Annotated in this window: 34 protein-coding genes; 10 read left to right on the plus strand and 24 right to left on the minus strand. The window is 62.4% G+C overall.

The genetic code is table 11. The annotated features are described in order from the left end of the window. Nucleotides 1-89: 89 nt before the first annotated feature. Nucleotides 90-1,454, plus strand: a complete 1,365-nt coding sequence (locus QMZ26_RS13510) for a VOC family protein (protein WP_200733533.1) — start codon at nucleotides 90-92, stop codon at nucleotides 1,452-1,454. An 82-nt stretch (nucleotides 1,455-1,536) separates the two neighbouring features. Here QMZ26_RS13510 and QMZ26_RS13515 read toward each other — a convergent pair whose 3' ends face one another. Then, nucleotides 1,537-3,051, minus strand: coding sequence for an acetyl-CoA hydrolase/transferase family protein (locus QMZ26_RS13515; RefSeq protein ID WP_079220400.1), 1,515 nt, complete (start codon nucleotides 3,049-3,051; stop codon nucleotides 1,537-1,539). Between the two features lie 379 nt (nucleotides 3,052-3,430). Here QMZ26_RS13515 and glnE point away from each other — a divergent pair, with 379 nt between their 5' ends. After that, nucleotides 3,431-6,226, plus strand: a complete 2,796-nt coding sequence (glnE, locus tag QMZ26_RS13520; RefSeq protein WP_283221768.1) for a bifunctional [glutamate--ammonia ligase]-adenylyl-L-tyrosine phosphorylase/[glutamate--ammonia-ligase] adenylyltransferase — start codon at nucleotides 3,431-3,433, stop codon at nucleotides 6,224-6,226. Between the two features lie 499 nt (nucleotides 6,227-6,725). Here glnE and QMZ26_RS13525 read toward each other — a convergent pair whose 3' ends face one another. Together QMZ26_RS13525 and QMZ26_RS13530 are read right to left on the minus strand one after the other, a co-directional pair. After that, entirely contained in the window at nucleotides 6,726-7,280 is a 555-nt protein-coding gene (locus QMZ26_RS13525) for a queuosine precursor transporter (RefSeq protein ID WP_079220403.1), read from the minus strand. Nucleotides 7,281-7,393: 113 nt separating this feature from the next. Further along, entirely contained in the window at nucleotides 7,394-8,353 is a 960-nt protein-coding gene (locus tag QMZ26_RS13530; protein ID WP_283221769.1) for a mitochondrial fission ELM1 family protein, read from the minus strand. 126 nt (nucleotides 8,354-8,479) lie between these two features. On the opposite strand from QMZ26_RS13530, the gene QMZ26_RS13535 reads away from it, so the two are divergent. Both QMZ26_RS13535 and QMZ26_RS13540 read left to right on the plus strand, forming a co-directional pair. Then, nucleotides 8,480-9,070: a malonic semialdehyde reductase gene (locus QMZ26_RS13535; protein ID WP_108745798.1), complete on the plus strand. Its 591-nt coding sequence runs from the start codon at nucleotides 8,480-8,482 to the stop codon at nucleotides 9,068-9,070. Nucleotides 9,071-9,153: 83 nt separating this feature from the next. Further along, nucleotides 9,154-9,864 carry a YceI family protein gene (locus tag QMZ26_RS13540; protein ID WP_079220406.1) on the plus strand — a complete coding sequence of 237 codons (711 nt, stop codon included), beginning with the start codon at nucleotides 9,154-9,156 and terminating at the stop codon, nucleotides 9,862-9,864. Nucleotides 9,865-10,146: 282 nt separating this feature from the next. Here the strand turns inward: QMZ26_RS13540 and QMZ26_RS13545 are convergent, their stop codons facing one another. Then, nucleotides 10,147-10,548 (minus strand): hypothetical protein, encoded by a 402-nt coding sequence (locus tag QMZ26_RS13545; RefSeq protein WP_283221770.1) that lies wholly within the window; start codon nucleotides 10,546-10,548, stop codon nucleotides 10,147-10,149. 142 nt (nucleotides 10,549-10,690) lie between these two features. Here QMZ26_RS13545 and QMZ26_RS13550 point away from each other — a divergent pair, with 142 nt between their 5' ends. Further along, complete coding sequence (locus QMZ26_RS13550) at nucleotides 10,691-11,476, plus strand: hypothetical protein (RefSeq protein ID WP_283221771.1); 786 nt, start codon at nucleotides 10,691-10,693, stop codon at nucleotides 11,474-11,476. A 389-nt stretch (nucleotides 11,477-11,865) separates the two neighbouring features. Here the strand turns inward: QMZ26_RS13550 and QMZ26_RS13555 are convergent, their stop codons facing one another. Together QMZ26_RS13555 and QMZ26_RS13560 are read right to left on the minus strand one after the other, a co-directional pair. Next, nucleotides 11,866-12,663, minus strand: a complete 798-nt coding sequence (locus tag QMZ26_RS13555) for a siderophore-interacting protein (protein WP_283221772.1) — start codon at nucleotides 12,661-12,663, stop codon at nucleotides 11,866-11,868. A gap of 66 nt (nucleotides 12,664-12,729) precedes the next feature. Continuing rightward, nucleotides 12,730-13,296, minus strand: a complete 567-nt coding sequence (locus QMZ26_RS13560; RefSeq protein WP_283221773.1) for a PadR family transcriptional regulator — start codon at nucleotides 13,294-13,296, stop codon at nucleotides 12,730-12,732. Nucleotides 13,297-13,933: 637 nt separating this feature from the next. On the opposite strand from QMZ26_RS13560, the gene aceE reads away from it, so the two are divergent. From aceE to QMZ26_RS13575, 3 genes are all read left to right on the plus strand, one after another. After that, a complete protein-coding gene (gene aceE, locus QMZ26_RS13565) occupies nucleotides 13,934-16,621 on the plus strand; it encodes a pyruvate dehydrogenase (acetyl-transferring), homodimeric type (RefSeq protein ID WP_108767537.1) in 2,688 nt (895 codons plus the stop codon). A 90-nt stretch (nucleotides 16,622-16,711) separates the two neighbouring features. Further along, nucleotides 16,712-17,890, plus strand: coding sequence for a DUF262 domain-containing protein (locus QMZ26_RS13570; RefSeq protein ID WP_283221774.1), 1,179 nt, complete (start codon nucleotides 16,712-16,714; stop codon nucleotides 17,888-17,890). A gap of 6 nt (nucleotides 17,891-17,896) precedes the next feature. Further along, nucleotides 17,897-18,739 (plus strand): MAE_28990/MAE_18760 family HEPN-like nuclease, encoded by an 843-nt coding sequence (locus QMZ26_RS13575; RefSeq protein WP_283221775.1) that lies wholly within the window; start codon nucleotides 17,897-17,899, stop codon nucleotides 18,737-18,739. Nucleotides 18,740-18,788: 49 nt separating this feature from the next. On the opposite strand, the gene QMZ26_RS13580 is transcribed toward QMZ26_RS13575, so the two are convergent. Genes QMZ26_RS13580 through dcm form a run of 6 tightly spaced genes read right to left on the minus strand, consistent with a single transcriptional unit; the run spans nucleotide 18,789 to nucleotide 29,807 of the window. Beyond that, the gene (locus QMZ26_RS13580; RefSeq protein WP_283221776.1) at nucleotides 18,789-20,588 is read right to left on the minus strand and encodes an AIPR family protein; all 1,800 of its coding nucleotides are present in this window, start codon (nucleotides 20,586-20,588) and stop codon (nucleotides 18,789-18,791) included. Continuing rightward, a complete protein-coding gene (locus QMZ26_RS13585; protein ID WP_283221777.1) occupies nucleotides 20,579-21,607 on the minus strand; it encodes a PD-(D/E)XK motif protein in 1,029 nt (342 codons plus the stop codon). The genes QMZ26_RS13580 and QMZ26_RS13585 overlap by 10 nt, the downstream gene beginning before the upstream one ends. Next, the gene (locus QMZ26_RS13590) at nucleotides 21,588-24,557 is read right to left on the minus strand and encodes a Z1 domain-containing protein (protein ID WP_283221778.1); all 2,970 of its coding nucleotides are present in this window, start codon (nucleotides 24,555-24,557) and stop codon (nucleotides 21,588-21,590) included. Before QMZ26_RS13590 ends, QMZ26_RS13585 begins: the two co-directional genes overlap by 20 nt. Nucleotides 24,558-24,567: 10 nt before the next feature. Continuing rightward, nucleotides 24,568-26,085, minus strand: coding sequence for an ATP-binding protein (locus QMZ26_RS13595; protein ID WP_283221779.1), 1,518 nt, complete (start codon nucleotides 26,083-26,085; stop codon nucleotides 24,568-24,570). Further along, nucleotides 26,072-28,189 carry a sigma-70 family RNA polymerase sigma factor gene (locus QMZ26_RS13600; protein WP_283221780.1) on the minus strand — a complete coding sequence of 706 codons (2,118 nt, stop codon included), beginning with the start codon at nucleotides 28,187-28,189 and terminating at the stop codon, nucleotides 26,072-26,074. Before QMZ26_RS13600 ends, QMZ26_RS13595 begins: the two co-directional genes overlap by 14 nt. Nucleotides 28,190-28,229: 40 nt before the next feature. Continuing rightward, nucleotides 28,230-29,807 carry a DNA (cytosine-5-)-methyltransferase gene (dcm, locus tag QMZ26_RS13605; protein ID WP_283221781.1) on the minus strand — a complete coding sequence of 526 codons (1,578 nt, stop codon included), beginning with the start codon at nucleotides 29,805-29,807 and terminating at the stop codon, nucleotides 28,230-28,232. A gap of 17 nt (nucleotides 29,808-29,824) precedes the next feature. On the opposite strand from dcm, the gene QMZ26_RS13610 reads away from it, so the two are divergent. Continuing rightward, a complete protein-coding gene (locus tag QMZ26_RS13610) occupies nucleotides 29,825-30,310 on the plus strand; it encodes a very short patch repair endonuclease (RefSeq protein WP_283221782.1) in 486 nt (161 codons plus the stop codon). Nucleotides 30,311-30,798: 488 nt separating this feature from the next. Here QMZ26_RS13610 and QMZ26_RS13615 read toward each other — a convergent pair whose 3' ends face one another. The 7 genes from QMZ26_RS13615 to QMZ26_RS13645 all read right to left on the minus strand — a co-directional run bounded on the left by QMZ26_RS13615 (nucleotide 30,799) and on the right by QMZ26_RS13645 (nucleotide 36,659). After that, entirely contained in the window at nucleotides 30,799-31,578 is a 780-nt protein-coding gene (locus QMZ26_RS13615) for a hypothetical protein (protein WP_283221783.1), read from the minus strand. A gap of 31 nt (nucleotides 31,579-31,609) precedes the next feature. Next, nucleotides 31,610-31,834: a hypothetical protein gene (locus tag QMZ26_RS13620; RefSeq protein ID WP_283221785.1), complete on the minus strand. Its 225-nt coding sequence runs from the start codon at nucleotides 31,832-31,834 to the stop codon at nucleotides 31,610-31,612. Between the two features lie 38 nt (nucleotides 31,835-31,872). Next, complete coding sequence (locus tag QMZ26_RS13625) at nucleotides 31,873-32,241, minus strand: hypothetical protein (protein ID WP_283221786.1); 369 nt, start codon at nucleotides 32,239-32,241, stop codon at nucleotides 31,873-31,875. A gap of 482 nt (nucleotides 32,242-32,723) precedes the next feature. Continuing rightward, nucleotides 32,724-32,939: a hypothetical protein gene (locus tag QMZ26_RS13630; RefSeq protein ID WP_283221787.1), complete on the minus strand. Its 216-nt coding sequence runs from the start codon at nucleotides 32,937-32,939 to the stop codon at nucleotides 32,724-32,726. 109 nt (nucleotides 32,940-33,048) lie between these two features. Then, entirely contained in the window at nucleotides 33,049-34,467 is a 1,419-nt protein-coding gene (locus QMZ26_RS13635; protein WP_283221788.1) for a dihydrolipoyl dehydrogenase, read from the minus strand. Next, nucleotides 34,464-35,849, minus strand: a complete 1,386-nt coding sequence (locus QMZ26_RS13640) for an NAD-dependent succinate-semialdehyde dehydrogenase (RefSeq protein WP_283221789.1) — start codon at nucleotides 35,847-35,849, stop codon at nucleotides 34,464-34,466. Before QMZ26_RS13640 ends, QMZ26_RS13635 begins: the two co-directional genes overlap by 4 nt. Before the next feature lie 48 nt (nucleotides 35,850-35,897). Further along, nucleotides 35,898-36,659: a hypothetical protein gene (locus QMZ26_RS13645; RefSeq protein ID WP_283221790.1), complete on the minus strand. Its 762-nt coding sequence runs from the start codon at nucleotides 36,657-36,659 to the stop codon at nucleotides 35,898-35,900. A 262-nt stretch (nucleotides 36,660-36,921) separates the two neighbouring features. Here QMZ26_RS13645 and QMZ26_RS13650 point away from each other — a divergent pair, with 262 nt between their 5' ends. Further along, nucleotides 36,922-38,064, plus strand: a complete 1,143-nt coding sequence (locus QMZ26_RS13650; protein WP_108745821.1) for a YncE family protein — start codon at nucleotides 36,922-36,924, stop codon at nucleotides 38,062-38,064. A 109-nt stretch (nucleotides 38,065-38,173) separates the two neighbouring features. Here QMZ26_RS13650 and QMZ26_RS13655 read toward each other — a convergent pair whose 3' ends face one another. The 5 genes from QMZ26_RS13655 to QMZ26_RS13675 all read right to left on the minus strand — a co-directional run. Continuing rightward, nucleotides 38,174-39,016, minus strand: a complete 843-nt coding sequence (locus QMZ26_RS13655) for a hypothetical protein (protein ID WP_283221791.1) — start codon at nucleotides 39,014-39,016, stop codon at nucleotides 38,174-38,176. A gap of 43 nt (nucleotides 39,017-39,059) precedes the next feature. After that, nucleotides 39,060-39,884: a hypothetical protein gene (locus tag QMZ26_RS13660; protein WP_283221792.1), complete on the minus strand. Its 825-nt coding sequence runs from the start codon at nucleotides 39,882-39,884 to the stop codon at nucleotides 39,060-39,062. A gap of 386 nt (nucleotides 39,885-40,270) precedes the next feature. After that, a complete protein-coding gene (locus tag QMZ26_RS13665; protein WP_283221793.1) occupies nucleotides 40,271-41,314 on the minus strand; it encodes a PoNe immunity protein domain-containing protein in 1,044 nt (347 codons plus the stop codon). 8 nt (nucleotides 41,315-41,322) lie between these two features. Then, nucleotides 41,323-42,747, minus strand: a complete 1,425-nt coding sequence (locus QMZ26_RS13670) for a hypothetical protein (RefSeq protein WP_283221794.1) — start codon at nucleotides 42,745-42,747, stop codon at nucleotides 41,323-41,325. After that, nucleotides 42,744-43,373, minus strand: a 630-nt coding sequence (locus QMZ26_RS13675; RefSeq protein ID WP_283221795.1) for a DUF2345 domain-containing protein, incomplete at its 5' end; no start/stop codon positions are given. The genes QMZ26_RS13675 and QMZ26_RS13670, both read right to left, overlap by 4 nt.

Genomic DNA, 43,373 nt, shown 5'->3' on the forward strand with positions numbered 1-43,373 from the left:
GCATGGCCCGGCGCTACCGATGGTGTTCCCGGCGAGCGGCGGCGACAATACGGCCCTTGCCGTTCCCCGTTCCCGCATTCGAGTGACTGATGAGCGCCTCTTTCGTTTCGCCTGATGTGATCCGCCGCCTGTTCGCCCAGGCCATGTCCCGCATGTACCGCACCGAAGTGCCGCTGTACGGCACGCTGGTGGAACTGGTGGAGCGGATCAACGCACAGGTGCTTGCCCAGGACCCGGCGCTGGCCGCGCAGCTGCAGCGCAACGACGAGCGCGCACGCCTGGACGAAGAGCGCCACGGCGCGATCCGCGTCGGCACCGCGCAGGAGCTGGCCACGCTGCGCCGCCTGTTCGCGGTGATGGGCATGTTCCCGGTCGCCTACTACGACCTGTCGGTGGCCGGCGTGCCGGTGCATTCCACGGCCTTCCGCCCGCTCACCGGCGCGGCGCTGGCGCAGAACCCGTTCCGCGTGTTCACCTCGCTGCTGCGCCTTGAGCTGATCGAAGACGAAACCCTGCGCGCCGAGTCCGCGCGCATCCTCGAACGCCGCCGCATCTTCACCGAGGGCGCGCTGGCGCTGATCGACCAGGCCGAGCGTGCGGGTGGCCTGTCGCAGGCCGATGCCGAGCGCTTCGTTGCCGAGGCACTGGAGACCTTCCGTTGGCATGGCGATGCCACGGTCGACCTGCCCACCTACCACGCGCTGCACGATGCGCACCGGCTGGTGGCCGACGTGGTCAGCTTCCGTGGCCCGCACATCAACCACCTCACCCCGCGCACGCTGGATATCGATGCCGCACAGGCGGCGATGATCGAGCACGGCATGGCGGCTAAAGCGGTCATCGAAGGCCCGCCGCGCCGCGCCTGCCCGATCCTGCTGCGGCAGACCAGCTTCAAGGCGCTGGAAGAGGCGGTGCATTTCCCGGGCGGTGAGGGCGGCGCTGCCGGCACGCATACCGCGCGCTTCGGCGAGATCGAGCAGCGTGGCCTGGCCCTGACCCCGAAGGGCCGCGCGCTGTACGACCAGCTGTTGTCGCAGGCCCGCGATGCCGGCGGCGAAGGTAGCACCGGCGGTGACTACGGCCAGCGCCTGCAGGCGGTGTTTGCCAGCTTCCCGGATGACCACGACACCCTGCGCCAGGAGGGGCTGGGCTATTACCGTTACCAGCTGACCGAGGCCGGCCGCGCCGCGCCGGAACGCGTGGCCGATCTGCCGGCCGAAGTGCTGGTGGCCGCCGGCCTGGCCACGGCCGATCCGATCGTCTACGAGGATTTCCTGCCGGTCAGCGCCGCGGGCATCTTCCAGTCCAACCTGGGCGGCGAAGAGCAGCGTGCCTATGCCGCGCACGCCAACCGCGAAGCGTTCGAGCAGGCGATGGGCGTGGCGGTGAACGACGAGTTCGAGATCTACGAGCGGCTGCAGGCCGAATCGCTGGCGGCGCTGCGTATCGCGTGATCCATACCGTGTGGAGCCGAGCATGGGCTCGGCTCCACAACCTGTAGAGCCGAGCCCATGCTCGGCTCCCCGGAACCGGGTCTCAGCCCTTCATCGTGCCGGTATCCAGCCAACGCTGGTGCCACGACAGCGCTTCGGGCAGCAGGTGCGGGGTGTGCTTGCCGTAGCTTTCGCGGCTGGCACGGTCGAAGTAATCCTGCAGCTGCGGGCGGAAATCCGGGTGCGCACAGTTGTCGATCAGCACCTGCGCACGCTTGCGCGGGGTCAGCCCACGCAGGTCGGCCAGGCCCTGTTCGGTCACGATCACCGACACGTCGTGCTCGGTGTGATCGACATGGCTCACCATCGGCGTAATCGCCGAAATCGTGCCGTTCTTCGCCGTGGACGGGCTGAGGAAGGCCGACAGGAAACCATTGCGGGCGAAGTCACCCGAACCGCCGATGCCGTTCATGATCCGCGTGCCCATCACGTGCGTCGAATTGACGTTGCCGTAGATGTCCACCTCGATCATGCCGTTCATGCCAATGCAGCCCAGGCGGCGCACCAGTTCCGGGTGGTTGGAGATTTCCTGCGTGCGCATGATGATGCGTTCGCGGTAGAAATCGATGTGCTCCTTGAACGTCTCGTTGGCCTGCGGGCTCAGCGCGAAACCGGTGCACGAGGCATAGCTCAGCACGCCGTCGCGCAGCAGGTCGAGCATGCCGTCCTGGATGACTTCGGTAAACGCGGCCAGATCGCGGAAACCGCTCTTGGCCAGGCCCGCCAGCACCGCGTTGGGAATGTTGCCCACGCCCGACTGCAGCGGCAGCAGGTTCGGCGGCAGGCGGCCCTTCTTCACCTCGTGCTTGAGGAACTCGATCAGGTGCGAGGCGATCTGTTCGCTTGTCGCATCGATGGGGCTGAAGGGGCTGTTGCGGTCCGGGCCGTTGGTGCGCACCACCGCCACGATCTTGTCCGGGTCGCAGCGCAGCGCGGTATCGCCGATGCGGTCGTTGGCGTTCACCAGCGGAATCGGCTTGCGGTGCGGCGGCAGCGCGGTGCCGTAGTAGATGTCATGCATGCCGTCGACGCCGGCCGGCTGCCATTCGTTGACCTCGACGATCACCTTCTTGGCCAGGTCCAGCCAGGTCTTGTTGTTGCCCACCGAAGTGGAGGGCACCAGCGAGCCATCTTCGCGGATGGCCGACACTTCGATCACCGCGGTATCGATCTCGCCGTAGAAGCCGAACCAGACGTGCTGGGCGACGTGGCTGAGGTGGATGTCGATGTAATCCAGCTTGCCCTCGTTGATGCGGTTGCGCGCATCCGGGTCGCTCTGGAACGGCATGCGCATGGCGATGCCATCGGCCTTGGCCAGCGCACCATCGAGTTCCGGCGCGGTGGAAGCGCCGGTCATCAGCTTGATCTGGAAGGGCAGGCCCTGGGCGTGCACCGTCTCGATGCGGCGCGCCAGTTCCACGGGAACGGCCTTGGGGTAGCCGGAACCAGTGAAGCCACTCATGGCGACGGTTTCACCGGGCTGGATCAGCGCGGCTGCGGCCTCGGCGGAGACCACGCGGTCACGGAGACGCGCGTTGGCGATGCGATCAACAGACATGACGACACGTGTTTCAGGGGGGAATCCCGATTATCGGCCATCCCCCGGCGTACGGGGCGTTCTACCTTCGTGGAATGGCTTTTCCGGGCTGCGGGCTACCATACCCACCAGTTCTGTTTTGCAGTGCAGCGTGCAATGTCCTTCCGCAGCCCGCAGGATGGCCCTGCATCCCGACGTGGGGGAGGGAGCAGAGCCCGCTGGCAGTTCGCTGCAAGCGGGCTTTTTTATTGCCTGATGCCCAAACTGAATACGGGCATGCTCTATCGGTAGTGCCGGCCGCTGGCCGGCAACCCGCAACCGGCAACCTGCGCACCCCTGCCGGCCAGCGGCCGGCACTACCGGGTCCGTTGCGCCCCAGCCGGGTCGATACAATCGACCCATGACCCTCGCCCCCGCTGAATTGCCCGCCACCCTGCAGCCCCTGGTCGACCGCGCCCTGGCGCGCCTGGCCCACGTCCTGCCCGGGCCCATCCCCGCCGAGCTGCAGCCGCCACTGGCGCGCCTGGCGGTGGCCAGCGACTTCGCCCTGGACACCCTCGTGCGCCAGCCGGCGCTGCTGGCCCACCTGGCGCAGCCGGGCTGCCCGCCGCTGCCGGCGCCGGTGCTCGACCCGCAGCAGCCCAGCGACTGGCCGGCGCAGCTGCGGCGCTGGCGTGCGGCCATGTCCACCCGCCTGGTCTGGCGCGATCTGGCCGGCCTGGATGACGTGCCGCATACCCTGGCCGGCGCCACCACTCTGGCCGAGGACTGCCTGCGCCTGGCGCTGGAGGCCCTGCAGCAGGAGTTCGCCCAGCGCCACGGGGTCATCCGCGATGACCACGGCCAGCCCATGCAGCTGGTGGTGTTCGGCCTGGGCAAGCTGGGCGGTGGCGAGCTCAACTTCAGTTCCGATATCGATCTGGTCTACGCCTATCCGCAGGGTGGCGAATCCGACGGCCCGCGCCCGCTGGCCGCCGAGGAATACTTCGCCCGCCTCGGCCAGCGCCTGGCCAAGCTGCTGGACGACACCACCGTCGATGGCTTCAGTCACCGCGTCGACCTGCGCCTTCGCCCGTTCGGCAGCGCCGGCCGTGTCGCGCTGTCGTTCGCGGCGATGGACCAGTACTTCCAGCGCGAGGGCCGCGACTGGGAACGCTATGCCTGGCTGAAGGCGCGCGCGGTGGCCGGTGATATCGCCGCCGGTGAAGCGTGGCTGCAGACGCTGCGCCCGTTCGTTTACCGCCGCTACCTGGATTTCACCGCGCTCGACGGCCTGCGCGAGATGAAGGCGGCGATCACCGCCGAGGTCGCCCGCCGCGAACTGCACGAAGACATCAAGCGCGGCGCCGGCGGCATCCGCGAAATCGAATTCCTCTGCCAGGCCCTGCAGCTGATCCGCGCCGGGCGCGAGCCGGTGCTGCGCGAGCGCCGCCTGCTGGTGGCCCTGCAGGCGCTGGTCAACGCCGGCCAGATTGCAGCGGACGATGGTGCCGCGCTGCGCGAGGCCTACCTGTTCCTGCGCCGCCTGGAAAACCGCCTGCAGATGCTGCGCGATGCGCAGACCCACGTGCTGCCCAGCGACCCGCTGGACCGCCAGCGCATCGCCCTCGGCCTGGGCTATGGCGATTGGGATGAACTGCGCGCGGCCCTGGCCGTGCAGCAGCAGCGGGTCAGTACCGAATTCGCCGCGCTGCTGGCCCCGCGCAAGGGCCAGGCCGCCCCCGATGCGCTGGCCAGCTACTGGCGCAGCCTGCCCGACGGCAGCAACGCCGAACTGCTGGCCGAAGCCGGTTTCCTCGATGCCAACGGTGCCGACCAGTCGCTGCGTGATTTCGCCCAGAGCACCGGCGTGAAGTCACTGTCCGATGCCGCGCGTGCGCGCCTGGACCGCGTGCTGCCGGCGCTGCTGCATGCGGCCACGCGCTCGCCGCAGCCCGATGCCGCACTCAAGCGCGTGCTCGGCCTGTTGCAGGCCGTGCTGCGCCGAACCAGCTACCTGGCGCTGCTGGACGAGCAACCCAGCGCCCTGGCGCGGCTGGTGGACGTGCTGGCGCGCAGCGCGCTGCTGGCCGAACGCCTGGCGGCGTACCCCCTGCTGCTGGACGAACTGCTGGACGTGCGCGTGTCCGGGCCGATGCCCGATTTCGTCGGCATGCTGGCCGAGTGCCAGCAGGTGCTGCCGGTGGAAGATCCCGAATCGCAGCTGCGCTGGCTCAATGAAACGCGGCTCGCCCTCAGCTTCCGCATGGCGATGGCCACGCTGGATGGCCGCCAGGGCGCGGTGGACAGCACCCGCCAGCTGGCCGAGCTGGCGCAGGCGGTGGTCATCACCGTACTGAAGCTGGCCGAGGCGGACATGCAGGCCGCGCACGGCAACGTGCCGGGCGGCCGCTTCGCCATCATCGGTTACGGCAGCCTGGGTGGGCTGGAGCTGGGCTTCGGCTCGGACTTGGACCTGGTGTTCCTGCACGACCATCCGGCCGGCGTTGAAACCAGCGATGGCGCCCGCCCGCTGGAACCGGGCCGCTGGTACGCGCGCCTGGCGCAGAAGGTGATGGCCCTGCTCGGCGCGGTCACCGCCGCGGGCCGCCTGTACGACATCGACGTGCGCCTGCGCCCGGATGGCGGCAAGGGGTCGCTGGTGTCCTCGCTGGCCAGCTACACCGACTACCAGCGCGAGCGCGCCTGGACCTGGGAACACCAGGCCCTGGTGCGCGCACGCGGCGTGGCCGGCGATGCCAGCCTGCTGGCCGATTTCGAACAGGTGCGCGCGCAGACGCTGGGCCGCGAACGCGACCACGCTACGTTGTACGCCGACGTGCTGAAGATGCGCGGGCGCATGCGCACCGAACTGGACCGCAGCGATGCCGCGCGCCTGGACCTGAAGCAGGGCGCCGGTGGCGTGGTGGATCTGGAATTCCTGTTGCAGACCGGCGTGCTGGCACGCAGCGCGCAGGTGGCGGCGCTGCTGGAACCGCGCGACACGCCGTCGTTGATCGACGCACTGGCGGCGGCGGGATTCCTGCCCGAAGACACCGCACGTGCGCTGCAGGGCGCGCACGCCACCCTGCTGGATGTCGGCCTGGCCTGCACGCTGGACCGCCGCCCGCGGTTGGCAGCCACAACGCCTGCGATTGAAGACGCGTGTGCAGCGATCAGTGCCGCCTGCGTGGCCGCAGAGCTGCCGTTCGGCTGACCCGCTTTGGTAGGTGCCGACCGTTGGGCGGCACACTCCGTCAGCTGCGATGAACCCTGAAGGATCGTGCCGACCAACGGTCGGCACCCACCGGAGCGATGGTCGGGCGATGCCCGCTGTTGGTCGGCACACTCCGTCAGCTGCGATGAACCCTGAAGGATCGTGCCGACCAACGGTCGGCACCCACCAGGGCAATGGTCGGGCGATGCCCCGCCGTTGGTAGGTGCCGACCGTTGGTCGGCACACTCTGTCAGCCGCGATGAACCCTGAAGGATCGTGCCGACCAACGGTCGGCACCCACCGGAGCAATGGTCGGGCGATGCCCCGCTGTTGGTCGGCACCCACCAGAGCAACGGTCGGGCGATGCCCCGTTGTTGGTCGGCACCCACCGGAGCGATGGTCGGGCGATGCCCCGCCGTTGGTAGGTGCCGACCGTTGGTCGGCACACTCTGTAAGGTGCGATGAACCCAAAAGGATCGTGCCGACCAACGGTCGGCACCTACCGGGCCAGCGGCGCCATCTTCCACAGCAACGCGCGGAACGGTGCCAGCAGGCACACGCCGATGGCCAGCTTCACCGCCAGGTCGCCTGCGGCCCAGCTCACCCACGGCAATGCAGAACCGGCGAAGGCGATCGACCAGAAGATCGTGGTGTCCACCGTCGCGCTGCAGGTGGTGGCCACCATCGGTGCGCGCCACCAGCTGCCACGGCGCAGGCGGTCGAAGACCGTGATGTCCAGCAGCTGGGCCACGATGAAGGCCGAGCACGAGGCAATGGCGATGCGCGGGGTCGCCACCCACACCGACAGCACCACTGCCACCAGGAAACCGATCCACGCCACCCGGCGGGCCGGGCCCGGGCCGAAGCGGCGGTTGATCAGGTTGCTCACCAGGAACGCCACCGGGTAGCTGAACGCGCCCCAGGTCAGCCAGTCGTTGATGGGGTACTGCACCAGCACGTTGGACAGCAGCACCACCGCGCCCATGGCCAGCACTGCCAGCACGAGCGCGCGCGGGGTCAGCGGGGCAAACACAGGGTCAGGACGCACGGACATGGCGAGCCAGGGAGGACGAGGGAATCGCCCATTATCCGCCCGGTGGCCGGCAAAGCCAAAACCGCCCGTAACCCGGTGACGTGCGCGAAGCGGCTGCCGGCCAGCGGCCGGCACTACCCCAGCGACAGGCGCGCGTGTACTTCCGCCGCCACCCGCGCGGTTTCGCGCAGCGGCTCGATACGGTCGTACTGCCAGTCCAGCCAGCGCGCCTGCAGCCGCCCTCGTTCATGCAGCTGGCGCTGGAAGCGGGCCAGCCGCCCCTGCGCGGTGCCGGCCAGGGCCACCATCACCGGCATGCGCGTGGCGCTGGCTTCAGAGAGCAGGTTCACCGAATCCGGCGATACCACCACCCGGTTGGCCCAGCCCAGCAGGCCGGCATACGGGTTCACGCCGTCGCCGCCGTCGCCCCAGATCACATGCGGCAGATGCGCGAACTTTGCGCGCAGGATTTCGGCCAGCGCCGGCGGCGTGCGCCGCGAGGTGGTGGCCAGCAGGCTGCCGCCTTCACTGCGGATCTGCTCGGCCAGTGCGTCGAACACGGCCACCATCGCCGCCTCGTCCCACGGCGCCAGCGGCGTCGGCCCGCCCACCAGCAGCGCGGTGCGCGGGCCGGGCAGGGTGCTGAAACCGGCAAACGCCGCACGGCCCCAGGCCAGCCAGTCATCGTCCACCGGGTTCAGGCTGCCCACCAGGGTCAGCACGTTGCTGCCACGCAGGGCATCGTGTTCGGGCACCACCACCAGATCCCAATGGCGCGAGGGCAGGCGCGGGTCGAGGATCTGCACCGTGCGGCTGCCGCGCGCACGCAGTACGCGCAGCGCACCGGCGGCCTGGCGGCCACAGCCGATCGCCAGCGCAGGGGCCTGCGCGGCCAGCTCCATGAAGTCCTGGCCGTAGCCGTTCACATCCCCGGGCAGGCGCCGCGGCGAGAGCCAGCGCCACGGAGCACGGGGCTGCAGGACCAGCGGGCGGTGGGTGCCCTGGCGCAGCGCCGAGGCCAGCGCGACCGCCTGGCGGACATTGCCGGCACGGCCGTCAGTGACCGTCCACGGCGCGCTCGATCGTTTCACCATTGGCATTAATTCGTTTCAGCCCTGCTGGGTGTTGCAACAGTCGCGACACTCTACACTCCTGATCGTCGTTTCGCCCCGCGTCGCCCGCGGGCACTCACTCCCTTTTGTTGCCCTGGAGATCCACCGATGTCCCACGCGCTCGACGCTGCTGCACTGGACCAGTTGTTCCGCACTGCCCGTACCCAGAACGCCTTCCTCGACAAGCCCGTGGAAGACGCCCAGCTGCACGCCCTGTACGAGCTGGTGAAGTGGGGCCCGACCGCCGCCAATGGCAGCCCGGCGCGCTTCGTGTTCGTGAAGTCGGCCGAAGCCAAGGCCAAGCTGGCCCCGGCGCTGTCCGAAGGCAACCACGACAAGACCCTGGCCGCACCGGTCACCGTGATCGTCGCTTTCGACCAGGACTTCCACGAGAAGCTGCCGTACCTGTTCCCCCACACCGATGCCAAGGCCTGGTTCGACGGCCCGCGTGAAGGCCGCCACGAAGGCGCGTTCCGCAATGGCAGCCTGCAGGGTGCCTACCTGATCCTGGCCGCCCGCGCGCTGGGCCTGGATGCCGGCCCGATGTCCGGCTTCGACAACGCCAAGGTCGACGAAGCCTTCTTCGCCGGCACCAACATCAAGTCGAATTTCCTGGTCAACCTGGGGTACGGTGACCCCTCGGGCCTGTTCCCCCGTCTGCCGCGCCTGTCGTTCGACGAAGCGGCGCGCATCGCGTAAGTCGCTGTATCGGTTTCGGGCCGCCGCCTTGGCGGCCTCTGCTGCACCGTGTACCCACCCTACGATTCCGGAGAGTTCCTCAGATGAGCGCCACCCGTAAACTGCTGCTGCCGCTGGCCCTGACCCTGGCCATCGCCGCCTGCTCCAAGCCGGCCGACACCGCTGCCCCGGCCGCCGATGCTGCCGCCCCGGCGGCCACCGAGCAGGCTGCCGCCACCCCGTCGGCTGACGCCGCTGCCGCCGCCCCGGCCGCCGAAGCGATCCAGATCGCCTCGGGCACCTACAAGCTCGACCCGAGCCACACCGACGTGCTGGCCCAGTGGAGCCACTTCGGCTTCTCGCACCCGAGCGCGCACTTCGGCAACGCCGAAGGCACCCTGGTGTACGACGCCGCCGACGTGACCAAGTCCACCGTGGAAGTGAAGCTGCCGCTGAGCGGCCTGAACAGCTTCACCGCCAAGTTCGACGAACACCTGAAGAGCGCCGATTTCTTCGACGCCGCCAAGTTTGCCGATGCCACCTTCAAGAGCACCAAGGTTGAAGCGGCCGGCACCAACAAGCTGACCGTCACCGGCGACCTGACCATCAAGGGCATCACCAAGCCGGTCACCCTGGACGTCACCGTCAACGGCGGCGGCGAGCATCCGATGGCCAAGGTCCCGGCTGCTGGCTTCGATGCAACCACCACCCTGAAGCGCAGCGATTTCGGCGTGGGCGCCTACGCCCCGAACGTCAGCGATGAAGTGAACATCCGCATCACCACCGAAGCCACCGGCGAAAAGCCGGCTGCTTGATGTAACCCGCTCACTCGTCGTGAGAAGGCAGAAGGCCCGCTGAAAAGCGGGCCTTCTTTTTTTTGGGGGGGATGGGCCTGGGCGGGAACCTGCTTTGGGGCGGGCCTGCACGGAAACCTGCTTTCGGTAGAGTCGACTGTCAGTCGACTGCTCTTCGCGGTGCGCCAAGATCCCGCGCTGCGCGCGTTAGTCGACTAACAGTCGACTCTACCCCGTCGTTGTTTTCCAGAACCCCGCCGAGATATCCGCAATCCTGCCGGCCAGCGGTCGGCACTACCGCCCTCAGCGCAGCGCCACCAGCCAGGCCGCGCAGGCTTCGCTCGGGCTCTGCTTGGCCTTCACCGTCATGCCGCTGGCGCGCGCGAAGGTCTGTGCGGCCTGGGCCACCACGTTGCGGGCAATCAGCGCGGCCTGCTTGGTAGCCGCCTGCTGCTTGCGCAGCTGCACGATATGCACCGACGGGCGCCCCGCCGGCGCGTACTTCTGGTCGCGGCGCAGGATGTCGGCCACCTGGGCCACTTCGAATTCGGCCTGGAGGAAACGGTGCTCGGCCTCCAGCAGCTCGCGCAGCGGTGCGCGCAGGGCGGCCGGGTCGGCGAAGGCGGCCAGGGCCGTATCGCAGGCCGCGTCATCGGCAAAGCGGGTGCGCAGCTTGTCGACGCCAGCCAGGGTCAGTTTGCCCATGGAGGGCCTCACAGGTGCAGGAAAGGAGCGCGATTGTGGCAGAGAACGTTGCAACGCGTTCCTGTAGCGCCGAGCCCAAAACAGCCGGGCATCGGCGCGGCCCTACAATGGACCGCTGTTTCACACCACGGAAGGCAACACCATGCAGGAAGCACAGTATTGGTTGAACGAATTCTGGGCCGGGTTGAGCGTGTTCGACCTGGCCCTGGGCAGCGTGCTGGGCACGTTGCTGGGGCTGCTGGCCGGCCTGGGCCTCTGGTACGCCCTGTATCGCCGCCGCTGGCTGCACCGGCAACGGCGCTGGCACCACTGGCTGCTGGCCAGCTACATGGTGCTGCTGCCGCTGGGTACGGCGTTCTTCGGCCTGCAGCTGGGGTTCACCGCCGGTGCGCACCGCGCGCTGCTCAAGCAGCTGGACCACTTCCAGCCGCACCTGCAGACCCTGGTAGGCACGTGGAGCCACGGCTTCACCGATTCGCTGGATGACCCGCGCATGCGCGAGGCGCTGCGGAGCCAGGGCACGGTGGGGGATATCGCCGATGCAGTGGCGTCGGCCTACCTCAGCGAACACCCGCTGCCGATGGCTGACCGCCTGGGCGAGGGCCGGGTGGGGCGCGCCAGCGGCTGGGTGATCGGCAAGGTGCGCGAAGGCGTGCTGCGCGGCCTGGTGGAAGACACCCTGGCGGACAAGGCCGGCGTGGTGGGCGTGGAGCCCAAGGTCGTGCGCGAGGCGCTGACCATGCAGGTGGACGAGCTGCTGCACACGCGCGGCGTGGTGCGGCTGGTCAAGGCGCAGATCAACGGCATGATGCCCGGCGTGTACTTCGGGCTGCTGCTGCCGTGGCTGGCCATCGTGCTGCTGATGGGGCTGGAGATCTGGGCCGCGCACCGGTTTGGCTGGGTGCGCCGGGTAGCGCCGCCCTTGTAGAGCCGAGCCCATGCTCGGCTTGCCGGTGAAGCAGCCGAGCATGGGCTCGGCTCTACAGGGCAGGCAGTGCGGACCAACGGTCCGCACCCACCGAAGGTGGTGGCTGGCGCAGCTCAATCGCCGTCGGTTTCGCAATGCCGCCCTTGTAGAGCCGAGCCCATGCTCGGCTTGCCGGTAAAACAGCCGAGCGTGGGCTCGGCTCTACAGGGCAGGCAGTGCGGACCAACGGTCCGCACCTACCCCAAGCGACATCAATCGCCGTCGGTTTCGCAATGCCGCCCTTGTAGAGCCGAGCCGATGCTCGGCTTGCCGGTGAAGCAGCCGAGCGTGGGCTCGGCTCTACAGGGCAGGCAGTGCGGACCAACGGTCCGCACCTACCCCAAGCGACATCAATCGCCGTCGGTTTCGTCCGGGTGCGCCTTCCAGTAGCCGGTCGAGCGGATCCAATCGCGCGGCACGCCCAGGTGGCCTTCGATGAACTTGCGCATCATCCGGGCGCGGCGCGATTCGGTGGCGATCCAGTAGAACGTGTCGCCGTCGGGCGCTTCGAAGTCGGTCAGCATGTCTTCCAGCAGCGTGCTGCTGGCCGCCGGGAAGCCATTGCGCTCCAGCCAGTGGATGCGCACGTTCTCGTACTGCGGCAGGTCCTGGCGCTCGTCCTCGTCGCTCACTTCGATGTACGCCTGCACCTCGGCGCCATCGGGCAGCACGTCCAGCCAGCGGGCGATGGCCGGCAGCGCGGTTTCATCGCCAATCAGCACGTAGGCGTCGTAATCGTCGGCCACCACGAACGAGCCGCGCGGGCCGCCGATGGCCAGGCTGTCACCCGGCTGCGCACGCTCGGCCCACGGCCCGGCAACGCCCTGGTCGTGCAGCACGAAATCGATGGCCAGCTCGCCGGCCTCGTGGTCCCACCAGCGCGGGGTGTAATCGCGCGCCACCGAGTGCTCCTTGCCCTCGGGGTAGCGCGGGCCCTCGGCGGTCATCGCCGGCAGCACCATCTCGCCGCTGCTGTTGGGGAAGAACAGCTTGATGTGGTCATCCGGGCCGGGCGAATCGAAACCGGCCAGATCGGCGCCACCCAGCACCACGCGGCGCATGTGCGGGGTGACAGTCTCGGTGCGCAGCACGGTCAGCTGGCGGAAGCGCACATCCAGGCGCAGCCGCGAATTTTCATGTTGGGTCATTGCAGTACCTGTGCAGGTAGGCGCGCGGGGTCGCGCGCGTGGAAGGGGTGAACGACCTGGCGGGCGTCAGTCTGGCTCGGTCGGGGTAACGGGGTAGGGGCCATCGCCCAGTGCGCCGTTCAGCAGGGCAGACGCACGCGACAGCTGCGCGGCCACGGCTTCGGCCTCGCCCTCGCTCCAGCGGCCGTGGTGGCGCACCAGCGCCTGCTTGAACTCGCGCAGGGCGGCGGCCAGCGGCGGCGGCAGCGAGGCCTTGGTGATCTCGCGGGCACGGTCGAAGGCGCGGCGCTGGGCCAGCCGCACCTGGGTGCGCTGTACCTTCAGCTCGAATTCGCCTGCGGCGGTAATGCGGAACACCCGGCGGCCATCCTCTTCTTCCGAGGCCACCCAGCCGGCCTGCTCGAAGCTGGCCAGCAGCGGGTACATGGTGCCGGCGCTGGGCGTGTAGGCCTGCATGAACAAGCCGCTGATGTGCTGGATCAGCTCGTAGCCGTGGCGCGGCTGCTCGCCGATCAGCGCCAGTACCAGCAGGCGCAGGTCGCCGCGGCTGAGCACGCGGGGCTGGCCGTTGCGGCGGGGAACGGCGGGTGCATCGTCTTCCTTGCGCACCTTGGCGGTAGAGGTCCGGGTCATTTCGATATATCGGTAACGATTGTGCAAACGATATATCGATAAGTCGAACCGGACAAGTACGGTTTCGGCCAGACCGATGTGCGGTTTCGGCCACGGGGCCAGGCAGGGCAAGGGCACAGGGCAGGGCGTGCGCGCGCTGCAGGCCACCATTGCGTGGCCCGGCATCCGTGCCAGGCCACGCAACAGCGGCTGCGGGGGGGCCCCGGTGCTCCGGGGCGGGCAGACAAGCGGCGAACCGCGGGAAGGGGCCTGCTCGCGGCCAAAGTGCCCACCTGCGGCCGCCCCGGTCCAGAGCCAGATGCGACGGGTTGTCAGAAATTCAGCCGCGCACCGTCAGGCAAGCCTTACAAGCGCCCGGGCTGCCCTACTACGGTCATCCGTGGCGGTAACACTGCGTCCTGCACGTGGACGCAGCTGGCCGGAAACGACAGCCGGCGCAGGCCGATACGGCGGAAAAAACAGAGGGTTGCGGCCGCCTGTCCCGCCCCCCGCTGGCCCGGGACAGGCCTTGCGGACACTGGCCGCCTGCATCCATACGGCAGCGTAGCCAAACGACGAAAGCCCTTGGTGCGCTACACTTTGCGGTCTAGAAATCTATACAACAGTCGCGCGCGTGCGTGCGGTAATGGGAGCGCTAATGAACTGGTTGAACGAAGTGCTGAACAACGACACCAATCCTGTGGAAACCCAGGAGTGGATCGAGTCGTTGAAGGCCGTTATTGATGTCGAGGGCCCCGAGCGCGCGCATCAGCTGCTGGAAGGCATGGTGGAACTGACCCGTCGTTCGGGTGCGTACCTGCCGTTCTCTCCCACTACCGAATACGTCAACACCATCGATCCGCAGCTGGAGGCCAAGAGCCCGGGCAACGCGGAACTGGAATGGCGCATCCGTTCGATCATCCGTTGGAACGCGATGGCCACCGTCGTGCGTGCCAACCGCAAGCCGGGCGACCTGGGCGGCCACATCGCCTCCTTCGCCTCCGGCGCCACCCTGTACGACGTGGGCTTCAACCACTTCTGGCGCGCCCCGAGCGACAGCCACCCGGGCGACCTGCTGTTCATCCAGGGCCACAGCGCCCCGGGCATCTACGCGCGCGCCTTCCTGGAAGGCCGCATCAATGAAGAACAGCTCGACAAGTTCCGCATGGAAGTGGACGGCGGTGGCCTGTCGTCCTACCCGCACCCGTGGCTGATGCCGGACTTCTGGCAGACCCCCACCGTGTCGATGGGCCTGGGCCCGCTGGCCGCCATCTACCAGGCGCAGTTCATGCGCTACCTGGAAAACCGTGGCCTGATCGAAAAGTCCGACCGCAAGGTGTGGTGCTTCATCGGCGACGGCGAGAGCGACGAGCCGGAAACCCTGGGTGCCATCGCCCTGGCCGGCCGTGAAGGCCTGGACAACCTGATCTTCGTGGTGAACTGCAACCTGCAGCGCCTGGACGGCCCGGTGCGCGGCAACGGCAAGATCATCCAGGAACTGGAAGGCGTGTTCCGTGGCGGCGGCTGGAATGTCATCAAGCTGCTGTGGGGCGGTTACTGGGATGCCCTGCTGGCCAAGGACACCAATGGCGTCCTGAAGAAGCTGATGATGGAAACCGTCGACGGCGAATACCAGAACTGCAAGGCCTTCGGCGGCGCGTATACCCGCGAGCATTTCTTCGGCAAGTACCCGGAAACCGCTGCGATGGTCGCCGGCCTGTCCGACGACGACATCTGGCGCCTGAACCGTGGTGGCCACGACCCGCACAAGGTGTACGCCGCCTACCACCAGGCCGTGAACACCAAGGGCATGCCGACCGTCATCCTGGCCAAGACCGTGAAGGGTTACGGCATGGGCAGCGCCGGTGAGGCACTCAACCCGACCCACCAGACCAAGAAGCTGGACGACGAAGCGGTGCGCCACTTCCGCGACCGCTTCAACATTCCGGTGACCGACGCGCAGCTGGCCGATGGCCAGGTGCCGTTCTACCACCCGGGCCCGGATTCGCCGGAAGTGCAGTACCTGCAGGAGCGCCGCAGCGCCTTGGGCGGTTACCTGCCGCAGCGCCGCCGCAAGGCCGACAAGAGCTTCAACGCACCGAAGCTGGAAACCTACGAGCGCCTGCTGAAGAGCAGCGGCGAGCGCAGCTATTCCACCACCATGGCCTTCGTGCAGAGCCTCAACATCACCCTGCGCGACAAGGAACTGGGCCCGCACATCGTGCCGATCGTGGCCGACGAAGCCCGTACCTTCGGTATGGAAGGCCTGTTCCGCCAGATCGGCATCTACGCGCCGTTCGGCCAGAAGTACAAGCCGGTCGATGCCGACCAGCTGATGTTCTACCGCGAAGACCAGAGCGGCCAGGTGCTGCAGCAGGGCATCAGTGAGCCGGGCGCCATCAGCTCGTGGATGGCTGCCGGTACCAGCTACTCGGTCAGCAACGTGCCGATGCTGCCGTTCTACATCTACTACTCGATGTTCGGCTTCCAGCGCGTGGGCGACATTGCCTGGCAGGCTGCCGACATGCGTACCCGCGGCTTCCTGCTGGGTGGCACCGCCGGCCGCACCACGCTGAACGGTGAAGGCCTGCAGCACGAAGATGGCTTCAGCCACCTGGTGGCTGGCGGCATCCCGAACGTGCGCAGCTATGACCCGACCTTCGGCTTCGAAGTGACGGTGATCCTGCAGCACGGCACCAAGGCCATGATGGAAGACCAGGTAGACGAGTACTACTACCTGACCCTGATGAACGAAAACTACACCCACCCGGAAATGCCGGAAGGTGCAGCCGAAGGCATCGTGAAGGGCATGTACCTGCTGACCGACGCCGGCAAGCCGAAGAAGGGCGACCTGCGCGTGCAGCTGCTGGGTTCGGGCACCATCCTGCGTGAAGTGATTGCCGCCGCCGAGCTGCTGGACAAGGACTTCGGCGTGACCGCCGACATCTGGTCCTGCCCGAGCTTCAACGAGCTGCGCCGCGATGGCTTCGACGCCGAGCGTGCCAACCGCTTCCACCCGGAAGGCGACCAGCGCAAGGCCTACGTGACCGAGCTGCTGGAAGGCCGCCAGGGCCCGGCGATTGCCGCCACCGACTACGTGCGTGCGTATGCGGACCAGATCCGCGCGTTCGTGCCGATGTCTTACACGGTGCTGGGTACGGATGGTTTCGGTCGTTCGGATACCCGTGCGAACCTGCGTCGCTTCTTCGAGGTTGACCGGTACTACATCGCGCATGCCGCGATTGCGGCGCTGGCGAAGGACGGGAAGATGACGGGTAAGGATGTGGCCCGGGCGATCAAGCAGTACAAGATTGATCCGGAGAAGGCTAACCCTGTTGGGGTTTGACTTCTAGAAAGAGAGCCGGCTTTAGCCGGCTCTCTTTTTTTGTGGGAATGGGAAAGGCACTACATTAATAAATTTAGGGAAAGAAGCGAAATGCCAGAAAATGCAGGAAAGCAAATGGCGATGCCTCTAGAGGATGCGAATCTTGTCGCTTCTGGGGTTGATGAAGATCTTGACAGAGAGCCCTACGAGGCAGTCAAGGGACGAAAAGTTCTGATTCAAACCTATGATTTCGCGGTAAGGCAGCTGATGGATATGGTTGTCGAAGGTGATCTGATACTGGATCCTGACTACCAGCGTAAGTATCGATGGGCAGACGAAAAGGCGTCCCGCTTCGTTGAATCCATTGTTCTAAATATTCCGGTTCCGGTGTTGTATTTCGCGGAAGAGCCTGATGGAACCTTCAGTGTTATTGATGGGCAGCAGCGACTAACGTCGCTTTTTCGCTACATGAAGGTCAGTGAGCTAGCCAACGTCTTCCCCGATAGGGGCTTGGATGAGCTGGTTCTTAATGATGCAATGAAACTCCGGCCGGATTTGGCTGGCGTGCGCTTCGTGGATTTGTCGAGAGATGACAGATCTACGCTCGCGAAACGAGCAATCCGCTGCATTGTCGTTCTCAATGAGTCAGATCCAACGCTTAAATTTGAGGTCTTTGAGAGGCTGAATAGTGGTAGCGCCTCGCTTTCTGACCAAGAGGTGAGAAATTGCCTCTATCGCGGATCTTTCAATAAGCTAATAAAGAGTCTTGCGGAGAACAAGAAGTTCCAAGAGATGGTCGCGCTGCCTGATCATGCTACGAAGGCCATGAAAGACGCGGAGCTTGTACTTAGATTCTTCGCATTTAGAGAAATAGATGAAGATTCAAAGTATCAAGACAATTATGCAGAGTATCTTAATAGTTTCATGGAAGAGAATAGAGAGTTGAGCTCGGGTCGATATGCTGCGTTAGAGAAACTCTTTTCTGAAACTGTGGATGTGCTATACGAAACGCTCGGTGCTGGCGTTGCATTCCGCAAGCCTGTAGACCTTAATCGACCAGTGGATAGCGGGTTTGCCATGAATCTCATTAATGGCGCCGTCTACGAGTCGCAAATGATTGTCGTGTCCAGGCTTGTTGAGGAAGGAGTCGGAGTCGCTGATTTGAAGGCGCGAGTTCTTTCAGTTTTTGCTGAGCCGGAATACACTGGATCAATCTTTGCAGGCACTAGCAAGAAAGGCCGGGTTCTTCGAAGGAACAAGGCTCTTTCTGTCGCCGTTGGGCTGGTTTGAGTCAACATGAGTGCCTTCGAAGATTTCGTCGAAAATGTAAAAGATATAAGGGCTGTGGCAGGGCTCGCTCGTGATCAGATTATGAATCACGGGCGCGATGGGCGGCGGGTAGGAAATGTCACCTGCAGAGCTGCACTGGTGCTGCTATGTGGGCATTTCGAGGGATTTGTCCGCGATGTCGTGCGGGAGGTTGTAGCGGATCTGGCGGATGGTGATGTGGAATCTTATCGAGTGCCGCCTGGCGTGATCAAGAAGGTGCTGGTCGATAAGGCAAAGAAAGGGATCGACATCGAGTTTGTCGACCAATTTCGTGAATCCATGCGGCATGGTCCGCCACTCGGCCTGTCGCCAAAATTGATGATAAGCACCGATAGTAATCCGACAGTTGCGAAGGTAGATGAGCTGTTTTCGATACTTGGAATCGAGGACGTAATTGATCGGCTCTCAATATCTCATTATGCGATCGAATCCACATACACGGTAGATAGTCAGTCGGAGCCATTTCGCGGTCGCTTTGAAAAAATAATCGGAGACTTCGGGGTGGCTGGCAGCGAGTGCTGCAACGAAGTGCTGGCCTTGATTGATGAAAAATGGGCTCCGCGAAAAAAAAGAAGAAATGTAGGGTACGTCGCCTGCATTCAGGAGCTTCTTAAAAAGAGAAATCGAATCGCTCACGGTGAAGGCGGCGAGCAGATCACGCCTGAGGAACTTGAGAACTTCTGTGAGGAGATCCAGTCTCTTTGTTCTGGTCTGAAGGCGGTAGCTGATTCGGTGATCACCACCGTCCATGCAAGCAGAGCGCGAGAGCGGTCCACTAAGTCCGAAAGATGGAACTATCTTTGGGCTTGAGTTTGATGCAAGAGCGCCGCGCCAAATGGCGCGGCGTCTAATTTGTGGTCTATTGATACTTCAGTTCAACTAATTGACTCCTGACCGGGCTAAGGGAAAGCTTCTGCAGGACCAACCAACACTCTTCCTTCTTTGCCCACTCGCTGATCATCTTCCCCTTGGCAGAAGCATTGAGAGCTGCATTTACCTCTTTAGCCCAGGTGCGAATCTGATCCTTGAATCCATCAGAGAGACCTTGCTGCTCCCACACTCGCATCAGGTCGATCTTTGATCCGTGCTGTTGGGACAACAACGCGACCAGGTAGATGGCAACATTGCCTTGGAATGCGGGCAATAGAGGACGCACGAGCGACTGAACTTGCTTAAATATGATGACTTTGGCAATCATCTGCTTGAACCCGGTTGCATCCGGAGCCACGGATTCTCCGCGCTCTTCCCGATCTTTCACATCGTCCATGAAGCGGGCGAAGTTCTTTTGACCGCCAAGGCTGGCTTGGTCTGGCCGGCCATCCCAAGAGTTCAGGAACTTGGCGAGGTCTGTCTTGACCAGGCGCCGGGCCGGGGGAATGACTGTGGTCTTGAGGGCCCGGTACTTGGCGGGCGTACTGCCTTCGCGCGCCAGCTTGGTGTTGTAACTGCCCGAGGCGCGTTCATAGAACCACCGGCCGACACCATCTGGCAGATAGACGGTATCGGAAAGTTTCTCGAGTTCAACATGGAATGGGGAGTTGGCAGATAGATCGGACTGCTTGACGGTGTTCTGGCTGTTCGCGAACCGCGAGATGTCGCTGATAAGCGCCTCTTCCGCGGCGGAGTTTTCCGTCTTGAGAATTACGACCTTCGCCGGAACCTGTACCTTGGACAGGTCGGTATCTGCAAACTTCTTCTTTGTGAAATAAATGGATGCGGTCGTCTGGCCACCATTGACGATCTGCATCCCCTTCAGCCACGCAATGCCTGGGCCACCATCGCTGGTCTTCCCAAGGCTGACCTCGTCGGCGACCACCACGATGCCATTGTTGTACGCGACAAACTTCTCTGGCTCTGAGCGCAGCGTAGCTTGAATGCCCTTGTTGACCTTTCCGGTTGCACTCAAGAATGACCGCACATTTGCCTCAAGAAGTCTGGCGCCGTACTTGTCATAAAGATGGCGAAGCACGTCGGCCGGGAATACGGTCATCGCGTAGTCATAGCTGTCCTCCTCGCCACGGATATAGACGCACGGGAGAGGCGTGCCGGCCACCTCCGCAAAATTGACCACCAGTTCATCCCTTGGCTTCCCCTCCGACAGGTGGCGGTTGAGCCGCTCGATGTCCATCACCTCAAGTCGTACGGTCCGTCCTCCGACCTCCTGCGATTTGAAGTTCTTGGTCTTCACCTGACCGTCCGTCAGCACGTAGATCCGGATCTCCTCGAAGTCCCGATAGCCTCGCTCGATATGCACTGCGAGCTCGTAGGCATCGTTCGAAGGATCGAGAGACTTGGTCATCTTTCCTTGGGCGGACTGCGACAGGAACCGGAAGCAATATTCCGCAGCCTGCTTAGCCTCAGAGTCTGGAACGGCTTGGACAGTTTCCGAGTTCCGGTAGGACGTTACGAACAGGTCGAGACGCTCCCCGTCCTCCGAGATGGAATAACCGCTTAGCCTGATGTTGCCTACATGGACGCGCGTATCAACGTAGCAGACCTGTGGTTCGTACGTCATGCCCACTTCTTCCATGTGGCGCATCGTAATCTCGGCAAACACCAGCTCCGGATAGGGGTAGGCGGTCCCCGAAACGGACATCCGGTCCTCTATTTCGTCATGTACTTCCGCGCGAATCTGCGAAAGGAAATCGGTCAGTTCCATTGATTCTTCACTCCAAGACTATTCGAAATATCTGCGTAGGTGGACGCTATTACGGGCAAGCTATCCAGATCGAGGGAGTAACGTGCCTCATGAATTGCTGTGGGTACGTTCGAGCGGGTGAGGCGAGGTGAGTCATCGCCCACGATCCGGTATGTAAGCTCGCTGCAACCGAAACGCCTTGTGTATTCGGTGCGGGTCATGTCCATGTAGCCGGCAGAAACAAGGCGGCTGTTCAACAATGCACTTGCGCCAGGATCGTCGAGTAGTCCGGCGACCTGGTCGATCAAGTCGGGAAGGGTCGCGCCATCACTCAACTGAGCAAGACGAACTGCCGCAACATAGAGCGGCTGATGCAGACTGTCATCCAACTGGTCGAGGTTGGCAATCCTCGCCATGAATCCGGCCGGCGCCATGGTTGTCTTCACTTCGATGGCACCATCGCCGAGCAGGAAGTCGTGGAGCCCCTCATCAGGCCCAGCCCAGCTGTCGAGGGCATCGAACTCTGAAACACCATCGTTCAGGAGGTTCCGAAGAACCAAAAGCTCTCCAAAGAGCCCAATCTCTTCCTCCGTTGATAGGACACCGTCGCTATCGCGCTTCATGAAAGCCTGCCAGGCACGAATCCTGGAGATCATTGCACTATGAATTCTTGGACCATCCTGTGCTGACGAGCTCTCCATCAGATTGACCAGATCGACCGCCACTTTGGTGAAAAGCTCGAGCGATCCCGACTCTTGGCGCACCAAGGCAAACCAAGAGTGGTCGACGGGGTAGCCATGAAGCTCTGTGCTTATGAGGCTGAATCCCTGTCCACGCGGGAGCTGAAATGGCTGAGGTGGCAAGTCTCCCCTAACGCCGACGAGGACGCTCTCCTCATTCCGCGCGCCGCGACGGCCTGCCATCACGCAGCAGTTGCCGAGACCGAAAAGTTCGATAACTTTCCAGCCATCCCCTGCCGCTTGGCCGCTCAACGCGCGCCACGCAGCCGCCAGCTCTATGTCACTGTTGGATCGGAGCATTCAATTCCTCCCACGCGATGTTGTTGATAATGTAATCGGGGAGGTTGGAGTACTCGGACTCCCAGCCTACATTATTAACTTTGTAGGGAATCTTGATTAAAGAGTTGCTTCCAGGGAAGCTCAGCGCGAAAGCTAGAATGGGCGGAGCATTCTTCAGGTTACGGGGGCGCGTCCAACTTCCGTCCTCGTTCCTATGAGCCCGAGCAGGGTCCAGAACGTAGAGAAGTAGCAGCCCCTTCTCACGCTCTGGCTTGACAGTATCCGTTCCTTCGCCACGCACGCGTCGCATTGCCACTCCACTGGGGGCTTCTGGCGGTGCCGCGCCGCTGCTGGCATGTTTGTTCTTCCAAGTCGAGACAGTGAGCGCCAGGGCAGCATCCCACTGGGCACTACTTGCATCTATCGACTCATCCTTCGGGTCAAGCAACACGCCGATTGAGTACGTACTCGCGGCCTCAGACTCCGACTTTCTTCGCGCCATCCCCACGCTGATTTCAGGAACGATGGCATGTTGCTTGCCGGACTGAGTTCCCAAGAGAGCCACGGTCCACTGCGTAAGTTCACTAGTTTCGGCCATCATTCGAATGAAATCAGCGAGCATCCTGCTGTTTACTCGGTAGGCCGTGGAGGGCGTACTGTAGCTATTCAAAAAATCTACAACGGTAGCGAAATCAATGTCACGCCAGAGGTGCCCGTTCCATTCTTTGGCCCCATCATTGAAGCCTGCTTTGATGACGCCGCTCTGTACCGGTGCACCCATCTGTGTAATGAGCTGGCTGCCTGCAGCTAGATTTCGATCAAGCACTGCTGGGTCAGTTGGGAAAGACACCGTCTGAACAAGCTCCCCACTATAGGAAAGATGTAGTGTCTTCGCGCTCCGCATCTTGATCTGCGACGTCACCATCATCTCTGGATGCGACTGGACCTTCAGGCCAAATTGCCTGGGAGTTGCTCCGGAGTTCGCCATAAGGTCGAACTCTTCTCTCAGTTCTGCCGATGCATCAGAGATGTGCTTGAACCAGCGGATGAGGTCCGGTGAGGTGTAGAGGCGGCAGAGATCGAGGTAGCCCGGCCGATAGCCGAACCATCGACCCATCTGCATCAGTGTGTCGTACATCTTTGATGCGCGCAGGAAGTAACTGGTGCAGAGGCCTTCCAGCGTAAGGCCGCGCGCAAGCTTGTCGCCCCCAATGGCGATGACCTTGAGGCCTCGATCCTTGTTCTGCTCGTAGTCGAGAGCGTCTTTGGCAGTTCCGTTGATCATCCGAACCTCGATGTCATCGAGTACGCCCGGCAATGCAGACACGACGTCTTGCCAAGTAGCATCTGAGCTGGGCACGTCACCCAGGCCGAGCTCGCGAACCGTCGCGGAAGCGGGAAGGAAGTCCCGGCTCCACAACTCCTGCAGACGTGATAGTGCTGCGGCGTGATCGATGTTGCGGCCGATGGTCTGCCGTGCATGCTTGACGTAGTCGTCAATATCAGCCTTCAGCGACTTCTGGACATTGTTGAACCGTGTGACGTGCACAAGCATCGAGCAGTGCTTCTTTCCTTGGCCGCGCAGCTTCCTGACAGTACACGCCAAGATGAAGGAGTCGATCGCCTCCCTCAGACTCGGGGGCAGTGCGTGTTCCTTGCTCCATACCGGGACGTGCTCGATCTTGTGGCCAACGGGCATCCATCCCGTCGCCTTGTCGTCTGCGTAGTAGTCATCCACAGGTCGGATAAGCGGAAGCTGCCCCTTGCGACCCTCTGGGGATGCGCGACCAAACATTGTCGTGGGGCCAACGTAATTGTCCGGTGCCGCCAAATTCTGGATGAAGGCAGAGGGAAAGAGATCAGGCCCCTCATTACGGGTCTCGCCGCGTTCATGAATAAAGATGTTTGCAAACGGTGTGGCGGTATAGCCGACGTAAGCTGAGCGCGAGAAAGAGTTGAGTATGCGCCGGATGAGCTTGTTGATTGCCGTTGGATCATGCTCTTCATCGGCATTTCCTTCTTCGTCCACTACCATCTCACCGGTATCAACCGAGGCATTGTCTGCTTCGTCATCAATGATGAGCAACGGGAACCTGGTAGCCCTTCTTGCCACCATGGGGAGATCCTTCTTGCTCGTGGAATCTGGATCTGCGTCTGCGATGGGAGCATCCGCGACGTGTGCCTGAATCCACTTGAGAAGTCTGACAAGTACTGACTTGTTCTTCTTGACGACGAACAGCCAGGGCCGCTGCTCGGGGCTGATCGAAAGCTGAGTTGCAGCTCGTCCGCCAAAGTCACCGTTGTCGGCTCGCGTTGTAGCGCAATTGGGCTTGATGGACATGTCACTGTCGATCAGGCCGACGCCCACGCGCTTGAGAACGTCATGCGCAGAGCTGGTCTCATACCCGAGGAAGCCTTCTTCCAGACGTATCTGCGTCTGGGAGCGCAGGTTGTTGTGCAGGCCGGCGAGTACGATGATTATCTTGTACTGCGCATCAGCTGCCTTGCATACCAAGCCCGTGTAGCTCGCAGTCTTGCCTGACTGTACGTGCCCGACAACCAGTCCTCGGCGGCTCCACTGACCAGGACGTAGCGGATCCTCAAGCATGCCAAGGATCTTGTCAGTCGATTTGTCAAGCTTGTCCGCGATGTCCCAAGACAAGTCCTTTTCGATCATCTCTCGGTATCGCTGCCAGTAGCGCCAGTCTTCCTTCCTTGAGGAGTCGAGCCATGGCTCATGGCCACGGTCATCGGAGAGACTGATGTCATCACCGATCCACACGCTGAAGCGTCGGATAAGCTCATCGGTAACTGCATCACGATCAAGATCGACCGCCCAGTTGCGGTTCAGCATCAGTGCCAGATTGATCTTGTCTTCGATCAACGTGGGAGTTATTGGGCCTGAGTCCTTCTCGCCAACAAGAAGTTCCTGGACGATCTTGATAACGCTGCTTTCGCTTGAGTCACTCATGATTCTCTCTTCAATCCTTGGAGATGTTGTCCGGCAAACTCTTGACCAGCTCTGGGTGGAGATCGAACGGCTCGGTTCTTAGAAGTTGTCGCTTCGCCATGCTCGGCGACATACCCTTTTTCTCCACCAGGCTCCGGTAGATCACATTGAGAACTTCACGAACTGAGTCGTCTGTCTCACCCGTGAAGCCGCCCTTTGCGTGCTCTCCGCTTTCCGCCGCTTCAAGCCATATTCTTTGTACGGGGATGGTTTCTTCAAGGATGCGCAGCATCGCTTCAACCTTCGCGCCAAACCCGACGTCATCCAGCAGTTCTTTGACCGCTGCATGCGCACGGTCGACACGGTACCTTCGCCCTGTAGCTGTCTCTCTCGACTGCCAAACGGGGACGACCTCGTCGCGACGTCCCAGCGACGAATTGGAATGCGCACGATGCAGAAACACCTTGCGCGCTCTGTCGCGGGCGTCTTCGGCCAGTCGGTATAGCTGAGGTCGCAGTGCAGCGGGAGGATGGGCGGACGACTTGCGGATGTCGATCTTCCATTGCGCATCGAGATCGTTGGGCAGGTCCAACCTGATGCGTGCAAGCCTGTGGGCCTCGTCCTTGGACCAGGAGCGTCCACGCCCAAGGCCGAGCCAGCTGCCCGCAACCAAGAGGCGCCGGCCACGATAGATGTAGAAGCCCTGCTGACTAGACCAGCCTTCGATGCCACCCGCTTCAGCGTAGGCCTTGTCGTCGAGACGGTCCTTATGCGGGAGCACGAAGGCCTGACTGGTAATTCTAAGTCCCCCCTCGCCAACACTTGACTCGGGTGACCGCCAGGTTGCCGGGTTGGAAGAGAGGAAGGGGTCCCAAGGCTTAACGCGTTTCCCATTGAGAGTCAGGCGAATGCCAGGGCCGCTGCCGTCAAGAAAACGGTGGAAAGTCATTGCGAGGTGGCGCTCCACGTCGTCAATGAGGTCAAGGAAATGCGTGCCAGCGAACCCTTCGGTGACAATGCGATCAAGGTTTTCCCACAGGACTACAGTGCCTGACAGCTGAACCGGACGCTGGACGAGGCGTGCCTCCGAGGATGGTTCCGGCCCATCAAGAAGGTGCCACTCGCCATTCGGATCTGATGCCAGTACGTCCAGGTCCCAGCGCAGGCAACTAGATTGGCCATCCTTGGTGCTTGAGACGGTCAATCTTCTGGCCTGGGAGAAAGATGCTGTCTTCAACCCCATGCCAAATCGGCCAAGATCCGATGCGCCTCGCGTATTCAAGGGATTGCGGTCGCCAAGGCGCATTGCGCTGAAGAGCTCAGTACTACTCATGCCTCTGCCGTCGTCCGTGATGGATATCCAGCTGTCAGCGCCTGACCAATTGAACCCGATTTCCACTTGATCGGCACCAGCGGAGATACTGTTGTCTACAATGTCTGCCAATGCCGTGGCCGTCGTATAGCCAAGACCGCGCAGTGCCTCAACCATGGCGTCAGCCCGGGGCGGAGCATTCCTTCCTTGTGGTTTTTCCCCGTTACTCTGCTGCATCATCAGCCTCCGGCTTTCCATTGACCAGTTCGTTGAGACGTCGTGCTGGATGTCGCATCAGTCTTAGTGCCTTGGACTCAATCTGACGTATGCGTTCCCGTGTCACGCCAAAGATCTGACCGACTTCCTCCAGTGTCTTATCGTTGCCGTCGACCAAGCCGAACCGATGCTGGATGACTTCAGCTTCCTTCGGGGGGAGGGTGCTCAGACAGTCGAGAACTGCCTGCCTTCGCAGCAGTTCGTTCGAGAATTCTTCAGGCGTGGGCGCGGAATCTGGCGTGGCGAGGGCGAGTTCGAGCAAAGTTTCTTGCTGATCCCAAGAAGCAGCATCCTTGATCACCGCTAGTGTCTTGGTAACTTCGCTCAACGAGAGATCGGTGATGTAGGCCACCTCCTGTGCGCTCATTCCTTCCAGCGAGTCTCTGCCAGCCTCTCTGACAGATTTGAACATCCTGTTGATCTTCTCGACGACGTGAACCGGAAGCCTGATTAGTCTGCCTCTGTCGCCAATGGCTCGTACAACAGACTGCTTTAGCCACCACATTGCGTAGGTTGAGAATTTATAGCCCCTTCTGTAGTCGAATCTGTCGATTGCTTTCAACAGTCCGATCAATGATTCCTGGATCCTATCCATGCGCGGCAGTGAACTCCACGCATAGCTGTCGGCAACGTGCACTGCGAGTCGGATGTTGGCTTGGAACATCTCGTTCTCTATGCGCGAAAGGCGATGCACAGCCCGGCGTAGAGGTGGGCTTGCGTGTCCCGCGCTATCGAATTCCTTCTCAAGGCGTCGGACCGTTGATGAGGTTAGTTCCAAGGCAGAAACAGCTACCAACGCCTCCCTCTCCAAGTTCGCCTCGAATGAATTCGTGTGCCATGCCAGGCAAGCGTCGCGCGCTCTGTCCAGCATGCCGGTAAGCCCAGGTCTGTTCGAGGACTGACCCAGCCAATCCTCATCGTTCTGGTCATCTGAAGCTTCGGTGGACTCGCTTTCCTGATCTTCATCCTCGGCGCTCACATGGCTGAGTTGACCAGTGGAAATGCGCCCTTGGGCTAGATCATTCGCAAGCCTCTCCATCGAAGCAGCAGCAAGGGGATTCTCGGCGATTGCGCGATACGCATCCCTAAGAGAGAGATCCAAGAGGAGCCCAACGCGTTCTTCTCCTGCACGATCCAGCAGAACAGACGATTGGGCAATCTTTTCGAAATGGGAATAGGGATCGTTCGTTCTGGACGAGAGATCCTGCATGAACTCTTCCAGATCATGGATGGAGCTATCCAGTTCTGGTTCGTTGTCCTGTTGCAGGTGCAGCGGAGGTAGCCATTCGTCATCTTCTTCCGACACAGAATCGATCTGGCCCAGGAGGATAGTGAGCTGGCGAAGTACATCGCCGTCCTCATCGCCTTCTACCTCCCGGGAGATGACCTTGAGGTCATGAGGATTGAAGTTGCCCTCCACTTGGGCACGGTGGACCACCGCTTCGAAGAGGCTATAGGTAGAACCATGATTTAGCTCCCGAATCAATGAGATTTCGGCCTGACTTGGGAGCAGTATCGCCAGATCACTCCAGTCTTCATCCTTATCGACAATCACGTGCTTTGAAATCACTTCCTGCACGGCCTGGATTGTCGATCGAAGCGAGGGATCCTCCAGCGGAGCTTCGATTTCAGCTTCTTCCTCCCACGAAGCAAAGAACTCGGATTCGAATTCATCACCTTCGGGAGTGGAGTTCTGTGAGGAATCAGTCGCTCGCGTTTGAGCAGATTCCTCGGCTTCAGCATCACGCTCATCGCTCCGGAGGCCGTCCGGCGTGGCTGTTGGATTTTCTGCATTCTGGACTGCCAGCCGCTCAATCTGGAGAGCGTGCTCAGAAATCAAACGGCAGAGATCCACATGCCCTTTGGATGCGGCAAGCATGTGCAGTGTTCGCCCTTGCTGGTCACGTGCCTCCACGTCACCGCCGAGTTCGAGGTAGCGCAGCACATGCTCCTCATCGCCGCGAAGCGCGGCGAGTCGAAGGAGCGGCTTCAGCGATGAATGCCGCTCGTCCCCGTCACTGGCTTCACTGCCAGCCCGGATACCTGTAGAGCCCAGGGACTCCATTTCCCCTTGATTCATTGGTTCCCCCTGTTGAACCCGTCGCCTAGTTGAGTATCGACCACACGACTCTGGCGATCTGTCTGGCAATCAAAGGCGGAACTGCATTTCCGACCTGTACGAACTGTTGAGTCCTATTGCCGAGGAATACGTAGTCGTCTGGGAACGACTGAAGCCGGGCAGCCTCTCTGACTGTGAGACTTCGGCACTGGCGAGGATCCCAATGGATGAACGCGTGACCGTCCCTAGAAAGATGGCTGGTAACCGTATTGGACGGCTTGGTCTTGAGCTGAACCCGGAAGCGATCCGAGAACGAGCCACTATCCCAGTTCAAGTGGTCAGGCGCGAGCTTTCTGGGGAATTCACGACTTGTGGGTGACTTTCCGTAGGCGCGTGCAAACGCTGCGCAAAACAGATAGCGGCCCAAGTCGGACTTCATGTGGCCCCTTGTCTCGTGGTTGAGCAAGCAATGCTGCGACGTGCTCTTGAGCTTGTTGACGTAGGGATTGCTTCCGGTGCTGTACTTGATGGAGCCGCGTGGAAATGCGCTGGAGGGTAGTAGTGACTGGAGCTTCTCTACCACCTCCGGATAGGTGTTGCCCAGAATTCGGACTAAACGGTCCCGCTCCGACTCCATCGCCTTGCGCCATTCTTCAGGATCGTCCTGTTTTCGACTAATACCGCTTCTGAGTCTTGGCAGCCCCACAAGAGCCGTCTTTACGCTGACATGTTCTTCGACATTCAAACCTGGAAGGCTCTCAATGCCCTCTGGAATCAGGTCCTCCCGGACACCCATGATGATGACCCGGTGTCTAGCCTGAGGAATTCCGTGGTTCTCACACTTGATGATGAAAGCAGAAGGGTCTTCCGCAACAAGTTCGCTGGTCCGCTTCTGGTTCTCTTCAACGTGGATAGGAAGAAGCACGTAGCGATGCCCATTCTTACCTTCCTTCCTTTCCCTTTTCAGGGCAGCAGCAGGGTCGGACAGATCGCGCATGATTGCGGCGAACATTTCCTTGTTGCCCACTTTGGAGGTGAGAATTCCCTTGACGTTCTCCATGATGAAGACGGCAGGGGAGTACTCGTCAAGAAGACCCAGGTACTGCTTGTAAAGGAAGTGCTTCTTGTCTCCTTTCGAAGAGAACCCCTCCACATGCCGCTGGCGCGCCCGACCCACGAGCGAGTACGCCTGGCACGGAGGACCTCCGATGAGGATCATCTTCTCGTACTGATCCTTGACCTCGTTGATCCTTGAATAGAGCGCATCGTTGTCCTTCTCCTCTCCAAGGGTGAGGTTGAGTGCCTCGCGCTCTGCTTCGGCCCACAAGTTGCTCCATTGACCGCTTCCGAAATGTGCGGCTGGATGGAGGGCCTCGCCCTTCGCAACTTCATCAAGATAGTCGTAGTACTCTCGTGGCACATGGCCTTCCTGCCGGATGAGCAGGCGATAGAAGGCTCTGAGGCGGAGAGTCGAATGCGCAGACTTCTCCATTTCAGCGGATACCGCGAGTTCGAAGGGGTATTTGGCATCTTCGTCGGGCTTGAAGCTGCTGAATCCCTCGCCGAGGCCTCCGGGGCCGGCAAAGATGTCAATTACACCGATGGGCTTACGTACTGCGGTCAAGACGGAGTCTCTGCTAGATGGTTGATGTGATGAGCTCGGCCGTTCGGTCAGCACTGATGTCGAGAATCAGGGCCAAGAACACTAAGCCGGAGATCATTGTCCGGAGACAGCTGTGGGCGCGCGGCTTCCGGTTTCGGCTTCATTCGAAAGGGCTCGCAGGAAAGCCTGATCTTGTGCTTCCAAAATGGAAAGCTGTCGTCTTCGTGCACGGATGCTTCTGGCATCGCCATGAAGGGTGCCCCCTTTTCAGGCTGCCAAAGACGAGATCGGACTTCTGGGATGCAAAACTCGCCGCCAATCGGCAGCGCGATCTGGCCGCAGTCAGAACGCTCTTGAGCATGGGCTGGCGCGTGGCCGTGGTGTGGGAGTGTGCGATCCGGCTCGATTCGACAGGTGCGAGTGACGAGCTTGCGGGATGGATAGCCACTGATCGCCAGGGGATTGAGATCCTCGCCAGCAATGACGCCGTGATTCGGAAGGACCTGGACAGCGATCCGTTGTGAAAAATCCATCTGCCTACGACCATTCCCTTGTTCATTTTCGCGTTCAGAAAGGGTGGTCGGTCTTGCTCCAAGACGCCGGCCCCGGCCTGTCTGCGGCAGGGTTCAGCAATTCGCTCTGAATGCGCGAGCCGCGCCCCCCGACGCCTGACGGAATCATACCAGGGTAGCGGGTCCTGTCGCTGATTCTTTAGTCTGGGCGGGGCCAGGCCTATCGATCGCCTGGCCAGGCAGGCGTCAGTGCAGCATTGCCGCATTTGGCTTTAGACAATGCTATCCGCACTTTTCGCGATGGAGAGGGGGGCGTGGTTGCGTCTCACTGGCTGAGCAAGCGGTGCGCCTGTCGGTGCCGAAACAGCTCCGCCAGCCAGTTCTCTGGCGAGCCTGCCAAGTTCCATATCGCGGCCGCAGGGGCCGGGACACCCTCGCTAGGACCGAGACGCCGCCGGAACACTGAGCTACGGCTTGTCAGCTACCCGGAAGGGATTGATCTAATAGCGCCCAATCAAGCCCACCGCAGCCTCCTCCAACCGCTGCCATTCCACCAGCATCACCCGCGCGTAGTTCATCTCCACCGCTATCCCACTCTCCACATCCACCACCGAATGCCGGCACATCGCGATCCGGCCCCCTCCAGACCGCACAAGCGTCCGCGACCCCATCACCAGCCCATCAGCTACGACCCTAGCGGCATCGCAGCTGATGAAGGTCCTAAGCCTCCCACCGTCCGCACGAACCACATACCAGTCCGGCTCCAACGCCTGCGCATCATCCGCCCCCGCCGCAAGGCCAATGGCATACGGCGTCAGCCCGAACCGCAGCGGCTGCGCCACACGTTCCGCCAGGCTCTGCGCCCAGCCGCTGCCAATGTGCGGCGCCAGATAATCGCCGGTCGTCGCGTAGCCCACATAGCGCAGCTCAATGGATACCTGCCGGTAGCCATCCTCCACCGTCCTTACGGGGAAGTCGCCCGGCGCGGTGGCCTCCAGATTCGGCCACAGCACGCTAAGCATCACCCCGCCATCAGGAAACGGGCCGATCTGGTTGTAGTACAGATTGGCCGGAAACATGAAACGGCGCGGCCCAACGCTGGCCTCCACCGCCTGCGTGGAGTAGGTGCGGCCTTCCACCATGCGTGGCCGGTTGGCGTCCACCATGAAGGCAAGGATGTCGTCATCGATGCCCGGCGATGGCTCCGGTGCACAGGCGGTGGCAGCCAAGGCGACCACCCATGCAACGAAGCCATGCCGGTAAGAAGGTGCGCCGCTCATGGAAAACCTCCTTGCAGGACCAACGTGAGGACTATGCAGCTTCCCGAACCTGCCTCGGTGCACGCTCAAGCGCCATCACGATCAACGCGACCATTGCCATCAGCATCTCCTCCGCCGAGCGGGTCGTTGCGGCATCGCTCCCCACGACGATGCCGCGATCCCCTGCCGGGTTGCTTTGCTCCCCAACAAAGCCACCCGTCTCCAACAAGCCCACCAGCGCCTCAAACGTGAGCCCGCGAACGCGTTCGCCTCTCATGTCATCCCCCTCTGAACAGCGCAATCAGCTACGTGCAGTCAGACCCGCCCCTGCGCCCGCTCAGTAGCCAGAATGGTCAGCGACAGCACCGCCATCAACAGCCCCTCCATCGAACGATCATCCAGGCAATCCTCCCGCGCGCCGTTCTGCCGCGATCGCTCCCCGGCCAGCGCCATTTCCGCCACCGTGCGCAGGCCGCACAGCGCGCAGTCCGCGTCGGCCATCTGCATGCGGCGTCCCAGGCTCAGATGCAGCTCCGGCCAGGGCTGCCCATCGGCAGCGGCACCGGCGCCAATACGCCGCAGCGTGGCGACAAAGCTGTTGGGATCGGGGAACGGGTCTTCTTCGTGATCGTCGACGGCCGGTTCGGGTTGGATCTTCAGAACGGGGGCTTTCGTTGCGCTCATGGCAATGCTCCATGCAGAAAGACAGCAGGGCCACCCATAAGGTGGCGGACGATGCGTGGCTCGAAAACCGGTAAGTGTCAGACCGGCGGGCACGAAGCCCCCACGCACCGCCCGCCATAAAGAGCGCGAACGGTTTGCCAGCCGACGCCACACAAAGGTGACGCCGGCTGACAAGCGTTTACTGCTGACACTTACCCGGGTTTTCGAGTCCCGCGCCACAGTGCTCTGTGGCAAGCCAAGGTGTACTCGCCTGGCGGCGGGATGCCAAGAAATCGCAGTCCGAAGAGGCCGCAAGTGCTGACGCTTACGGCATTGTTGCACGCTGTCCAGCGCCCGAATGCTTTGCGGTGCAATGGTTTTGGCCGTTGTTAAGTTGCCACCCAAATGCCACTCAAAATGCCCGTTTTACGAAGACTTGTAATCCCAATTACGACAGCCCCTTCGCAGCACCAAACCGCAAAACGTGCCGATTGCGACACCACTCAACTATGCATCGCCAATCCCGGCATCGGCCACAGCACCGGCGTGCGGGCCAGGTCGTAGTCATTGCCAAACGCCATCGCCGCCTCGCGCGGCTCCTGATCCGCGTAGCAGTTGAGCAGGTACTCATCCATGCCCGCATCGCTGTGGTCCACGGCAAACAGGCCCAGCAGGGCCTCGTCAAACTCTTCAAGCCACGCTGCGTCGATCTTGGTCATGGTCATCCTCCTGGGGCAGGGGAGGATGACGTGGAGGTGTCTCACGGGCTGGGACGGAAGCACTGCAAGGCGCGGGCGGCCAAAAAGTGCGCCGCCCATGCCCCACCTCTCATCCCCCAGCAGGCGCGCCCGCATCATGGTCAGCCGGCAGCGCAATCGGCGTTGCCGCGCAGATGCTGCGCAGGGCCTGCTTCAAGCCTTCCTCCATGGTGGGATGGTAGAACGGCAGCTCCAACAGCTGGCTGGCCGTGCAGCCGGTTTCCACCGCCCATGCCAGCAGGTGGGCCAAGTGCTCGCCCGCAGGTGCCACCAGGTCCGCACCGATCAGCTTGCCTTCTGGTGCCGCCGCATACAGCGTCAGCGTGCCTTCGTTCACGCCTTCCACGCGGGCACGGCCTTGGTCGTCAAAATCAGCGTTGCCGGTCACCGCTCCCTCGTCTTCAGACTGGCCGATGCTGGCCACCGGCGGATCGGTGAACGTGATGCTCAACGCCACGTGCCGCTTCACGGTGATTTCTGCTGGCAGCGCCGCAGCATTGCGGCCGGCAATGGCGCCATCGCTCGATGCCTCATGCAGCAGGGGCAGGTCGGCGGCGGCGTCGCCAGCCAGGAAGATGGCGTTGTCACCGCAGCGCATGGTTTCGCGCGTGTGGCAGGGCACGCCGTGCTTGTCCAGCGCCAGATGTGCCTTGTCCAGGTCCAGGTCATCCAAAGTCGGCGGCCGCCCCAGTGCTGCCACTACGTAATCCACCTGCACGCTGCCGTCTGCCCCGTCCTTGTTGCTCCAGCGCACGTGCACGCCTTCAGCAGTGCGCTCGGGGTGTACGTCCACGCCGAGGTGCACGTCCATATCCCGCTGCAGCACCGCCAGCAACGCGTCGTGCACGCGCGGGCAGCGCACCTTGGCCAGCGAGGTGTCCTTGCCCAGCAGGGTGACCTGCACGCCCAGCCGGGCCAGCGCCTGGGCAAATTCCAGCCCCACCGAGCCGGTGCCTACCACGGCCACGCGTTCGGGTAGCTGCTTCAGTTCGAACAGGCTCTCGTTGGTCAGCACCCGGTCGCCCAGTGCTTCAAAGGGCGGGGGCAGGGCAGGGGCCGACCCGGTGGCGATGACAATCGCGCGCGCCTCTATCCGCCGGCCGTCGTCCAGTACCAGCGTAGTGGGGCCGGCAAACCGGGCGCGGCCGGTCAGGCGGGTGGCCGGGTCCAGGTCCTCAATCTGCTTGCGGGTGAGTGCAGCAAAGCGGTCGCGTTCGTCGCGCACGCGCTGCATCACCGCCGGGCCATCAATCTGCAGGCCCTCCACGCGGATGCCAAACAGGTCTGAACGGCGCACGCGCTCGGCCTGCTTGGCCGCGGCCAGCAGCAGCTTGGAGGGCATGCAGCCCACGTTGGCGCAGGTGGTGCCGTTGAAGTGCGGATCGATGAGCAGGGTGGAGGCGCCGTTGCGGCGGGCGGCGCGCTCTGCCGCAAGCCCGGCAGTACCGGCGCCGATCACCGCCACATCGCAGTGCAGGGGCGTGCTCACGGGGCCGCCGGCAGGGTGATGGATTTGACGTTGACGAATTCCTTCAAGCCCTCCGGGCCGTGCTCGCGGCCGTAGCCGGAGGCCTTCACGCCGCCAAAGGGCAGGGCGGGGCTGGCCACGTTGAAGGTGTTGATGCACACCATGCCGGTGTCGAAGTAGGTGGTGGCCAGTTCGCGCGCGCGCTTCACATCGCGGCTGAAGATGCCGCCGCCCAGGCCGTAGCGGCTGTCGTTGGCAATGCGCAGGGCGTCTTCATCATCCTTGGCTTTGATGATGGCGGCGGCGGGGCCAAACAATTCGTCCTCGTAAGCCACCTGGCCCGGCGCAACATCGGCCAGCACCGTGGCGGGGTAGAAGCAGCCGGTCCGGTCGGGTATCTCGCCACCCACCACCAGTCGCGCGCCCTGGGCCACGCTCTTGCTGACCTGCTCGTGCAGGGTGTCACGCTGCGCCTTGGAGACCATCGGGCCGAGCTGGGTGCCTGCATCGTTGGGGTCGCCCATGCGGATCTGTGCAAACTGCTTTGCATAGGCTTCAACGAAGGCGTCGTAGTTCTTTTCGGTCACGATGAAACGCTTGGCGTTGACGCAGGTCTGGCCGTTGTTGAACAGGCGGCCCTTGACGCAGGTCTTCACCGCCAGGTCCAGGTCGGCATCGTCCAGCACCAGGTAGGCGTCGTTGGAGCCCAGTTCGAGCATGGTCTTCTTCAGCGCCTTGCCGGCCTTCTCGGCCACGGTGCGCCCGGCCTTCTCGCTGCCGGTCAGGGTGACGGCGCGCACCAGGTTGTGGTCGATGATGGCATCAGACTGGTCGTGGCTGATGAGCAATACCCCGAACAAGCCCTTGGGCAGGCCGGCTTCCTCGTACAGGTCGCGCAGGAACAGGCCGCTGCCGGTGCAGCTTTCGGCATGCTTGAGCAGTACGCCGTTGCCGGCCATGAGGCTGGCAATGGAGTAGCGCACCGCCTGGTAGGCCGGGAAATTCCACGGCTGGATGCCGTACACCACGCCGATGGGCGCGTGGGTGACGATGCCGGTGCCATTGGCTGAAGGCCGCTCTTCGTCCGCCAGTACCTTGGGGCCCTGCTCGGCGGTGTACTTGCAGATGGCCACGCAGAGATCCACTTCGCTGCGGCTGTCGCCAATCAGCTTGCCGACCTCGTTGGTCATCAGCTGGGCGAAGGCTTCCTTCTTTTCTTCCAGCTTCTGCGCAATGGCCGTTATGACGGCGGCGCGCTCGTCCAGGCTGCGCAGGCGCCACTGCAGGAACGCCTCGTGGCTTGCCTTAACGGTGTCTGCTGCCTGGGCGTCGGACATGTATTGGTAAGTGTCCAGCACCTGTTCGGTAAGTGGGTTGATGGTCTTGATCTGGGAGTCGGTCATGGTCGGTTCGCCTTGGGGGGAGAGGGGTAGCGTAGTAAAGGGGAGGTGTCAGCCGTAGCGGCGGTGGTGGCGGCGCAAGGTGCCCTCCACGTGGCGCAGCGCCTTCAGCATTTCGTCATGCCAGCCAGTGGCGGGCAGCTTGCGCACGGCCGAATGGGCGGCGCAGACATAAGGGGTGCCGGCCCAGCGATCGGCCAACGCGCGCGCCCAACGATCAAACGCCACTGCAGCGCCGGCCCGCGCCTGCAGCGCACGCGGCAGCGTGGGGTGGAACTTCAGGCGTGACTGCGGCAGCCACCTGCCCAATGCCCCGGGGACCGCCAGCACATTGAGCGTGTCATCGACATGCACGATGCCACTGCGGCGATGGCGGACCAGCACCGAGCTGGCGTGCACGCTTTCGTTGGCCGGCACCAGATCCAGGCCGGCGGGTACGGAAAAATCCAGGTCATCGGCAAAGTCGGCCTGGGCGGCGGGGTCTTCAATCACCTCGGGGTCCCACGGCAGATGCGCCGCACGCTGCAGGTGGCGGCGGGTGCCGATCAGGCGCGCGGCGGGCAGCAGCTGGTGCAGGGGCTCGCAGTGCAGGGTGTGGAAGGGATGCACGTTGATGATGGCATCCACCAGCGTGCCGCCCGCGGTCAGGCCAAGCAGTGCCTGGCGCTGGGCCTCGGTGGGGGAGTAGCTGTCCAGAACCAGGAAGCGGCCGTTGGTACGGCGCACGACTGAAAGCTGGGTGCCCAGGTCAAGCAGCCCAGCCACCTTGAAGGTGCCGCGCAGGTTCCAGAAATCGTTGGCGAGTTGCTGCATCAGGAGTGGACCGCGCGAGGGCAGATGAGGGGGCACTCGATCCTGCGCATCCGGCGATTCCAGCGGCGTGAACGCCGGTGATGGCCATGTCAGGCTGTACGAGCAGCAGCCACGCATGCCTGCGCGGACGCCACGCCCCCCACCTGCTACCATTCCCCCGCTACCCAGCCAGCCCACCCTGCGCAGACAGTTGCAGGGCGGGCCGTCGCAGAACGGCCCAGCGAGCCAGGACACCCTCCCGTGCCCTTTCAAGGATGCTCGCATGACCCGTCATTCCGCTTTCCGCTCGGCCGCTCTGGCCGTTGCCATCTCGCTCAGCGTCGGCGCCCCGGCCGCATTTGCCGATAACGCGACCGCAGCACCCGCCGCCAGCACCGCCGTGCAGCGCCAGGCCATCGCCCAGGGCCTGTACGAGCTGGCCTACAGCCCCACCCAGAACGCCGTGTTCGTGGCCTCGTCCGGTGGCTTCGGCGACAACGCCGGCCCGTCCCAGGTGCTGCGCCTGGACCCGGCCACGCTGGCCGTGCAGGCCCGCATCCCGCTGGAGCGCAAGGGCTTCGGCGTGGTGCTGGATGACGCCCACAACCGCCTGTATGTCGGCAACACCGTGGACACCTCGGTGACCGTGGTCGACACCGCGCAGAACAAGGCCATCGGCACCGTGCAGCTGATGGAAAAGAAGGTGGGCAAGGACGGCAAGGCCGGCTACACCCATGACCTGCGCGAGCTGGTGGTCGACAGCGCCGCCAACCGCCTGTATGTCACCGGCCATTCCGGCGAGGGCAGCGTGCTGTTCGTGGTGGACACCACCACGCTGAAGCTGATCGACACCATCCCGGGCCTGGGCAAGGCGAAGGCGCCGGGCCTGGCGCTGGACGCAGCCAACAAGCGCGTCTACACCAGCAACCTGCTGGCCGACCTGGTGGTGGTGGGTACCGATTCGAAGAAGGTGGTGGCCCAGCACAAGATCGCCGCCGAGCAGCCGATGAACATCGCGCTGGACCCGGACGGCAAGCGCCTGTTCGTGACCGACCAGGGCTCAGCGATGATCCGCGACTATGTGACCAAGAGCAGCGAGGGCTTCGTCAGCAAGCACCCTGGCCAGCGCGTGCTGGTGCTCGACCGCAGCACCGGCAAGGAACTGGCCAGCCTCCCGACCGATGCCGGCCCGCTGGGCATCCTGCTGGATGCACCGCGCAAGCGCCTGTACGTGACCAACCGCGAAGGCGGCACGGTGACCGCCTATGACAGCGCCAGCTACAAGAAGGTGGCCAGCTATGCGGTGCCGACGCACCCGAACAGCCTGGCGCTGGATGCGAAGAACAACGTGTTGTTCGTGAGCATCAAGAACGGCGAGAAGGATGCCAAGGGCTCGGAAGAGAGCGTGGCGCGCATCCAGCTGTAAAGCGGTAGCGCCGGGAAATGCCTGGCGATGAAGGAATGGGTAGCGCCGGGCCATGCCCGGCGGCTTTTACGCGGCGTAGCGCCGTGGATCCCGGACGCGCAGTCAGCGCTTAATTACTCTCATTGGCGTCGCACTGCGCCAGACAGTTTCCACTGCGGTCCAGGATCGGTCGTACAGGCGAGTCATGGCGCTGCACACTCCAGACCATGTTGAGGCCATCGGCCGAAGACCCCGGGTAGGCGAGCCAAGTTCCCTGCGAGTCTGGTATCAGCGCAGGATTCGTACGGAACGCCTGTGCGCAGTGTCCGTGGATGTAGGCGGCTGAAGCACTCTCCAGAGCGCTGGGCTGCTCCCACACGCTGTATATACGGTTGTGGAGCACTGGGCAAAGCTCATCCTTTCCAGTGACCAATGCATAGCGTGACGTGGCAGCAATGCGCGAGTTCGTGTTGAAGTTCTTCCCTTTGCGAAGGGCCGGCTTCGGTGGCATCCGATAATAAACGTGTGCCCTGGGCCACAACCGGACGTGCGACAAGCGAATTTCCATCAACTGTTCGCCGATGGCGTCGCCCTCATTGCTGTCCACTACTATGCCCTGGCGGTCGAAGACAAAATAACGTTCTACATCCGGTGCCGCCGGGTGGCTTGAAATAACGATGGATCTAAAGGGCCATTCCTGGACGGGGATATAGCTGAAAAGATAGTCCTCAATGATGCCGTTCAGGCTGAGAATGTGCTGCCAATGCGATGCGTCATCAGGCAGAGGGACATGACGGTAGTCGTCATGGCCGATACCCGTGCATCGCACCATACTGCCCCCCGCAACGATATGGATCGTTGCCGGAGCGGGGGGGCAGACGAACGAGGGAGCTTCTGTGCTCGCGTTAGCCGCAATTGGGTGGATAAGGAAACCCAACAACAGGGGCCAGTGCAGGAGCGATTGGTACTTCATTGGCTGGTCCACCCTCTGGATACAGGCATCCCAGGGCATGGCGTTAAGGTCCGCGGTAAAGCGGAGTGCACTGTGCCACGCAGTCACCACGGCTGTTACGCACCGGTTGCTCTGGCTCATCATGGCGTTGAAAGCTCCATTCAAATGGTTGCAGGTGGTAAGAAGGGACGCGATATGTGTAATAAACCTGTAGCTCCTGATCAGAGCCGGGCTTAGGCACCACGTGTCTTTCTGCATCTTTGCAGTGGCCGTTGATGTACGACTCAAATGCCTCGCTAAAGTTATCACCATCATTCCATTCGGTAGATCCGGTCTCATCCAGAGCAGGACAAAGCATCCGGCCATCAACCACCAACGCGTGCCTGGCAACATCCATTGTGAGCGCTCCGTCTTCCAGGAAACTGCTCTCGCTGTCATTGTCGGAGGCACTCAGACGGTAATACACATTCGCTGTTGGCCAGATCCGAAGGCCGGATTGCCGGACCTCTGTCATGTGCTGACCGACAGCATCGGCCTCACTGGATTCGACTATTCGGCCCGCACGATCAAAGACGTAAAAATACTCTTCGTCATGAAGGGCGCTTTTTGTGGAAATTGAACGAAAGGGCCAGTCCTGCACGGGATGATAGGATCCAGCGCCTTCGGGAGGCTTATCCAGGGAGCCGAAATTCAGTTTCCAGTGAGTTTCGTCATCGGGTGGAGTAATGTCGATCAAGAAATGCGAACCATTGGCGATCGGGCACCGGTACATGCGCCCGTCAGCAGTCTCTACGATCACGCTTGATGACGAGCACAACGCCTCCTCAGTGGGTCGCCAGTCCTCGGCGACCGCCAAGGAGATTGCCAATGCGGGAATCAGAAATTCCATCATATCTGCCCCTCCCGTGAGCAGGAGCTTTCTCGGGCGAACGTGCGAATGGAGGCTTTCGCTGACACAAAACTCACCAAGTGTAGTTTGGAAGAGATTCTTTCCGGGCAGTCGGAGGTGCCGGGAGCGCAGCCGGGTAATCGGTGGGAATCCATCAAGACGCCTGTAGGTGCTAGAAAAAAGGAATTGCGATCATGTTCATGGGCGGTGATCCCGTGGTTATGGGATTCGCCTCGCGTGTTAGGGCAATTCATAAGCTGAGCATGAAGAAGCAGAGACGGCGTAGTCGCCAAAGCCGTCAGCGCGAGGTAGCCATGCCATTGGATCTCCATGCAATTCAAGGCGGTGCCCACCTTTACGAAGGCATCTGCATTGCCGGTAGAACATCAACCCAACGCCGGCGGCGTCTGGTCTGCGGCCCAGATCCAGAAGGTGTCACCCCAGTCGCCGTTGACGTCGGGAAGCACATCACCTTCCTGGAACAAGCGCCTCATGCCTTGGGCGGGGCTGTACCACCATCCCGCTTGCGGGCAGGGTTGCCCTGCGGGCACCCTCGAAGGTCGTTGCGGCTGTGCTGATGTACAGTGCCGCGCGAAGTCGGCCAGATCCTTGGGGTAGAACGGCATGTTGCGGTAGCTGGCGTCGTCAATGCCCAGAACCACTGTGGTGGCCGCAGCCTCCCAGGACCAGTAACCGTAGAACGTGACACCACTGCCTTCGTGCTGGTCGATGTAGGGCTCGCGGCGGCTGTGGTGGTACCAGTTGTCCAGATAGTCGACCATCAGCGCGGGCCGCTGCGTAGGCTCGGCAGCAAACACCTTGAACAGACGCCGGTACGGCAGATGGCGGGTGGCTTTGTCTGGGATGGGCCGACCGGGTGCCCACTGGGCCACCAGTCGCTCCAGCAGACCGTCGTGAATGCCCAGCTCGGCGTTGACGTAGTCCAGGAATGCCATCACGCGTGGCATCTTCTCCGCGTTACCGGTCAGCAGGCCGAAACAGACCAAGCGCAACGCGACGATCCAGTAGCTGGGGGAGACCAGTGGAGCGTGCGGAATGATTCTGCCGGAGGTGTTCTCCTGCGAATCATGATAAGCCGTGTGAATACGCCCATATTCTTCAGCCCACTCCAGTGCATATGGCCAGACGTCGGCCAATTGCTGGACGGGAGCACCGGCGGAGTACTGAAGACTCATCCAGCCAAACGTACTCCACAGACGTTGCTGGGTGGACATCATCATTCCCCCCCTGCGTGCCCGATCTGCGTACTTCGGCAGATCCATAGTTACCATCGCGATGCCACCAAGGTGGTCATCAAAGCGCGTGGCGTACATTTCATGGCGCAGATACGGCTCGCGTCGGGCGTCAAACGCAGTCTCGGAAATCTTCCAACGATTCCATTCCTTCCAGTCGGGGATAGGCAGGTTCATGGTCAGAGTCACTCAAGTACCAAAGTATTGGGCAGGATGAATTCGGTCGCGATCTGGTGGCTCGCCGCGCTTTTGCCACACCGGCCAACAGCGGGCCCGCGTGCCTTGTCGTGCAGATTGTGGTTGGGCCCAACCACGGTGATGATGCTGCGGTCGTAGGGACACTTGATCAATGCTTTTGACAACCCGCCTTCGTCATCCATCACTGATTCGGCGCCGAGCTTGAACTCGTTGAGTTTCCACTTCTCGATTGCGGGTACCAACTTCGCAGCATGCGGATCCGCCAGCTCCGCGCTCTCAATTCTCTCGGCGATCCAGGCGTGACTCATCTGGACCCCGGTTTCCGTCTTCTTACTATTGACCGCACCACGCGCTTTGGATTCATCCTCCTCGCCCAGATAGGCATCAATGCCGTACTCCAGCGCTTCAAACACCGCGCGGGCCGTTTCCAGCTTGTGCATTGGCCCGGATGTTCCCTTTGTATCGCTGATGCGATAGCCGTTCGGTAGGCGGCGGCCGTACCACACATGGTCGATACCGTTATGCCCCGGCTGATGCATTTCGTACAGCACGCCTTTATGGTTCACTTTGCCGCGGCTGCCCTGCCGGCGTACGTAGTAGTAATCGGCAATGTGCTCACCCGACGCGCCAGTGCGCGATTTTGGCCCAGGGGACCGATCACTTTGTCGCTTGGTCGCCGTGGCTGATCCGCTGGCCGGGGTGGGCGTGCCGGCCGATGTCTGCCGCACCGCGCCACTACTGGACGTACCCGGTGTGGGGATACGAATTGCGCCGGGGCTGATGGGTGCGCTGGCGGCGGTGCTGGGCAACGGGTCACGCAGTGCCGTGGTGTGAAGCGATCGCAGTTCTGCCATCGCGGCATCCACCTGCCTGCTGGCCGCATCACCTATCTGCCGGAGGCGGGCCACCAATGCCTGCAGTCCCTTGCGATCGAGGATGTACTGGGTTGCACGACGCTCGAGCACCTCGATCATGCCGTTGATGATGCCGGTGACGTTGTTCTTGGTCTGCTGTGTATATGTTGCCCAGTCGAGCGTGCGGAACCAGGTATCGACGTTGCCGCGAAGATAGTTGGGCAGACTGTCGAGGATGCGCCCCATCCTTTTGCCGGAGCGCATCATGATGAATGCGTTCTTGATGGCATCGCCGAAGCCGGGAATGATTGCAACCAGTGACAGCACCAGTGAAATCCAGTGCTCGGTGTCACCGGGATTTTTGGTCAGCATCCAGAGGCTGCGCAGGATGTTGTAGACATCAATGGCCTGGCCAACGTAGGGAATGAAGCCAAGAACCACCGACACCACCATCTGGGCGATGGAGGCACCGCGCCCCTCCACTACTTCCTGTATCCAGGTGAGAATTTCGGCCAGCGTGTCCTGCTCGGCCTGTTGCAGTGTGGGCGCGTCGCTCATGCGTTGCTCCCGCCCGACAGAGATTCGGGGAGGATGACCTCTACGTGCTGCCCCGGATCGTTGCGATCGTCAATGCTGACAGGAACATCCTCGTCGTATGCATAGCTGTCGAGGCGATCTTCGTAGGGCACATCGTCGGCGCTGCTTGCCGCCACTTCATCCGGGAAAAAGTTGTCTTCCATATAGTCGTCTTCAGCTTGGGCGTACTGGGCCAGCGAGGCGCATGCCTCCTCCGCAGAAGTGGGTACAAAACCGAACAAGGGATTGGCCGGCCGAGGATGACGCGCTACGACGTCGCTCTGGTCATACCCCAGGAAAAGCTGCCCGGGCCCGGGTGGATTGTGTACGCGAGCCACGCCCTGCTCGTCGAGCGTTCCCTCGGCACAGGTGCCATTGTCGAACTGCAGCCGGAACGGTGCACCGTTGATGGGCTTGAGATCGGAGTACGTGTACCTGAGCTCGAGCATGCGGGGCGACAGGCCGGTCGGCAGTGCGGTGAGTGCAGTCGCATTGAACTCTCCCCCCAAGAACGCATGCTCCCCCGCCTTCACCTTGAACTCGCCCGGGCAGCTGAACGTGATGTTCCCGCCTTCCAGCGTGATCGCACTGCTGCCGGCCTGCAGCAC

The sequence above is a fragment of the Stenotrophomonas sp. PFBMAA-4 genome (assembly GCF_030053215.1).
Taxonomy (GTDB): Bacteria; Pseudomonadota; Gammaproteobacteria; order Xanthomonadales; family Xanthomonadaceae; genus Stenotrophomonas.

Bases quoted from the DNA above. Each gene is read 5' to 3' on its own strand.
- glnE (WP_283221768.1), top strand. From the start codon at position 3,431: ATGACCCTCGCCCCCGCTGAATTGCCCGCCACCCTGCAGCCCCTGGTC.
- QMZ26_RS13570 (WP_283221774.1), top strand. From the start codon at position 16,712: ATGCCAGAAAATGCAGGAAAGCAAATGGCGATGCCTCTAGAGGATGCG.
- QMZ26_RS13630 (WP_283221787.1), bottom strand. From the start codon at position 32,939: ATGACCAAGATCGACGCAGCGTGGCTTGAAGAGTTTGACGAGGCCCTG.
- QMZ26_RS13580 (WP_283221776.1), bottom strand. From the start codon at position 20,588: ATGGAACTGACCGATTTCCTTTCGCAGATTCGCGCGGAAGTACATGAC.
- QMZ26_RS13555 (WP_283221772.1), bottom strand. From the start codon at position 12,663: ATGACCCAACATGAAAATTCGCGGCTGCGCCTGGATGTGCGCTTCCGC.
- QMZ26_RS13545 (WP_283221770.1), bottom strand. From the start codon at position 10,548: ATGGGCAAACTGACCCTGGCTGGCGTCGACAAGCTGCGCACCCGCTTT.
- QMZ26_RS13595 (WP_283221779.1), bottom strand. From the start codon at position 26,085: ATGCAGCAGAGTAACGGGGAAAAACCACAAGGAAGGAATGCTCCGCCC.
- QMZ26_RS13620 (WP_283221785.1), bottom strand. From the start codon at position 31,834: ATGAGAGGCGAACGCGTTCGCGGGCTCACGTTTGAGGCGCTGGTGGGC.
- aceE (WP_108767537.1), top strand. From the start codon at position 13,934: ATGAACTGGTTGAACGAAGTGCTGAACAACGACACCAATCCTGTGGAA.
- QMZ26_RS13640 (WP_283221789.1), bottom strand. From the start codon at position 35,849: ATGACCGACTCCCAGATCAAGACCATCAACCCACTTACCGAACAGGTG.
- QMZ26_RS13610 (WP_283221782.1), top strand. From the start codon at position 29,825: ATGGTTGATGTGATGAGCTCGGCCGTTCGGTCAGCACTGATGTCGAGA.
- QMZ26_RS13650 (WP_108745821.1), top strand. From the start codon at position 36,922: ATGACCCGTCATTCCGCTTTCCGCTCGGCCGCTCTGGCCGTTGCCATC.
- QMZ26_RS13540 (WP_079220406.1), top strand. From the start codon at position 9,154: ATGAGCGCCACCCGTAAACTGCTGCTGCCGCTGGCCCTGACCCTGGCC.
- QMZ26_RS13530 (WP_283221769.1), bottom strand. From the start codon at position 8,353: ATGGTGAAACGATCGAGCGCGCCGTGGACGGTCACTGACGGCCGTGCC.
- QMZ26_RS13600 (WP_283221780.1), bottom strand. From the start codon at position 28,189: ATGGAGTCCCTGGGCTCTACAGGTATCCGGGCTGGCAGTGAAGCCAGT.
- QMZ26_RS13655 (WP_283221791.1), bottom strand. From the start codon at position 39,016: ATGAAGTACCAATCGCTCCTGCACTGGCCCCTGTTGTTGGGTTTCCTT.
- QMZ26_RS13665 (WP_283221793.1), bottom strand. From the start codon at position 41,314: ATGAACCTGCCTATCCCCGACTGGAAGGAATGGAATCGTTGGAAGATT.
- QMZ26_RS13560 (WP_283221773.1), bottom strand. From the start codon at position 13,296: ATGACCCGGACCTCTACCGCCAAGGTGCGCAAGGAAGACGATGCACCC.
- QMZ26_RS13585 (WP_283221777.1), bottom strand. From the start codon at position 21,607: ATGCTCCGATCCAACAGTGACATAGAGCTGGCGGCTGCGTGGCGCGCG.
- QMZ26_RS13615 (WP_283221783.1), bottom strand. From the start codon at position 31,578: ATGAGCGGCGCACCTTCTTACCGGCATGGCTTCGTTGCATGGGTGGTC.
- QMZ26_RS13660 (WP_283221792.1), bottom strand. From the start codon at position 39,884: ATGGAATTTCTGATTCCCGCATTGGCAATCTCCTTGGCGGTCGCCGAG.
- QMZ26_RS13645 (WP_283221790.1), bottom strand. From the start codon at position 36,659: ATGCAGCAACTCGCCAACGATTTCTGGAACCTGCGCGGCACCTTCAAG.
- QMZ26_RS13625 (WP_283221786.1), bottom strand. From the start codon at position 32,241: ATGAGCGCAACGAAAGCCCCCGTTCTGAAGATCCAACCCGAACCGGCC.
- QMZ26_RS13515 (WP_079220400.1), bottom strand. From the start codon at position 3,051: ATGTCTGTTGATCGCATCGCCAACGCGCGTCTCCGTGACCGCGTGGTC.
- QMZ26_RS13670 (WP_283221794.1), bottom strand. From the start codon at position 42,747: ATGAGCGACGCGCCCACACTGCAACAGGCCGAGCAGGACACGCTGGCC.
- QMZ26_RS13535 (WP_108745798.1), top strand. From the start codon at position 8,480: ATGTCCCACGCGCTCGACGCTGCTGCACTGGACCAGTTGTTCCGCACT.
- QMZ26_RS13525 (WP_079220403.1), bottom strand. From the start codon at position 7,280: ATGTCCGTGCGTCCTGACCCTGTGTTTGCCCCGCTGACCCCGCGCGCG.
- QMZ26_RS13590 (WP_283221778.1), bottom strand. From the start codon at position 24,557: ATGAGTGACTCAAGCGAAAGCAGCGTTATCAAGATCGTCCAGGAACTT.
- QMZ26_RS13550 (WP_283221771.1), top strand. From the start codon at position 10,691: ATGCAGGAAGCACAGTATTGGTTGAACGAATTCTGGGCCGGGTTGAGC.
- QMZ26_RS13575 (WP_283221775.1), top strand. From the start codon at position 17,897: ATGAGTGCCTTCGAAGATTTCGTCGAAAATGTAAAAGATATAAGGGCT.
- QMZ26_RS13510 (WP_200733533.1), top strand. From the start codon at position 90: ATGAGCGCCTCTTTCGTTTCGCCTGATGTGATCCGCCGCCTGTTCGCC.